Consider the following 56199-nt stretch of genomic DNA (forward strand, 5'->3'; position numbering starts at 1 on the left):
CGCGGCGGCACCGCGGCCGAAGAGCGGGCCCGTGCCGCCGCCGCGGCCCCGGCGCTGGTGCGCGGTTCGGTGTGGAAGTCCGGCCTCGCCTGGCATGTGACGGTGTACATGGGGTTGCAGTCGATGACCTTCTACATTCTCATCACGTGGCTGCCCACTCTGGAACGTTTTCACGGCCGCGGGGACCTGGCCTCCGGCTGGGACCTCATGTTGTTCCAGCTGATCGGCGTGGTATCCAGCCTGCTGACCCCCGTTGCCCTGCGCGGGCCGACCCAGCGCCTGGCCGCCTCGCTGCCGCCCCTGGTGGTGGTGGCAGGCGGCCTGGGCATGATGCTGATGCCGCAGGTCATGCTGTTCTGGGTGCTGGTGGCGGGCTTCGGCTGCGGCAGTTCCCTGGTCACCGCGCTCTCGCTCTTCGGCTTGCGCACCCGCACCCACCGCGAAGCCGGCGCCCTCTCCGGGATGGCCCAGTCGATCGGCTACCTGCTGGCCGCCGCCGGTCCGCCGATTTTCGGCGGGCTCTTCGCCGCCACCGGGGCTTGGGAAACCTCCCTGGCGCTGCTGTGCCTGATTGCCGTGGCGCAGGCGGCCATCGGGCTGCTGGTTGGACGGGACCGCTTCGCCTTCACCCCGGTGAGCCCCACAGCGCCGGCCGCGTGAGCCCCGCAGCGCCGGCCGCCTGAGCCCCGCAGCGCCGGCCGGGTGAACGGGCAAGCGACCTGTCGGGCGGCCGCCTACATGCCCTGGCGGTAGGTCTCCAGCTGCCGGAACCGGCGCTGCAGCGACTCGCGCCGGTGCTCGTCCTCGCCGGCGGTGAGCTCGATGTGGCGGCGGCCGAAGCGCCACAGCAGCAGATCGTCCAGCAGGCGGTCCGGTCCGGGGGAGTAGCGGTGTTCCAGGGCGGCGCGGACATCCGTGATGGTTTCCGGATTCAGCAAGGCCGCCAGCTCGGTCGTGGTCTTCAGGCCGTGCGCCGCCAGCAGCTCCGCCGCCCAGCCCCAGTCGTCGTCGGACTTGCGGTCCACGTGCGGCAGCAGGGTCTGCCAGACCTCGCGGACCCGGCGGGGGGTCAGCGGCGCGGCGCCTTCGCCCTCTTCGTCCCAGTAGCCGGTGACGGTTTCGTAGCGATCGTGGAGTTCGGCGAAGGCCGATTCGACCGCTTCCAGCATGGCGGCCGTGGCCGTGAACTGGCGGTCGAAATAGGGGCTCCAGGCACGCGGGTCAGCGGACTTGAAGCGGATATCGTGCTCCAATTCCGACCAGGCGTGCGAAAGGATCGTACGGATTTGTACTTCGAAGAGGTAGCTGCCGGTGGCGCGGGCAGGTTCACCCAGGGCCTGCTGGTACGCCTTCACCGCGTTGTTCTGCAGCGTGCGCAGGATCAGGTGTCGGCTGGCGTACCCATAGGTGCCTGACTCGATCGAGCCGATATCCTTCTCCCGGTCGGCACGGCAGTCGAAGTCGCTGCGCTGGCGCTTGATCAACGCTGCGGCCTGCCGGATCTGGTGCGGCAGGCTGACGATCACCCGCACGCCCACCAGATCCTGGATTTCGCGCAGCGGATCGGGGAATTCCAGCGCCGGGGCGCCGCCGGGTTCGGCCGGCTGGAGCATCCGCGACGCCTTGTCGCGGAAAGACTCCACGCTCTTGGTCCGGGCCGTGACGAACAGCGGCGTGAGTTCGGCGGTGCGGAAGATGTTGCGGATGTCCGACTGCAGCTGCGAGGTGACCGTTTCCAACGCCGGGCGAACCCGCTCGTAGTGCGCCGTGCTGGCTTCCACCTGCGGGCGCAGTTGCTCATCCAACCGATCCCAATGCATGCCCATGCTCCTGGCTCTCCTGCGGTAGCTTCATGCGGTAAGTGAACAACCTACCAAGACAGCGGCCGCGGAACGTATCCGCAGGATGCCGGGAGCGGACCGCAGGCCGCGGCCCGTCCCGGCAGGCCCGCGGCGAACGCGCATAGCCCCGGCGCGCCCGCCGCGCCCGCTCAGCCCGCCGCGTGCGTGTCCGCCAGCTCCAGCACCTCGTCCAGGACGGCCAGGCCGGTGCGCGCATCCTCCGCACTGATGTTCAGCGGCGGCACCACATGGATCCGGTTGAAGTTGGCGAACGGCAGCAGCCCACGGGACTTGCAGGCCGCGATCAGCTCGTTCATCTCCGGGCTGGAGGAACCGTACGGCGCCAGCGGCTCGCGCGTGGCCCGGTCGCGCACCAGTTCCACCGCCCAGAAGGCCCCGACGCCGCGGACCTCGCCGACCGACGGGTGCTTGGCCGCCAGCTCGGCAAGCCCCGGGCCGAACACCGTGGTGCCCAGGTCCGCTGCATGCTCGACCATCTTCTCGTCCCGCATCGCGTTGATCGTGGCCACCGCCGCGGCGCAGGCCAGCGGGTGCCCGGAATAGGTCAACCCGCCGGGGTACGCGCGGTGGGCGAAGGTCGCGTAGATCTCCTCGGAGATCGCCACGCCGCCCAGCGGCACGTAGCCGGAGTTCACGCCCTTGGCGAAGGTGAGCAGGTCCGGCACCACGCCGGCGTGGTCGATGGCGAACCACTTGCCGGCACGGCCGAACCCGGCCATCACCTCGTCGGCGATGAACACGATCCCGTATTTGGTCGCCAGCTCGCGGACACCCTGGAGGTAGCCGGGCGGGGGCACCATGATCCCCGCCGTTCCCGGAATGGACTCCAAAATGATCGCGGCAAAGCGGTCGGCGCCCTCCAGCTGGATCGTGGTTTCCAGATGTTCCAGCGCGCGCTGGCATTCCTGCGCCTCGTCCGCGGAGTGGAACTGGCTGCGGTACAGGAAGGGTGCGTGGAAGTGGACCGTGCCGGCGTTGCCGTAGTCGTTCGCCACCCGCCGCGGGTCGCCGGTGATGTTGACCGCCAGCGCCGTCCCGCCGTGGTAGGAGCGGTAGGCGGAAAGCACCTTGTAGCGGCCGGTGTGGAGCCGGGCCATCCGGACCGCGTGCTCCACGGCGTCCGCGCCGCCGTTCGTGAAGAAGACCCGGTTCAGGTCCCCGGGGGTCAGCTCGGCGATCAGGCGCGCGGCCTCGGACCGGGCGGCGTTTGCATGCTGGGGTGCCACGGTGCACAGCAGCCCGGCCTGCTCCTGGATGGCCGCGACCACCTTGGGATGCTGGTGGCCGATATTGGTGTTGACCAGCTGCGAGGAGAAGTCCAGCAGCCGGTTGCCCTCGCCGTCCCAGACCCAGGACCCCTCCGCCCGGGTGACAACCATGGGCGTGATCTGTTCCTGGGCGGACCAGGAATGGAACACATGCTGCCGGTCCAGCTGATAGGCGCGGCGGCCGGCTTCCAGTTCCGCCGGGCTCAACGGTGTGCCTGTGGTGGTGGTCATGGCTCTCTCCTCCTAGATGTTCTGCGGGAAGCCGAGGTTGATGCCGCCGTGGCTCGGATCCAGCCAGCGCGAGGTCACAACCTTGCCGCGGGTGAAGAAGTGCACGCCCTCGGAACCATGCGCATGGCTGTCACCGAACAGCGAGTTCTTCCAGCCGCCGAACGAGTAGTACGCCATGGGCACCGGGATCGGCACATTGATCCCCACCATACCCACCTGCACCTCGTTCTCGAAGCGGCGGGCGGCACCGCCGTCGTTGGTGAAAATCGCCGTGCCGTTGCCGTACTGATTCCCGTTGATCAGCGCCAGCCCTTCGTCGTAGCCCGGCACCCGCACCACCGACAGGACCGGTCCGAAGATCTCATCCGTGTAGATGGACATCTCCGGTGTCACCCGGTCGAACAGCGTCGGGGCCAGGAAGAAGCCGTCGCCCTCCGCATCCGGCTCCACGCTGCGCCCGTCCAACACCAGTTCGGCGCCTGCTTCAACGCCTGCCGTGATGTAGCCGGCCACCTTGTCCCGGTGAGCCGCCGTGATCAGGGGGCCCATGTCCGTGCCGCGCAGGCCGTCGCCCACGCGCAGCTTTGCGGTCCGCTCGGCGATCTTGGCCACCAGTTCGTCCGCGACGGATTCCACTGCCACCACCGCGGAGATCGCCATGCAGCGCTCGCCGGCCGCGCCGTAGCCGGCGTTCACCGCGGCATCCGCGGCAAGGTCCAGGTCGGCATCGGGGAGCACGAGCATGTGGTTCTTGGCCCCGCCCAGCGCCTGCACCCGCTTGCCGGAGGCCGTGCCGCGCTCATACACGTAGCGGGCGATCGGCGTCGATCCGACGAAGGAAACGGACTTGATCTCAGGGTGCTCCAGCAGGGCGTCCACGGCTTCCTTGTCGCCGTGCACCACGTTGAAGACGCCGTCGGGCAGCCCGGCTTCCTTCCACAGCTCGGCCATCCAGTTGGCGGCCGTGGGGTCCTTTTCGCTGGGCTTCAAAACCACGGTGTTGCCGCTGGCGATCGCCACCGGGAAGAACCACATGGGTACCATCGCGGGGAAGTTGAAGGGGGAGATGATCGCCGCCGGCCCCACCGGCTGCCGGATCGAGTGCACGTCCACTTTGGTGGAGGCGTTCTCCGTGTAGCCGCCCTTCAGCAGGTGCGGGATGCCGCAGGCGAATTCCACAACCTCCTGCCCGCGCGACACCTCGCCGAGCGCGTCGTCCAGCACCTTGCCGTGTTCGGCGGTGATGATGGCGGCCAGTTCGCCCTTGCGCGCGTTCAGCAGCTCGCGGAAGTTGAACAGGATCTGCATGCGGCGGGCCAGCGACGTGTCGCGCCAGGCCGGGAACGCTGCCGCCGCCGCCTGCACCGCTTGATCGACGACGGCGGTGCTGGCGAGGGCGACGCGGGCGGAGACTTTGCCGGTGGCCGGGTTGCTCACGTCGCCGAGTCGGCTGTCGGGCTGCGGGGCCGTGTAGGTCCCCTGGATCCAGTGCTGGATGGTCTGCATGGTTCTCCTTGTTTCGAGTTGTTGCCCGCACTTGGCCCCCGGCCAGGAAGTGAACGGGGACACGTGCGATGGGTCTTCCCCTATCCTCGGGTGCCCCGTCCGCCCGTGCCACTGACACTCTGTCGGAAGATACGCGTTGGGGCTTACACTGTGTCAATGCAGCTGAGCGTGCGGGACGTACTCGACCTCGAGGTGGTGCGGGCCGGCGAACCCGAGGTCCTCTCGGGCGCCGACGCCTTGGCCTCGCCCGTCCGCTGGGTCCACGTGGCCGAGTTGCGGAGCCTTGCCGGCCTCCTGGAGGGCGGCGAGCTGGTCCTGACCACCGGCCTGGCGTTCGAGGACTCCGCCGCCGAAGCCACCCGCTACCTCGCCGAGCTGGCAGCGGCAGGGGCCGCCGCCGTCATCGTCGAAATCACCGCCCAGAGGCCCCGGGCCGCCGCCGCACTGCGCGAGGCCGGCCGCACCGCCGGCCTGCCGGTCATCCTGGTGACCCGCCGCATCCGATTTGTGGAGGTCACCGAGGTGGTGCACCGCATGCTGGTGGCCGGACAGCTGGCGCAGCTGGAGCGATCGCGCCAGGTGCACGAGGTTTTCACCATGCTCAGCCTGGAGAACGCCCCGCCGGAGGAGATTGTGGCCCGGGCCGCCGAACTGATCAATGCTCCCGTGGTGCTGGAAGACGTGGCCCATCTGGTGCTCGCTTTCGCCCCGGCCGGCATGCCTGCTTCGGAACTGCTCGACGGCTGGGCCGAACGCTCGCGCCTGGTGCACTATCGCGAGGAGACGGCCCGTGCCGGCTCGGCAGGCTGGCTGCAGGCGCCGGTGGGACTGCGCGGCCAGCGCTGGGGCCGCCTCGTGGTGCCGGTGGCAGGCGAACCGTTGGCCGGCGGGCGGGCGGACGGGACTGCCGAAACCGCCGACGCCGACGCCGCCATGGTGCTGGAACGGGCCGGCCAGGCCCTGACCATCAACCGCATGGCGGAACGGGACCAGCGCGAACTTGCCCATCAGGCCCGCTCCGGCCTGCTGCACGAACTCCGCCGGCCCGGCGCACTGGAAGAGCCCGAGGCCCTGGCCCGAGCTGCGGCCCTGGGGCTGGCGTCCGCTCCGGTCTACCTGCCGGTGGTGTTCCAGCTGGCGCGGCCTGCCGCCGAAGAACCGATCGAACTGCAGCGGCGGGAGCGGGCGCTGCTGGACTTGCTGAACAGTGTGGCCGCGGCCGCCCGGGTGTCGGTGCTGGCAGCCAGCCTGCAGGCCGGCTCCATCGGGCTGCTGGTCTCGGTGCCGGCCAGGCAGCTGGAAGACCCCGTGCTGGAACGGCTGTGCGGCCAGTTGGCCGAGCAGACCAGCCCCGACTGGACCGTGGGGGTTGGCCGCGGCCGGCAGGAGCTGCTGGCCGCTGCCGCGGGGATGGACGAAGCGGCACATGTGGCCGAGGCCGCGGCCGGGCTCGGCACCGGCAAACGGTTCTACCGGTCTTCGGACGTCCGGTTGCGCGGCGTGCTCTCCCTGCTGCGCGACGATCCGCGCGTGGCCGCCTTCGCCGACGCCGAACTCGCCGCCGTCGCCCACGACCGCGACGCCCTGGACCTGCTGCAGCGGTACCTGGAGGCCGGTGGCAACAAGGCCCGGCTCGCGCGCGACGGTTACCTCAGCCGCCCCACGCTTTATGCGAGGCTGGCGCGCCTGCAGGAGCAGCTCGGCGTCCCGCTCGAGGACGCCGAGTCGCGGACGTCGCTGCACGTGGCCCTGCTGCTGCACAGGATGCGCGGATGACCGACCGGCCCGGCGCAGGCTAGGCCGGCAGCGAACCCTTGCCAGCGGTGGCCGACCGGCCGATATGGTGGAGGCATGAGCCAGAGCAGCGACACGGCGGAGTTCAGCACCAAGGGCGCCTACGTCCACAGCGGCGAAGAGTTCGACCGGGACACGAACTACATCGAGGACCGGATCGTGGCCGATCCCGATGCCGTGCGTGCCTCGGACGGGCCGACCGGCGGCACCATCGGCAACCCGAACGGCGGCCTCGGCGACGGCGCCAAAGCCTGGCCGGTTGAGGCCGGCCGCTACCGCCTGGTCGCCGCCCGCGCCTGCCCCTGGGCCAATCGCGCCATCATCGTCCGGCGCCTGCTCGGGCTCGAGGACGCCATTTCACTCGGCCTGCCCGGCCCCACCCACGACGCCCGTTCCTGGACCTTTGACCTGGATCCCGGCGGCCGGGACCCGGTTTTGGGCACCGAGCGCCTGCAGGAGAACTACTTCAAGCGCTTCCCGGACTACCCCCGCGGCATCACCGTGCCGGCCATCGTGGACGAGGCGAGCGGCGCCGTCGTCACCAATGATTACCCGCAGATGACCCTGGACTTCTCCACCGAGTGGAAGGAGCACCACCGCGAGGGCGCGCCGGACCTGCTGCCGGCCGACAAACTCGAGGAGATGCAGCCGGTCATCAAGCGCATCTACACCGAGGTCAACAATGGCGTCTACCGCTGCGGTTTCGCCGGGTCGCAGGAAGCCTACAACGCCGCCTACGACCGGCTCTGGGCGGCCATGGACTGGCTCGAGGAGCGCCTCACCAGCCGGCGCTACCTGATGGGCGACACGATTACCGAAGCCGACGTCCGCCTCTTCACCACGCTGGCCCGCTTCGACGCGGTCTACCACGGCCACTTCAAGTGCAACCGGAACAAGCTGACCGAGATGCCCGCGCTGTGGGGCTACGCCCGTGACCTCTTCCAGACCCCGGGCTTCGGCGACACCACCGACTTCGTGCAGATCAAGCAGCACTATTACATCGTGCACGAGGACATCAATCCCACCCGGATCGTCCCGCAGGGCCCCGAGCTCTCCGGCTGGCTGACCGATCACGGCCGCGAGGCCCTCGGCGGCAGCCCCTTCGGGGACGGCACCGCACCGGGTCCGGTGCGCGAATCCGAACGTGTCACCGCCGGCCACAACCCGCTCTACCCCGCTTAGCAGCATGTCCCGCGGGGTGCATGACGACGGCGGTGCCCGCCTGGGCGCGGGGACCGTCGAGGACCGCCCCGCGGGCGGCGTCCGCCTCGACGCGGGCGCCCTCGATGACGGCCCCGCGGGCGTAGCCCGCGCCGAGCCGCGCGACGCCGGCCGTTCCGGCCACCGCACCGCCCGGCCCCGCATTGCCGTCAGCTACGCCCGGGACGCCGCGTCGCATCCCGTCTGGTTCTCTGACGTCCTGGCCTCTCTGGCCCGGCACGCGGCCGCAGGCCTGGAAGCCGCCGGCGCGAATCCCGTCGTCGTGAATTCCGCGTCGGGCCACGTCTTCAGCGCGCTCGACTATGACGGCGTGGTCATCCTGGGCGGCGGGGACGTGGACCCGGCCCGCTACGGCGGCGACACCGACGAAAAAACCGTCCACGGCGTGGACACGGCCGCCGACGAGACCGAGATCGACCTGGTCAAGGGGGCTATTGCCAACGGCCGGCCGGTCCTCGGCATCTGCCGCGGACTCCAGCTGATCAACGTCGCCTTCGCCGGCACCCTCTTTGAGGATCTGGGCCCGGAGTCGTTCCACAAGATACATCGGCCGCAGCCGCCCATGGCCAGCCATCCGGTGCGGATTGCCCCCGACAGCCTGCTGGCGGCGGCGCTCGGCACCGGCGAAGTCGCGGTCCAGTCCGGCCATCACCAAGCGGTGCGCCGGTTGGGTGACCGGCTCCGCGTCGTGGCCACTGCGGCCGACGGCGTGGTGGAAGCCGTGGAACTCGCCCGCCCCGATGAAGGCTGGCTGCTGGCGGTCCAGTGGCACCCCGAAGAACCCGGGTCGCCCGAAGGGCAGTTACAGGCGCTGCTCAAGCCCTTCGTCGAGGCGTGCCGGAAGACGACCGCCGGCCTGGGCTGACAGGGGCCGGCACTAAGCCAAATGCCTCTCGGCGTAGGCCTTCATGGCATCCCGCACGAAAGACGCGCCGGCCTCGCCGCCGTAGTTGGCGCCGAACCGCGGGTCGGCCACGTACATCTCGCCCAGACCGGTGAAGTAACCGTAGGACACCTGCTGGCCGCCGTTGGCACTGGAAAGCCAGTCGAACTGGCGCTGCGCCAGGGCCTGAGCCTCCGCGCTGTGGGCGGCTACCCCGGCCTGGCTGGCCGCGACCCAGTCGGCCATCAGCTGGCGGGACCGTTCCGTCCAAGCCTTCCGCTCCGCGTCGGACATCCCGCGCCACCACTTGTCGCCCTTGGCATACGCATCCTTGCCCCAGCGCTCTTCGACCTCCTGCTTGTACTGCGTGTGGTCGAATCCGTCGAACATTTCACTGGCCACGAGATCCTCACCCCTTTCTGTCTTGTCGATGGTGGTCTTGACGGAGGCGATCTGCCGTTCCAGGCGATCGCGCTCCTGCAGGAGCAGTTCCAGGTGAACGCGCAGGGCGGCCGACGCGTCCCGGGTGCCCTCGAACACCTTGCCGATCTCCGGCAGCCCCAACCCGAGCTCCCGCAGCAGCAAAATGCGCTGCAACCGAAGGAGGGCTCCGTCGTCGTAATAGCGGTAGCCGTTGTGGCCGATACGGCTCGGCTCAAGCAGGCCAATGTCCTGGTAATGCCGGAGGGTTCTGCTGGTTGTTCCCGCCGCCTTGGCGACCTCCTGGATCGAGTATTCGCCCCGTCCAACCTGCGGTGCTGTTCCCATGGCAACCACTATGGAGCTTGACGCAGCGGCAAGGTCAAGTGGTCCGGTGCGGCGGTTCCCTGGCCGTCCGGGATAGCATCGGCAGGTGCACACCGACCGGCCCGCAGATTCTCCCCGAGGCCCCGGCGGCGGTGCCTCCCCGCCCGGCGGGCAGAACGTGGCGCACCGCCAAGGCATTCGGATATCAGCGCCGCTGGCGTTGTTCCTGGCGTCGTTGGCAGGGGTCGGACTGGCCATGCAGAGCCGCCTCAACAGCCAGTTGGGCATCGAGCTGGGGGACCAGGTGGGAGCGGCCCTGGTCAGTTTCGGTACCGGGTTGGCGGCCGTTCTGCTCTTCACACTCGTGCACCCGTCGGTGCGGGGCAAGCTGCGCGCCGTTCCCCGGCTCCTGCGGCAGCGGGCCTATCCGCGCTGGTACCTGGGGGCCGGGTTGGTCGGCGCCTTCTACGTGTTCGCCCAGGCGGCCACCGTCGGGCCGATCGGGTTGTCGCTGTTCACCATCGCCATTGTGTCCGGCCAAATGGCTTCCGGCCTCCTGATGGACCGGTGGGGGATCGGGGCCGGACGGAAAATCGCGGTCAGCGGCGCCAGGTTCGCCGGCGCGGCGCTGGCTTTCCTGGCCTCGCTCATTGCCGCCAGCGCCCACCTCGGAACGTCAAGGACCGCGGGGCTGCTCGTACTGTTCATGCTGATCCCGCTGGTGGCCGGGTTGATGCAGAGCGTGCAGCAAGGCGTTCTCGGCCAGGTCGGCGCGGCACACGGCAGCCCGGTGATTTCCACGCTGCTGAACTTCGGGGTGGGGACGGTCGCCCTGCTGGCGGTCTGGGCCGCCCAGGCGCTGATGACCGGGCGAACCGACCTGATCACCGGCGACTGGTGGCTGTACCTGGGCGGGCCGCTCGGAACCTTGATCCTGGCCGCCGGCACCGTCGCGGTGGCCAGCACCGGCGTGCTGCTGACCACACTGACGGTGATCGGCGGGCAACTGGTGGGTGCGCTGGTGTTGGATCTCTTCTGGCCCTCCGCGGGGAGCGCGGTCGGGCCGCAGACGCTGGTGGGCATCGGGCTGACGGGCGCCGGGCTGCTGATTGCTGCCCGTTCCGGCCGCGCACGCCGTTCCGGCCGCGTTCGCTAGGTAGGTCGGGCGCCGCGGGCGGACCGGCAGCGCACGTCAGGAAGGCCGGTGCCGCGGGCGGCCTGGCGACGCAAGACAGGAAGGCCGGTGCCGCGGGCGGCCCGGCGGTGGGCGGCGCTACCATGGCCCAATGGACGACGGCGGTGCCTCCTGCGGCCCGGTGCGCTCGGTCTTCGGAGCGGATCCGGAGAGCCGAGCGGCCCTGGCCGTCCTGCAGATGCTGCGCGACCTTGAGCCATGGCTGCTGCGGGACGGGGCCGCCGTCGAGCAGGGGTCCGCGCTGGCGCTGCTGGACGATCAATTCGCCGCGGTCCACAGCGTGAGCAGCCTGCTGAACCAGTCCTTGGCCGCGGCGACGGACAATGTGCTGGCGCTGCGCCGGCTGCTGTTCGAGGAACCGGGGGAGCACGGAACAACGTCGTACCGGGTGCACACGCACTCGCCGTACTCGCTGGTGCGGACGGTCATCGAATGCACCTCCACGGTGCTGTGGGCACTCCAGCCGGAAGAAGGCACGGAGCGGGCGCGGCGTGGCCTGGTTCTCATTGCCCGCGACGTCTTCAACGCCGCGTCGTTCTGGGATGCGTATCTGGGTGACCTGCGGCCGGAGCGGCATGCCCGGGCCATGGATTACTTCGACGGGCTCCGCGGCGCGGTCAACGAGGCCGCCGAGTCGCTGCAGCTGCCGCCGATTTTCGCCGCCAAGGCCGACGGTTCTTGGGGCTACGCCACCAAGAACCGTACGCAGACTTCGATCCTGAAGGACCTGCGGGAGGGGGACCTGCCGCCGTCGTTGATGTATGTCTGGCAGTTCTGCAGCGGGCATTCGCACGGGCTTCAGTGGGCATCCGCACAGGGGGTCCGGTACCCGGATCCGTTCAGCGACTCCGGGATCGAGGAGTTCCGCCCAGGGAGCATGCAGCAGCTGCGGCGGATGTGCGAGGTGTCGCTGGGCCTGGTGCCGCGGGCCTGGGACGTTTTCGACAGGGAGCGCCGGGTGTGGCCCTTGCTCTGACCCCAGACGGGGAATCAGCGGTAGGAGCGGTGCAGGTTTTCCTTGGCGGAGGCGCCGCCCGGGCGCCCGGAAATCCACGGTCCGGTGCCCTCGGACGGGTCCAGCACGCCGGTTTCCAGCCAGGTGTAGTCGCCCGCGAGCACGTGCGAGGCCAGCCGGCCGTCGCTGGAATCGGAATTGCGCCAGAGGTCATCGAAGAGGTGGCCGATCCGTTGCCGGGCCTGCAGGCAGAAGGCGTCGGCCAGCTGGTAGGCCGACCTGCCCTGGGCGGCGTCCCGGCTGCGCAGCATTTCGGCGTGGCTGCAGCAGGCGGCCATGGCAAAGAGTTCGGCGCCGATATCCACGATCCTGCCCAAAAAGGCCTGCCGCTTTTCCAACCCGGCCTGCCACCGGCCCATCCCGAGGAACGTCTGCCGGGCCAGCCGGCGGGAGGACCGTTCGATGAACCGCAGGTGCCGGGCCAGCAGGCCGAACTCGCTGTACGACCGCGGGTTCATGCCGCGGCCGGCGAGCAGCCGGGGAAGCCAGCTGGCGTAGAAGCCGCTGGCGCCCAGGGCCGCCTTCGCCTTGGCCCGGGCGTCTGCGTCGGGCGAGGCCAGGTCGCCGGCCGCGGCCAGGTGGGCGTCGACGGCCTCGCGGGCAATCAGCAGGTGCATGATTTCGGTAGAGCCTTCGAAGATCCGGTTGATCCGCATGTCGCGGAACGCTTGTTCCGCCGGAACGGCGCGCTCGCCGCGGGCAGCCAGAGACGCGGCGGTCTCGTAACCCCGGCCACCGCGGATCTGGACCAGTTCGTCGGCAATCCTGAAGGCGGATTCGCTGGACCACAGCTTGGCCAGCGCCGCTTCAATCCGGATGTCCTTCATGCCGGCATCCGCGAGCCCGGCAGACAGCTCAAAAACCGCGTCGAGAGCGAAGGAGCCCGCGGCGATGAAGGCGATCTTCTTGCCGACCGCTTCGTGCTTGCCCACGGGTTTGCCCCACTGGACCCGCGCATTGGACCATTCGCGGGCGATCTTCAGGGACCACTTGCCGTTCGCGGCGCAGAGCGCGGGAATGGACAGGCGCCCGGTATTCAGCGTGGTCAGGGCGATCTTCAGGCCCTGGCCTTCACGGCCCAGGCGGTTGGCTGCGGGGACGCGGACGTTGTCGAACCGGGTCACGCCGTTTTCGATGCCCCTCAGGCCCATGAAGGCGTTGCGGTTTTCCACCGTGATCCCGGGGGAATCCGCTTCCACCACGAAAGCGGAGATGCCGCCGCGCTGGCCGTCATGCTCCGGCACCTTGGCCATCACCACTACCAGTTCCGCGATCACGCCGTTCGTGGTCCACAGCTTGCTGCCGTTGAGCAGGTACGCGTCGCCGTCCTCGGTGAGGGTCGCGGTGGTGCCCAGGCGGGCGGGGTCGGAGCCGACGTCGGGCTCGGTCAGCAGGAACGCCGTCACGGCGCCGGCCGCGCAGCGGGGCAGGTATTCGCGCTTTTGCGCCTCGGTGCCGAAGACTTTTACCGGCTCGGGCACGCCAATGGACTGGTGGGCCGAGAGCAGCGCGCCGAGCGAGGGGTGCACGGAACCCAGCAGCATCAGGGCGCGGCCGTAGTACAGCAACGACAGTCCGAGGCCGCCGTATTCGACCGGGATCTTGATGCCGAACGCTCCGATCCCGGCCAGACCGGCCAGGTACTCGTCGGGGATTCTCGCCTCACGCTCGATCCGCGCCCCGTCCATGGTCCGGGCGAACTCCGCCAGCGTCGCCAAAAACGCTTCGCCGGCCTCGCGCTCGGACGGAGCCGGCAGCGGATGTGGATGGATCAGGTCCAGGTCGAAGCGGCCCATGTACAGGCCCTTGGCGAAACTCGGCCGGTTCCATTCGGTTTCGCGGGCTGCCTCGGCGAGTTCCCTCGCCTCGCGCTCGCCGGTCTCGGCCGGTCCGGCTGTCCCTGCTTCGGCCGGCAATGGTCCTGCGTCGGGCGCCGTGCCGGCGTTCCCGGCCTTCGTTCCGGCAGCGGCTGTGCGGGCGGCAGTTGTCTGGTCGGTCTCGGCGCTCATGGCAGTCCCCTTCGACGCGGGCCTGCGGGCGCCAGGCCCTGTGCTGTCCCCTCATGTTACTGCCCGGTAGCGCTTTTGCCGAGGGAGGATTTTGAGAACGGGAATAACTGCGAATAGCTGAAGCTTCAACTAATTAGTTATTGCACGCAACCCCGGGAGCACCATGGACTTCGGCATTTTTACCTTCGGCGAATTAACGCGCGGCCCGGGCGGGGAGTCGCTGTCGCCCCGCCAGCGCCTGGAGGAACTGGTCCAGCTGGCCAAGATTGCCGACCAGGCGGGCATCTCGTTCCTCGGGCTGGGCGAGCACCACCGCAAGGACTTCGCCATTTCGGCGCCGGAAATCGTCCTGGCTGCCATCGCCCGCGAGACCACCAACCTGCGTCTGGCCACGGCGGTGACCGTGCTGTCCACCCAGGACCCGGTGCGCCTCTTCGAGCAGTTCGCCACGCTGGATCTGCTCTCCGGCGGACGCGCCGAGGTCATTGCCGGCCGCGGCGCCTTCACCGAGTCCTACCCGCTGTTCGGGTACGACACGGCCGACTATGACGGACTGTTCGAAGAGAAGCTTCAGTTGCTGCTGGCCGCCCGCGGACAGGAGAACCTGACCTGGAACGGCACCTACCATCACAGCATCCGGGGCATGGACGTGTCGCCGCGGCCGCTGCAAGAGAGGCTTCCGGTCTGGGTCGGCGTGGGCGGCACGCCTTCTTCCTTCGAGCGGGCCGGACGCCTGGGGCTGCCGCTGTACCTGGCACTGCTCTCCGGTCCGCAGCACTTCGTCCGGCACATTGAGTACTACCGTGAGTCCGCCGCGGCGCACGGGCACGACCCGGCCACGCTGCCGGTGGGAACGGGCGGCCACTTCTTCGTGGCTCCGACCTCGCAGCAGGCGCGCGACACGTTCTACCCGTACTACCGCGCATACTTCGAGCAGAACATGCCGCGGCCGGCCGGACACTTCCCGCGCGAGACCTTCGAAGCGTGGGCCGGCCCGGGCGGCGGCCTGCTCGCCGGGAGCCCGCAGGAAGTGATCGACAAGATCATGGAGCAGTACCAACTGTTCGGTCATGACCGCTACATGGCCCAGGTGGGCCTTGGCGGGCTGCCGTTCGCGGACACCGCCCGGTCCATCGAACTCCTGGCCACCGAGATCATGCCGGTCATCCAGCGGGAGACGCATCCGGCCAAGCAGCCCTAGCGCCCTCGATGAAGGGCCGGGCCCCGCGCGGCCGGGGTCAGGCGCCGCGCTCGGCGGACTCCGCGTGCCGCAGGACCGCGTCGGCGCAGGCGCCGGGCTGCTCCCAGTGCACCATGTGCCCGGCGTCCTGCACGGCCACGTGGTGCCAGTGCGGGTGCCGGGCCAGGAAGTCCGCGACCGCGGCAGGCGGCCGGGTGGGATCGCGGGTGCCGGTCACCACGAGGGCGGGAGCGGCCACCAGTGCCGCGACCTCGGGTGCGGCCCCGGCCAGCCCCGCGGGCAGGCTGCGGCGCACGACGTCGGGGTGCCGCCTGAAGGGGGCCCGGAATGTTACGCGGTCCGCGCCCTGCGGCTCGTTGCCGCCGCTAAACCACGCGCGAATCAGCTCCTCGCCGGCGGCCAGGTACGCTGCCGGATCGGAAGATTCCCCGCCGAACAGGCGGCTGAGCTTGTCGACGGTTGCCGCCGACGGCGGCACCGGCACCATCCCCACCACGGTGAGCGACGCCGTCGTCCGCGGAAAGCGTGCCGCGATGGTGGCGGCGATGTTGCCGCCGAGGGAGTGCCCGACCCAGTGCACCGGCCCGCCGCCGAAGCGGTCGACCAGGGCCGCGGCGACGTTCTCCACGGTCCAGTCGAAGCCGGCGGGCGGGCCGCTGCCGTAGCCGGGAAGATCCGGGGCCGCGACGTCGCGGCCGCCGGCGGAGAGCCGGGCGGCCAACGGTTTCCAATAGCCGGCGGAGCAGGCCCAGCCGTGCAGCAGGACGATCGGATGCGTCATGGCTCGATTATGCCCGGCAGTCCGCCGTGAACCGGGCGGCCCCGGGCGGCGGGTGTGCGGGCGGGTGCCGCGCTGTCCGGGCGCGCGGCCTGCGTGCGGGACCGGCAGCAATTAGGGCAGGAAAGCGGTTCTTAATCGCGGAGAACATAGGTTAGCCTTACTTGAGTCGCTTTTTCCGGCCCGAGGGGGTACGCGCATGCCAGCTGATCCGGCGGCGACGGCACCTTCCCGTCCGGCGCCCGGGCCTCGGCTGGGCCGCGCTTCGGGCGGCGCCAACGGGACCGGCAGGCCGTCCTCCACCGCTCCCGGTGCGGCACGGCTGCCGCGCAGGGTGCTGGTGGGTATCCCGGCCGCCCTGGTGGTGCTGGCGCTGATCTGCTGTGCCTCGCTGGCCCTCGGGGCGCGCCCCATCGGCGTGGAGACGTTTATCCAGGCCTTCGTTGCCTTCGACCCCGCCAACGGAGACCACGCCGTGGTCCACTCGCGCATCCCGCGGACCGTCACCGGACTGCTGGTGGGAGCGGCCTTGGGCGTCGCCGGCGCCGCCATGCAGGGCGTGGCGCGCAACCCGCTGGGCGATCCCGGCATCCTGGGCGTAAACGCCGGGGCCGCGCTCGCGGTCGTCGCGGGCATCTTCCTGTTCGGCGTGACGCAACTTTCCGGCTACGTCTGGTTCGCGTTCGCCGGTGCCGCGCTCGCTGCCGTGCTGGTCTACGGGGTGGCCAGCATGGGACGGGAAGGCGCCACCCCGATCAAGCTGGCGCTGGCCGGAGCCGCCCTGTCCGCGGGGCTGAGCTCGCTGATGTACTCGGTGCTGGTGACCAACCAGGACACGCTGGAGGGGTTCCGCTACTGGCAGGTGGGATCGGTGGCCGGCCGCGGCTGGGACCTGATCGGCCAGGTGGCCCCGTTCATCGCCGTCGGACTGGTGGTCACGCTGTTCACCGGGAGGATCCTGAACAACTTGTCGCTGGGCGACGACGTGGCCCGGGGCCTGGGCCAAAAGGTGGGCCTGTCCCGTGCCATCACGGCGCTCGGCGTCGTGATCCTGTGCGGCGCGGCGACCGCCATCGCCGGCCCGATCGCCTTCGTGGGCCTGATCATCCCGCACATGGTCCGCGCCCTGACCGGACCCGACTACCGCTGGATCCTGCCCTATTCCATGGTGCTGGCACCCGTGCTGCTGGTCGGCGCCGACGTGGCCGGCCGCTTCCTTGCGCCGCCCGGCGAGATCGAAGCCGGCATCACCACCGCAGTGATCGGCGCGCCCGTGTTCATCTGGCTGGTCCGGCGGCGGAAAGCGGCCGGGCTGTGAGCAAGGTGGACACCCCGCGCGGGAAGCGCCCGGAATCGGCGCAGCAGGCGCCCGAGGCCGCCACGCCCCAGGCCGCCACGCCCGAGGCCGCCATGTCCCAGGCTTCGGACCGGCCAGTGCAGGGTTTATCGTCGAGGGCAGGGTATATGGACGGTGCACTCGAAGATTTACCCCGCACCCGCGGAGGCGGCGGCCAGCGAGCCGCGGCTTCCGTCAGGGCCGGACGACGCAGCCGGCGGCGCGCGGCGCTCATCGCCGCCCTGGCGGGCATCGTCGTCGTCCTGTTTTTTGTCAACGTCCTGCTGGGCAGCTACACCGTGACCATCCCGGACTTCTTCCGGCTGCTGGCCGGCGAACAGATCCCCGGGGCCAGCTTCATCGTTATGGAGCACAAGCTGCCGCGGGCCGTGATCGGCGTGCTGGTCGGGCTCGCGTTCGGCCTGGCCGGAAGCATCTTCCAGACCATGCTGCGGAACCCGCTGGCCAGCCCGGACATCATCGGCATCAGCTACGGGGCCAGCGCCTCCGCCGTGACCGCGATCGTCGTGTTCGGCGCGGCCGGCGCCGCGGTCTCCGTCGCCGCCATGGCCGGGGCGCTGGTGGTGGCGGGAGGAATCTACGCGATCTCGTACCGCTCCAGCACGGTGTCCGGGGCGGCCGGATCGCGGCTGATCCTGGTGGGCATCGGCTTCGCGGCGGTGATGCAGGCGCTGGTCAGCTACCTGCTGACCCGCACGGATATCCGCACCGCCCAGGGCGCGCTGGTCTGGCTCAACGGGTCGCTGAACTCCAGCAATTGGGACCGGGCCACGGTCCTGGTGGCCGGGCTGGCCGTTCTGTTCGTGGCCGTGGCACTGTTGGCGCGCAGCCTGCACGGCCTGGAAATGGGCGACGACGCCGCTGCCGCGCTGGGTGTCCGGGTGGCCCCGGCCCGGCTGGGCCTGATGGCGGTGGGGGTGCTGCTGGCCGCCGCGGCCACTGCGGCGGCAGGTCCGGTCGCGTTCATCGCGTTCCTGTCCGGGCCGATTGCCCGCCGGTTGCTGGGCGGCGCGGCATCGCTGCCGGCGGCCGCGCTGGTGGGCGCCCTGATCGTGCTGGCCGCCGACTTCGCCGCGGCCAACCTCATCCCGATGTATCTGACCGACGGCGCCTCGCTGCCGGTCGGGGTGGTGACCGGCGCGCTGGGCGCGCCGTTCCTGCTCTGGCTGCTGGTCACCACCAACCGCCGAGGCCAAGGAGGCTAAGTGCGCACGCTCGAATCCCGCAACCTGACGCTGGCATACGACCAGCGCACCGTGGTGCAGGACCTCACCGTCCGGCTGCCGGAAGGCAAGGTGACGATCATCGTCGGGGCGAACGCCTGCGGCAAGTCGACGCTGCTGCGCGGGCTGGCGCGGCTGCTCAAGCCGGGTGCCGGGTCCGTGCTGCTGGACGGCAAGGACATCCACCGGCAGTCCACCCGCGACGTGGCGAAGGTGCTGGGCCTGCTGCCGCAAAGCCCGGCGGCCCCCGACGGAATCACCGTCGCGGAACTGGTGGGCCGCGGCCGGTATCCGCACCAGGGCTGGTTCCGGCAGTGGACCCGGGAGGACGACGACGCCGTCAGCGCGGCCCTGGCGGCCACCGACACCCTGGAGCTCGGCGACCGGAACGTGGACGAACTCTCCGGCGGCCAGCGCCAGCGGGTGTGGATCGCGATGGCGCTGGCCCAGGAGACCGACGTGCTGCTGCTGGACGAGCCGACCACGTTCCTGGACGTGGCCCACCAGGTGGAGGTGCTGGACCTGATCACCGACCTGAACCGGCGCCGCGGCACCTCCGTGGCCATCGTGCTGCACGACCTGAACCTGGCCGCCCGCTACGCCGACCAGCTCGTGGCGATGAAGGATGGCCGGGTGGTGGCCGAGGGCGCCCCCGCGCAGGTGGTTACCGAGGAGCTGGTGCAGACGGTGTTCGGACTGGAATCGCGGGTGATCCCGGACCCGGTGTCCGGAACGCCGATGGTGGTTCCGGTCGGCCGCCACCACTGCGAGGCGCCCGCCCCGGCCGAAGACGACGCCGACCCGGTCCTGTCCACGCCGGACCTCAAGCACGAAGAACCCGCGGCGTGAGCGAGGCCGGCCGGCGCCGACAACCGCCTGGAGAGGGTCCCGGCGGCGCCGGAAGGAAAACCCGGCGCGCAGCCGAAGGAACGGACATGGAGAACGGAGCACGATGACCGCCGTAGCAACTGAAACATCCGCCGTAGTGCCGGTGCTGGCCTTCGGCGTAGCCGTCGCCCGGGTAGAGGACCTTTCGCCGAGCTACCGGCGGGTCACCTTTTCCGGGGAGTCGCTCCGCCGTTTCGGCGTGGACGGGCCGACGCTGGATCTGCGGATCAAGGTGATGATCCCGTCCACCGGCGCCGACGGGCGGCCGCTGCCGCTGCCGGCATTCGGCCGCCCCGTGCGCCCGGCCGGTCCCGACTCACTGGTCAAGCAGGAGACCATGGCCGGCACGGACACCGCCGTGGAACTGGGCGGCGGCTGGTACCAGCAGTGGCTGGCCATGGACCCGGCCCGCCGCGGCTCCATGCGCACCTACACCGTCCGCGCCTTCCGGCCGGCGGAAGGCGGGCGGGGGCCCGAACTGGACGTGGACTTCGTGCTGCATTTCGACGCCGACGGAAACGGCGGTCCGGCGTCGTGCTGGGCGGCCGCCGCCGTCCCCGGCGACGAGGTCACCATCATCGGCCCGAACGCCGCGGCGGCCAACTGCGCGACGGCGAAGAGCTACGGCGGCATTGAGTGGCGGCCCGGGCTGGCTTCGCACGTGCTGCTCGCCGGCGACGAAACCGCCGTTCCCGCCATCGCGTCCATCCTGGAGAGCCTCCCGAAGCACATGACGGGCCACGCCGTGCTCGAGGTCCCCGACCCGGCGGACTTCCAGGACATCCGGTCTGCGGCGGACGTGCAGATCTCCTGGCTGGCGCGGGGCGGCCGCCCGCACGGCGAACTGCTGGACGAAGCGGTGCGCGCCGCCGTCGTTGTGCCCGGAGCAGGCCTGACGCCGGCGACGGGGGAGGATCCCGAAGAAGTGGACATTGACCAGGTGATCCTGTGGGAAACCACCGCCGGTTCCACCCGGCCGTTCTACGCCTGGATTGCGGGGGAGGCGGCGGTCATCCGCGGGCTGCGCCGTTACCTGGTCCGGGACGTGGGAGTGGACCGCAAACAGGTGGCGTTCATGGGCTACTGGCGGGCCGGCAAAGCCGAACTGTAGGGCGCCGGCACCCGCCTGTCCCTCGTGGCGGCGGCATCGCCGGCCGGGGACACGGGCGTGGTGCACGGGCCCGCCGGGTCCGCTGAATCCGCGGCTAGAATTTTCGGGCGAAACCGGGCAGGCCGCTGCCATACTTGCTCCATGGGCGTTGAGGGACAGCGGGACCAGGACGGATTTTGGGCCATCGTGGCCGAAGGGGAGCAGCGCATTCGGGAGACTTTTCCGGAGTTGCCGTGTTTCGGCCTGCGCGGGTGGGACGGCGGCGTCATGGTCGGCGAATGGATTTTCGACGGCGGCCCGCACGGGCTGCTGCATGGCGACCCGGGGCTTGGTTCGCCGTATGCGCAGGTCCTGACCACGGCCCACGAGGTAAACCAGAGCATTCGAACCATGCGGCTGGGCGCCCGCGCCGTGGTGGAGGACAAGGACGCCTACCTGCGGCAGCTGGACGAGTTGGACCGCCAGGAACCGCGCATGGTGGGCATCGCCGTCGACGGTGAACGGGTGGAATTCGCGCTCTGGCAGGACGGCGGCAAGTGGTGGGCCGGTGCCGAGCGTGGGCGTTACGGCATCATCATCGAGGCGGCCGGGCTCGAGGCGCAGGCGGTGGCGCTGGAAAGCGTGGCCGACATCGAGCCTTGCCTGGCCGCGCGGCGTCAGTGGCTGCGGCAGGTCCGCGGCGAAGCCGAATGAGGGCGGTGGGTGGCCCCGCCACCCACCGCCCTCACCGTTTCCGGGAAAGAGCCCTCCCCGGGATTCCTGCTGCCGGTCAGAGGTGGTTCATGCCCTCCGTAAGGACGGAGCGCAGGATCTGCTCGATCTGGTCGAATTCGCGCTGTCCGATGGTCAGCGGCGGAGCGAGCTGGACTACGGGGTCTCCACGGTCGTCCGCCCGGCAGTACAAGCCGGCGTCGAACAGCGCGTTGGACAGATAGCCGCGCAGCAGGTGCTCCGACTCTTCGTCGTTGAACGTCTCCTTGGTGGCCTTGTCCTTGACAAGTTCGATCCCGTAGAAATAGCCCTCGCCGCGGACATCGCCGACGATCGGCAGGTCCAGCAGCTTTTCCAGCGTCTTGCGGAAGGCCGGGGCGTTCTCCTTGACGTGGTTGTTTAGGCCTTCGCGTTCGAAGATGTCCAGGTTGGCCATGGCAACGGCGGCCGAGACCGGGTGCCCGCCGAAGGTGTAGCCGTGGTAGAACGTCGTGTCGCCATGCTTGAACGGTTCGAACAGGCGGTCCGAGGCGATCATCGCGCCGATCGGCGAGTAGCCGCTGGTCATGCCCTTGGCGCAGGTGATCATGTCCGGCACGTAGTCGAAGTCGGTGGAGGCGAACATGGAACCGATCCGGCCGAACGCGCAGATGACCTCGTCGGAAACCAGCAGAACGTCGTACTCGTCGCAGATTTCCCTCACCCGCTCGAAGTACCCGGGCGGCGGCGGGAAACAGCCGCCGGAATTCTGCACGGGTTCCAGGAACACCGCGGCCACGGTGTCCGGGCCTTCGAACTCGATGGCTTCCCCGATCCGGTCCGCGGCCCAGCGGCCGAAGGCCTTCGGATCTTCCAGGCCCGCAGGGGCGCGGTACTGGTTCGTGTTGGGGACGCGGAACGCGCCGGGCACCAGCGGTTCGAAGGGTGCCTTCATGTCCGGGATGCCGGTGATCGAAAGCGCTCCCTGCGGGGTGCCGTGATAGGCGACGGCGCGGGAGATCACCTTGGTCTTGTTGGGCTTGCCCTTCAGCTTGAAGTACTGCTTGGCCAGCTTCCACGCAGATTCCACGGCTTCGCCACCGCCGGTTGTGAAGAAGACCCGGTTCAGGTCGCCCGGGGCGTGGTGGGCCAGGCGTTCGGCCAGCTCAATGGCCGCCGGGTGGGCATAGGACCACAGCGGCATGAAGGCCAGTTCCTTGGCCTGGCGGGCGGCCGCCTGCGCAAGTTCCTCGCGGCCGTGGCCCACCTGGACCACGAAGAGCCCGGCCAGGCCGTCGATGTATTCGCGGCCCTGGTCGTCGTAGATGAGGTGGCCCTCGCCGCGGGTAATCACCGGTACGTTGCCGCCGGCAACCAGCGGTGAGTGTCGGGCCATGTGCATCCACAGGTGGTCGCGGGCCGCCTGCTGGCGGTCCGTTCCCATCGGAGTGGTGTAGGTCCGGCGCATCGGGGCGTCGGTCGTGGTGCCGGCGGGTGTGCCTTGGCCCGGGATGCTGGTGCTTGGCGATGCTGATGTCTGTGTCATCGGGTTCCCCAGTTGTATTCCTGCTTGCGCAGGGAGAGATACATGAATGTTTCGGTGCTCAGGACACCGGGAATGCCGCGGATCCGGTTGACCAGCCGCAACAAATCCTGGTCGTTTTCGCAGATGATTTCGGCCAGAATGTCGAACGAGCCCGCGGTGACCAGGCAGTAGTGCACCTGGTCCAGTTCGGCGATCTTGTCCGACACTTCCAGCAGGTCGGCAGCGGTCTTGATGCCCAGCATGGCCTGCCGGGCAAAGCCCAGTTGCAGCGGATCGGTGACCGCGACGATCTGCACGACGCCGGAGTCGATCAGCTTCTGCACCCGCTGCCTGACGGCCGCTTCGGAGAGCCCGACCGCCTTGCCGATGGCGGCGTAGGAGCGCCGGCCGTCCTCCTGCAGTTGCTCGATGATGGCCTTGGAGACCTCGTCCACCGCAGGGCTGTGGCCGTTGCCGATGAGGCCGTGGCCGGCACTGGGCAGCAAGGTCAAGCGTATCCACCTCCTAAGCGAATACCCGCCACCGGCAGGGATTGCTGACTATTGAATCCGTTGTCTGATGAGAGCGCAAGTGCTGAATCCGAAAAGATTCGCGGCGGAGGCTATCGATATACGCAGAACTAGAGGCTACTATCTGTTTGTGAAGCAGCTCACTTCAGCTTTCACGTGCGGCCCTTCCGTCCGCCGGGTGCATACTTCGCGGGTGCGCCCTTAGGGAGGGGACAATCCACGTGCAGGCAGCGGGGCATGCTTCGGATTTCGTCGTGTAACCAAAAATTTACAACTGAAACTATTGTCGGGGTCTCCGCGGTCTGCAAGTATCGACGCACCAGCGAGGCCCGATCCGTCAACAGGAGCACCAGATGCCGAAACGACTACCTGAAGACCCACGCCTGCGACGCCTGATCGCTGCGCAAATGTCCCGCCGGAACGTCCTGATGGGCGCCGGCGGACTGACTTTGGCCGGCCTGCTCGCGGCGTGTGGAACGGGCGGCACGGGCGGCTCGTCGAACACCGGCTCGGCCGGTGCCCTGTCCCCGGCGGAAGACCTGTCGGACCAGGAAAAGGAAGTCAACTGGGCCAACTGGACCCTGTACCTGGACTACGACGACTCCAGCCAGACCTACCCGTCGCTGGAGGCCTTCACCAAGAAAACCGGGATCCAGGCCAACTATTCCGAGGATATCGACGGAAACGACACGTACTTCGGAAAGGTCCAGGGCCAGCTCGCCGCCGGGCAGGACATTGGACAGGACATCATCACGCTCACCGACTGGATGGCGGCACGACTGATCCGGCTCGGCTACACCCAGGAACTGGACCACGCGAACATCCCGAACGCGGCCAACCTGTTGGAGACCCTGAAGAACGTGGACTTCGACCCGGACCGGAAGAACTCCCTGACCTGGCAGTCCGGATACGCGGGCATTGCCTGGAACAAGGAAGCGGTCCCGGGCGGGCTGCGGACGGTATCCGATTTGTGGAAGCCCGAGCTCAAGGGACGCGTGGAAGTGCTCGACGAGATGCGCGACACCATGGGCCTGCTCATGCTGGACAACGGCGTGGACATTTCCGGTGACTGGGGCACGAGCGAATACGACGCCGCCCTGGAGGTCCTGCAAAAGCAGATCGCCGACGGCCAGATCCGTCAGGTCAAGGGCAACTCCTACAAGGAAGACCTGATCTCCGGCGACGCGCTGGCGGTGATCTGCTGGTCCGGTGACATCACGCAGCTGAACTTCGAGGAGGGCGACAAGTGGCAATTCGCGCTCCCCGAGGCCGGCGGAACCCTGTGGTCGGACAACCTGCTGGTGCCCATCGGCTCGCCGCACAAGAAGAACGCGGAAACGCTGATGGACTTCTACTACGATCCGGAAAACGCGGCGACCGTAGCGGCCTACGTGAACTACATCTGCCCGGTGCAGGGAGCCAAGGAAGCCATGGAGAAGATCGACCCGGAACTGGTCGACAACCCGCTGATCTTCCCGACGGACGAAGACCTGGCCAAGGTCAAGGTCTTCCGCAGCCTGGAGGCCGACGAGGAAACCGACTTCGGCAACCGTTTCCAGCAGGCGATCGGCAACTGATGACCCAGGCACCACTGAGGACAGAGCACGCCCACGCAGTCGGCGAAGACAGCGGCGCGGATCTGGTGCTGTCGTCCGTGACCAAGCGGTTCGGCGATTTCGTGGCCGTCGATGACCTGGACCTGACCATTCCGGCGGGCCAGTTCTTTGCCCTGCTCGGCCCCTCCGGCTGCGGCAAGACCACCACCCTGCGGATGGTAGCCGGGCTGGAACAGCCCACGTCCGGCAGCATCAGCATCGGCGGCAAGGACATCAGCAAGGCCAGCCCGCACCAGCGGCCGGTCAACACCGTGTTCCAGAACTACGCCCTGTTTCCGCACATGAGCGTGCTGGACAACGTGGCGTTCGGGCTGCGCCGGCGCAAGGTCCGCGACGCCCAGGAGCAGGCGAAGAAGGCACTGGCGCTAGTGGAGCTGTCGCACCTGGGCGCACGGCGGCCGGCCCAGCTCTCCGGCGGTCAGCAGCAGCGCGTGGCGCTGGCGCGGGCCATCGTCAACCAGCCGGCGGTGCTGTTGCTGGACGAACCGCTGGGCGCGCTGGACATGAAGCTGCGCCGGCAAATGCAGGTGGAACTGAAGAAGATCCAGACCGAGGTCGGACTGACCTTTGTCCACGTCACCCACGACCAGGAAGAAGCCATGACCATGGCGGACACCGTGGCCGTCATGAACGCCGGCAAGGTGGAGCAGATGGGTGCTCCCCGCGAGCTGTATGAACTGCCGCGCACCGTGTTCGTGGCCAACTTCCTGGGCAAATCCAACCTGGTCGCCGGGGAGATCATCGAGGACCGGGGCGACGCCGTCGTCGTCAATGCCAACGGCAACCGGCTGGCCGTGCTGAAGGAGCGCGCGACCGTGCACCGGGGCAAGGCGCTGATCGGGATCCGTCCGGAGAAGCTGAAGATGATGTGGCCGGACGATGGGCCGGCCGAAGCCGCCAACGTCCTGCGCGGCACCGTGCTCGACACCTCGTTCACCGGGGTCAGTACCGAGTACCTGGTAGAGGTTGCCGGGATCGGCACGGTGGGCGTCTTCAGCCAAAACCACGGCCAGCAGCTGGCCCAGCCGGGCGACGCCGTCGTGCTCAGCTGGGACACGGAACACGCCTTCGGCCTCGACGGCGACGAGGAACCGCAGTACGGGGCGCCCGAGGACGGTGTCTGATGAGTGCGCTGGCCACCGCAGACACGTCATCGGCGCCGGATCAGGGACGCGGCAGCGGCGAGCTTAAGGAGGAACGCCGCCGGGGGCGGATGGGCTATTGGCTGATCCTGCCCGGCTTCTTCTTCCTGCTGCTGTTCTTTGTGCTCCCGGTGTTCTCGCTGCTCGCGACCTCGCTCTACACGAAGCCGCCGGGGGCCGACATCGGCCAGTTCGTGCCGGCGCTGGAGTTCAACAACTACGTGCGGGTGCTGGGCAGCTACTGGCCGGAGTTGCTGCGTTCCTTCGGGTTCGCGCTGGTCGCCACCGCCGCGGCGCTGCTGATCGGCTATCCCATGGCCTACCTGATCGCGGTCAGGCTGCGCGGGCGCGGCCTGCTGCGAGGCATCCTGCTGGTGCTGATCATCGCGCCGTTCTTCACCAGCTTCATCCTGCGCACGCAGGCCTGGAAACAGATCCTCGCCGACGAGGGCCCGGTGGTCTCCGTGCTCAGGGCGTTCGCCTTGCTTCCGGAGGACGGGCGGCTCACGGCCACCGCCTTCGCCGTGGTCTGCGGCCTGACCTATAACTTCCTGCCCTTCATGACCCTGCCCATCTACGCGAACCTCGAGCGGCTGGACACCCGGCTGATCGAGGCCGGCAACGACCTCTACGCGAACGGTTTCACCACCTTCAGGACCGTCACGCTGCCGCTGTCGATGCCCGGGGTGATGGCCGGAACGCTGCTGACCTTCATTCCGGCTGCCGGGGACTACATCAACGCCTCCCTGCTGGGCAACAACCAGAACACGACCATGATCGGCCAGGTCGTCGACTCCCGGTTCTTCCGCATCGTCGACTATCCGGGCGCTTCGGCACTGTCCTTTGTGCTGATGCTGGCCATCCTCGCCCTGGTCTTCATCTACGTGCGCCGTTTCGGCACCAAAGAACTGCTGTAGGGGGCTCTGACGTGAAAAACTCCTTGGGCCGCTGGCTGGTCCCTGTGTTCGGCGGCCTGGCGTTCGTCTTCCTGCTGGTCCCCATCGCCTACGTCTTCGTGTTCTCCTTCAACGACGCCGGGCGCACCAACCTCACCTGGCGCGCCTTCACGTGGGACAACTGGACCAACCCGTGCGGCGCCCCGGCAGTCTGCCAGGCGCTGGGCAACAGCCTCCAAATAGGCGCGGTTGCCACGGTGATCGCCGTCCTCCTGGGCACGGCCATCGCCATCGGGCTGGTCCGCTACCGGTTCCGGTTCAATTCCACCGCCAACATGCTGATATTCCTTCCGCTGGCCACCCCGGAAGTAGTCCTCGGCGCCTCGTTGCTGGCGCAGTTTCTGAACGTGGGCGCGGAGCTGGGCAAGGGCACCATCATCATCGCCCACACCGTCTTCTGCATTTCCTTCGTCGTGGTCACCGTGAAGGCCCGGGTCGCCAGCCTCGACCCGAAGCTGGAGGAGGCGGCGGCCGACCTCTATGCCTCCCCGATGCAGGCGTTCTGGCGGGTCACCTTCCCGCTGCTGCTGCCGGGGATCGTGGCGGCGGCCCTGCTGAGCTTCGCGATCAGCTTTGACGACTTCATCATCACCAACTTCAACTCCGGCAACGTGGATACCTTCCCGAAGTTCATCTACGTGGCCGCCACCCGCGGCATCCCCGCCCAGGCGAACGTGATCGGCTCGGCGATGTTCATCATCGCGCTGCTGATCGTGATCGGCGGGCAGATCCTCGCACACCGCCGCGCCAAGATGCTGGCGGCACGCTGACCCGCCCGACCCGCTGACTAGGAGCCCTTCATGATCGACCGGAACCGGCTGGCGGTGCTGTTCGCGCGCGAACTGCAGGACTTCGAGGCCAAGCATCCCCAGTCCAAGGCACTGTACGACGGCGCGTCCCACCTCTTCGGGAAAGTCCCGATGACATGGATGAACAAGAGGGCGGGCAGCTTCCCCCTCTACCTCGCCCGGGCCCGCGGCTGCCGGGTGTGGGACGTGGACGGACTCGAATACGTGGACTTCGCGCTGGGCGACACCGGCGCGATGGCCGGCCACTCCCCGCAGCCCACCGTCGAGGCGATGATCCGGCGTGCCGCCGACGACGGGGGACTAGCCACCATGCTGCCCACCGCGGACGCCGAGTGGGTGGGGGCGGAGCTGGCCCGCCGGTTCGGCGTGGAGCGCTGGAGCTTCTCGCTCACCGCCACCGATGCCAACCGGTGGGCCATCCGGCTGGTCCGGGCCCTGACCGGCCGGAGCAAGATCCTGTTCAACCCGTACTGCTACCACGGGTCGGTGGACGAATCGCTGATCGTGGCCGGACCCGACGGCGAGGGCATGAACCGCCCGGGCAATGTCGGGGCACCGGTGGACGTTACGGAGACCAGCAGGGTCGCCGAGTTCAACGATCTTGCCGCCCTGGAGCGCCAGCTGGCCTACGGAGACGTGGCAGCTGTGCTGATGGAACCGGCACTGACCAACATCGGCATCGTGCTGCCGGAGCCGGGCTACCTGGACGGCGTGCGGGAACTGACCCGCCGGCACGGCACGCTGCTGATTATCGACGAGACGCACACCTTCTCCGCCGGCCCCGGCGGGGCGACCGCGGCGTGGGGGCTCGAGCCGGACGTGGTGGTGATCGGCAAATCCATCGGCGGCGGCATCCCCTGCGGCGCCTACGGGCTCAGCGCGGAACTGGCCGAACGGGCACTGGGCCGGGCCGATTTGGACCTGGTGGACATGGGCGGCGTGGGCGGCACCCTGGCCGGAAACCCGCTGTCCGTCGCGGCCATGCGGGCCACGCTCGAACACGTGCTGACGGACCAGGCCTTCGCCGCGATGACCGCGCGTGCCACGGAGTTCGCCACCGGCGTGCAGCGGGTGATCGATACGTATTCGCTGCCGTGGTCGGTGTCCCGGTTGGGTGCGCGGGCCGAATACCGCTTCGCCAACCCGGCGCCCCGCAACGGCACGGAGTCGGCGGCCAGCCACGACGGCGGGTTGGAGGACTTCCTGCACCTATACCTGGCCAACCGCGGCATCCTGCTCACCCCGTTCCACAACATGGCCCTGATGTGCCCGCAAACCACCAGCGCCGACGTCGAACGGCACCACGAGGTCTTCGAAGAAGCCGTCCGGGAACTGACCGGCGGCTGAGGCGGCGGGCGCCGAGCCGTCGGCTTGGGATACTGGATGGATGACGATCGCCAAATCCGCCATCCTGTTTGTCCTCGCCGCCGTCGCGGAGATCGGCGGCGCCTGGCTGGTCTGGCAGGCGGTGCGCGAAGGCCGGGACTGGTGGTTCGCCGGCTTGGGAGTGATGGCCCTGGGCCTGTACGGTTTCATCGCCGCCCAGCAGCCGGATGCGAACTTCGGCCGGGTGCTGGCCGCGTACGGCGGAGTGTTCATCGCCGGATCACTGGCCTGGGGCATGCTGCTGGACGGTTTCCAGCCGGACCGCTGGGATTTCATCGGCGCCGGCCTCGCGCTCGCCGGGGTCGCCGTCATCATGTACGCACCGCGCAGCGTCGCGTAGCGCCGCGCCGGGCCGCTGCCGGAACGGTTTCTTTGTTAATCTGGTCCGGTGACTTTCGCGCAGCGTTTTGTGGCCTTGGGGGATTCGTTCACCGAGGGGGTGGGAGACAAGGATCCCAGCCTGCCCAATGGTGTACGCGGCTGGGCCGACCGGGTAGCCGAGCAGCTGATGCTCGCCGATGCCGGCTGGGGCTATGCCAACCTTGCCATCCGCGGCAAAAAGATCACCCAGGTACTGAACGACCAGATCGACGCCGCCGTAGCGCTCCAACCGACCCTGGTCACCCTCTATGCCGGCGGCAACGATCTCCTGCGCCCGCGGGTGGACATCGACGCGCTGATGGCAGGGTACGAAGCCGGCGTGGCCAAGCTGGCCGCCACCGGTGCCGACGTCGTGCTGTTCACCGGCTTTGACACGGTGGCCTCGGCGGTCTTCAGCAAGACCCGCGGCCGCACCGCCATCTACAACGAGTGGGTGCGCGAGATCGCCGACCTGCACGGGGCGAAAATCGTTGACTACTGGCGGATGCGCGAGTTCCGCGACTGGCGTTACTGGGACGACGACCGCCTGCACATGTCCACGGCCGGGCACACGCTGATGGCCAAGAAGGTGTTGGAAGTGCTGCAGGCCGAGGACATCATCGACCTGCCGGCGCTGCCGGACTTGGCGGCGCTGACCCGCCGGCGCGCGATGGCCGCCAATGTCCGGTGGGCCCGGGAGCACCTGGGCCCGTGGATGGGACGCCGGCTGCGCGGCACGTCCTCGGGGGACTCGCTCACCGCGAAGTACCCGCAACTCACGGGGCTCCACACCACCGGACGGGTCTAGTGCCGTACGGGCAGAAGCGGAAGTGCCGGCCCGCCGGCCCTAACAGTTGAAGCCTCAAGTTTTATGGCAGAATAGAGGCATGACTTCTGCACGCTGGCTCGACCCCGAAGAACGCCAGGCCTGGCTGGCCTTGCTGGCGGTGTCCACCCTGTTGCCGGGCAACCTCGACGCCCCGCTGTACCGGGAGGGCAAGCTGACGCTCTTCGACTACAACGTGCTGGCCATGTTGTCCGAGGCTCCGGACCGGTCGCTGCCCATGAGCGAGCTGGCCTCCCGCACCTATTCTTCGCTGTCCCGGCTCTCGCACGTGGTCAAGAAGCTTCAGGGCCGCGGCTGGGTGACCCGGGCGCAGTGCGCCGATGACGCTCGGGTGACCATGGCGTTGCTCACGGATGCGGGGATGGACGCGATCGTGGCCCTTGCGCCGGGGCACGTCGAAACCGTGCGGCAGGCGGTTTTCGACGGACTGGACCGCCGGGATGTGCAGGACCTGGAACGCATCGGCAAGAAAATCGTGCAGCAGTTGGAGCCCAACAGCTGGGTGCTGCGCGAACCGCGGCTGAACAGCTGAGCCTTGCTCCCGGAGCCGCGGTTCGCTGTCGCCGTCGGGGACCGGCCGTTGGTTTGATCCAAACCGCCGCTGCCCCTAAGATGGAAAGGCGTTAAGTCACGCAACTTGGCACCCCCTTGCCCAGGCGGGGGGATGGCAACGTTGTGTGGCGTCCGTGTTTACCTAGAATTGAGGGTCGCGGATAGGCCGCGCCTCCCCCGGGAGGCAAGCGGCTTATTGCACCTGACTTCACCGTCTTCCCCGCGGCGAGGCACTTCGGCTGGATCTCACCCCGCCAGGTTCACCTCCGGAAAGTCGCAGTAATAACGGTGTCACAACTGGTGGCGGGCGCTCTTACACGCAGATTCGCAGGCGCTTTACTTACGTTTCTGCGTCAAGTCCGTCAATATTTACTACAACTGGAGGAGAGATCATGGCAGCACACTGCCAGGTGACCGGAGCCGAGCCCGGCTTTGGCCACAGCATTTCGCACTCGCACCGCCGCAACAAGCGCCGGTTCGATCCGAACATTCAGAAGAAGCGCTACTGGGTTCCATCCCTGCGCCGCAACGTGACGCTGCAGGTTTCGGCCCGCGGCATCAAGACCATTGACGTCCGCGGCATCGACGCTGTCGTCGCCGAGCTCCTCGCGAAGGGTGTGAAGCTTTAATGGCCAAGGACAAGGACGTACGTCCCATCATCAAGCTGAAGTCCACCGCCGGCACCGGCTTCACCTACGTGACCCGGAAGAACCGTCGTAACGACCCGGACCGCATTGTCCTGAAGAAGTACGACCCGGTCATCCGCAAGCACGTCGAATTCCGAGAGGAGCGCTAAACATGGCCAAGAAGTCCAAGATTGCTCGCAACGAGCAGCGCAAGGTCGTTGTCGAGCGTTACGCCGCGAAGCGTGCCGAGCTGAAGAAGACCCTGGTCGACGCCAACGCGACCGACGAGGCCCGCGAAGAGGCCCGCCTGGGCCTGCAGAAGCTGCCCCGCAACGCGTCCCCGGTCCGCGTCCGCAACCGCGACCAGATCGATGGCCGCCCCCGCGGCACGCTCCAGAAGTTCGGAATCTCGCGCGTGCGTTTCCGTACCATGGCGCACAACGGCGAACTGCCGGGCATCAAGAAGTCCAGCTGGTAGAAATCCGGCCGGCTTCCCGGTGAAGCTGCATCAAGGCGGCGGTCCAGCAGGGCCGCCGCCTTTGCCATGCCCGGAGCGCTCCGGCAGGCAGCGGGGAGAACGAGGGCCGTGATCGACCGCTGGAACAGTCCATCGCCGTAGCTCCCACGCTGAAGCGGTGATCGTGTCGCGCCAGCCGTGCCACACGAAACCGGGGCAGCCGCGGCGCGCGGAAACGGCCCATCATATGCTCTCGGCGCAAAAAGCGGACCCCGCGGGGCTGAATCGGCCCGAAATCGGGGTATTTCGCTAAAAATTCCGCCAGATTCCGCGGATTTTGCCGGATCGGGGCGGCCAAGCTGGTAAGTTTTCGCTCAGTAGCTTTTCCGCAGCCTGCGGAGGCTCTGACCAAACCGAAGCAGTCCAGGAGGACAAAAATTGGCTATCAATCGCAGTGAACTTGTTGCAGCTGTTGCAGAGAAGGCCGGCACCAGCCAGACCGCAGTGAACGGTGTCCTGGACGCCGTGTTCGACATCTTCGCGACCTCCGTCGCCAAGGGCGAGAAGATCACCATCCCGGGCTGGCTCGCCGTCGAGCGCACCGACCGCGCGGCCCGCACCGGCCGCAACCCGCAGACCGGCGAATCCATCCAGATTCCGGCCGGCCACAGCGTGAAGCTGACCGCTGGTTCCAAGCTGAAGGCTGCTGTCGCCAAGAAGTAGTTTTCCCACCAGGCTTCCGCAGGACCGTCACCGGCAACCGGTGGCGGTCCTGCTCTTTAACGCCTTAACTTCTACCGGCGGTAAAATAGCCGGGCGGGGCGTGCGCCACAGGCACGCCCGGAAGTATCGGGACGGAGGACTCGGCATGGTCCAGCGGGAAGCGCGGCTGCTGCGCGGCTGGCTCGGCGCTGCCGTGGCCACCTCCGCCGCCGCGTTGTCGCATCTGGCCGGCGGGGGACATGCGCCCGCCCTGGCCGTCTGGTCCCTGTCCCTCGCCCTCTCCGGGCTGGTCTGCGTGGGCCTGGCCGGCAAGTCATTGTCCTGGCCGCGCCTGCTGGCCGCGGTGGGGGGCAGCCAGGCCATCTACCACCTGCTTTTCCGGGCGGGCCACGGCGCCCCGGCGGGGATGACCCCCGGCGCGGGAGCCCATGCCGGCCACGGCCCGGCGCTGCCTCCCGGCGACTGGGTGGCGGCCGCACCGGCCCCGCCGGCCGGGGCCGAGGATCCGGCGATGCTGGCAGCCCACCTTGCCGCTGCCGTTGCAACGGTCCTGCTGCTGCGCCGCGGCGAGCAAGCTGCAGCGGCCCTGGCCGGAACGGTGCTGTTGGCAATCCCGCGCCGGCTGTACGGCTGGCATCCGGTACCGCGGGCCAGGCTGGCCAGCCCCGGGGCACGGACTGTCCGTACCCTCGCCGCGCTTGGAGTGCCGCTGCTTTCGCTGCGGCACCGGGGGCCGCCCCTGCATCACGCTTTCTGACCGGCGCCATCCGCGCATCCCCCGACGAAAGAACGTGATGAACCCCCTGATGAACACCCCTGCACCCGTCCGCGTTGCCGCCTCTGGGTCTTCGGCAGCCAGGCAGCGCCGTGACGACGCCCGACGCCTCGCCCGGCAGGCGGCCCTGCGCCGACTGCTCGCGGCCGCCTTGGCCGCCATGCTGCTGTGGCTTTCGGCCGCGCTGACGCTGGCGCGCCCGGCCGCGGCCCACGACGAACTGATCGGATCCACCCCGGAAAACGGCGCCGTCCTCGACGTCCAGCCCGAGAGCATCGTGCTGGAATTCAGTGCGAATGTGATGGATATCGGCACCACCACCCAGGTCCTGGACAGCGCCGGCACCGACTGGGCCGCCGGAGCACCCGTGCTCGGCGGCCGTGAGGTCACCATTCCCCTGCAGGACGGGATGCCCGACGGCGACTACCAGCTGGGCTGGCGGGTCGTCTCCAGCGACGGCCATCCGATCGAAGGAACCACAAAATTCTCCCTTGCGGCCGGCGGCACCGCCTCGGCCCCGGCATCCGCATCCGCGGCCGGCGGCACCGCCGAGGCAGCCGGGGAAGAGGACGGTGCCGGCGGCGCCGGACTGTTCCTCGCGCTGGGCGCCGGCACGCTGGCTATCCTGGCCGGACTGGCCGCCTTCGTGATGAGCAAGCGGGGCGGAGGCGCTGGCGGTCGTGGCTGAGCGGCTGACCCCTGCGGCTGACCGGCGTCCTGCGGCGATCACCGCCGACGGGATCGGCAGGGGATGGCTCCTGGCCGGTGCGGTCGTCCTGGTCCTGGCGCTGGCGGCAGCCCTGCTGTACTCCGGGGCGGCCGCCACCCGCCAGCTCTCCGACCCCGGCGCCTTGACCCGATGGGCGCTGCCGGTGGCCAAGGCCGCCAACAACACGGCTTTGGCAGCCGTCATCGCAGCGCTGCTCTTCGCCGTCGGCATCCTTCCCCGGCAGTTGCGTCCCGGCCGCAGGCCGGGCAACGGCGACCAGGGCCCCGAGCATCCCGCCTTCACGGCCGCGCTGCGGCTGGCCGCGGTCGCCGCCGTAGTCTGGACGCTGGCGGCCATGGCCGTGCTGGTCTTCAGTTTCTCCGACGTCGCCGGGCTACCCGTGAGCGGGGACGCCAACTACACCGCCGGATTCATCGGCTTCATGACGGACATCGGAACCGGCCAGGCCTGGCTCGCCATCACCATAGTGGCCGCCGTCGTGGCCACGCTGATCTTCGGCCTCCGCTCCCTCCCGGGGCTGGCCACCACCTTGGCGCTGGCCACCATCGGCGGGCTGCTGCCGATGGCCCTGATCGGGCACTCGGCCGGCGGCGACGATCACTACGGGGCCGTCAACTCGATCGGGCTGCACCTGCTGGGTGCCTGCCTCTGGGTGGGCGGAATCATCGTCCTCGCGGTCATCTCCGGCACACTGGGCACCAGGGACATCACCGGGCAGGTGCTGCGCCGCTACTCATCGTTGGCACTGATCAGCTTCGGCCTGGTGTTCTTCTCCGGCATCATCAACGCGTCCATTCGGATCACCTCGCTGGACCAGCTCTCCACGCCCTACGGGGTGCTCGTGGTGATCAAAGCCCTCGCCACGCTGCTGCTGGGGGCCATCGGCTTCATGCACCGGCAGTGGATCATCCCCGAACTCGCAACGAAGTCCGGCAAGCGCGTCCTGTGGCAGCTCATCACCGTCGAACTCCTCATCATGGCGGCGGTCTTCGGCGTGGCGACGGCCCTGGCCCGCACGGCGCCGCCGACGCCCGAGGAACTGCCGCCGGACGCGTCCCCGGCGCGCATCCTGACCGGTTACGAACTGCCGCCGGAACTGGTCGGGAGCAGTTGGCTGACCGTCTGGCGGTGGGACTGGCTGTGGGTGACGTTCGCCCTGGTCACCGGCATCGCCTACCTGGTCGCGGCCGCCAGGCTGCGCCGGCGCGGCGACGGCTGGCCGGTGGCCCGGACCATCAGCTGGATCGTCGGCCTGCTGGCGCTCACCTATGTCACGTCGGGGGCGCCGGCAGTCTACGGGATGGTGCTGTTCAGCGCGCACATGCTGGACCACATGGCCCTGACCATGGTGGTTCCCCTGTTCCTCGTCTTGGGCTCGCCGGTCACGCTGGCGCTGAAGGCGCTGCCGCCGCGCCGCGACGGCAGCAAGGGCCTGCGCGAATGGATCCTCTGGCTGGTGCATTCGAAGTATTCCGCGGTCATCACCCATCCGCTCTTCGCGGCGGCGAACTTCGCCGGTTCGATCATCATCTTCTACTACTCGCCGCTGTTCGGCTTCGCCCTGCGCGAGCACGTGGGGCACGAGCTGATGAACCTGCACTTCCTGCTCACCGGATACCTGTTCATCCTCTCGATGATCGGCCAGGATCCGCTGCCGCGGCGCGCGCCCTACCCGTTGCGGCTGTTGCTGCTGTTCGCGACGATGGCCTTCCACGCATTCTTCGGCGTCGCCCTGACCAGCTCCACGGCCCTGATCCAGGCCTCCTGGTTCGGCAGCATGGGACGCGAGTGGGGACTGCCGGCCATGGACGACCAGCAGTTGGGCGGGGCCATCATGTGGGGCATCGGGGAAATACCCACCCTCTGCATCGCCGTCGGAGTGGCCATAGCCTGGTCGCGGTCCGACGCGCGGGAAACAAAGCGTAAAGATCGTTCGGCCGATAGGAATAACGACGCCGAACTGGCGGCTTATAACGATATGTTTGCCAAGATGGCCCGGCAGGATGCACGCCTGGTCCCGCCGGGGGCAGCACGGCCTGCCGCCGGGCCCGGCACGGACTCCGGCGACCATGAACTTCCGACAACCACCACCGGGCAGCCGCCCGTTCCGGAACCGGATGACGCCGGCCGGACACAAGGAGAAACCAGATGACTGAGGCAGCCGACACCATCCGCAGCAACTACCGGGTCCGTGCCTCGGACCTGGTGGGGCGCAACTGGCTGAACACCGGCGGCAAGCAGCTGGGGCTGGAAGACCTGCGGGGCAAGATTGTGCTGCTGGACTTTTGGACCTTCTGCTGCATTAACTGCCTCCACGTGCTGGACGAGCTGAGGCCGTTGGAGGAAAAGTACAAGGACGTGCTGGTCACCGTCGGGGTGCACTCCCCGAAGTTCGAGCACGAAGCCGACCCCGTGGCGCTGGCCGCGGCCGTGGAGCGGTACGAAATCCACCACCCGGTGCTCGACGATCCGGAGCTGGACACCTGGCAGGCCTACGCCGCCCGGGCGTGGCCGACGCTGGTGGTCGTGGACCCCGAGGGCTACATCGTGGCGCACCTGTCCGGAGAGGGCCACTCCGGCGGCCTGGCGTCGCTGGTGGAAGAGCTGGTGGCCGAACACGAAGCCAAGGGCACGCTGCACCGCGGCGACGGGCCGTACGTGCCCGCGGAAACCACCGCCGGCGACCTGCGCTTCCCGGGCAAGGCCATTCCGCTGCCGGACGGCGTCGGCTCCGCCGGCGGGTCCTTCCTGGTCAGCGACACCGGCCACCACCGGCTGGTGGAACTGGCCGCTGACCTGTCGACCGTGCTCAGGACCTACGGTTCGGGCGTGAAGGGCTGGCAGGACGGGCCGGCCGATGCCGCGCAGTTCAACGAGCCCCAGGGCGTGGCCCTGCTTCCGGAAGGAATCCGCGGGAAGGCGGGCTACGACGTCGTCGTTGCCGACTCCGTGAACCACCGCCTCCGCGGCCTGTCCCTGGCCACCGGCGAGGTGACCACGATCGCCGGCAGCGGCGTGCAGCGGCTGCTCGATGCCGGCTCCCAGCGCACCGCGCCGGGGCTCGCCGAAGCCGGTCCCGGATCCGTGGCGGACGAAGCGGCTTCCGGGGAAGCGCTGGGGGAGGAACTGGCGGAAGCCATCGCATCGGGCCGGGAGCAGCTTCCCGCCGATCCGCTCGCCGTCTCGCTCAGCTCGCCGTGGGACGTCCTGTGGTCGACCAGGTTGGAGGCGGTGGTGATCGCCATGGCCGGCGTGCACCAGATCTTCACCTTCGACCCGGCCTCCGGCGCCGTCGCCATCCTTGCCGGTACCGGGCTGGAAGGCCTGCAGGACGGCGAGGCCACCGCGGCCTGGTTCGCCCAGTCGTCGGGCCTGGCCGAGGACGCGGCAGGAGGCATTTGGGTCGCGGACTCGGAGACGTCGGCCCTGCGCAAGATTTCCTTCGTGGAGGTCAAGGGCGAGCAGCGGGCGCACGTCTCCACCGCCGTCGGCACCGGTCTCTTCGACTTCGGATTCCGCGACGGGGAGGCAGCCGAGGCGCGGCTGCAGCATCCGTTGGGCGTGGCCGTCCTGCCGGACGGTTCGGTGGCCGTGGCGGATACCTACAACGGGGCGGTACGCCGTTACGACCCGGTGAGCGGGACCGTCTCCACCCTGGCGCGCGGTCTGGCCGAGCCGTCCGACGTCATGCTGGACACCTCTGCCGTGGCCGGCGGAGGCGAGCCGCTGCTGCTGGTGGTGGAAGCGAACAAGCACCAGCTCGTCCGGCTTCCCGTCCCCAAGGAAGCCCTGAAGGTGGACGAGGGGGCCTCGCAGACGCAGCGGCCCAAGACCGAGGTCTCGGCCGGGCCGCTGGCGCTGACCGTCCGCTTCGCGGCCCCCACCGGCCAGAAGCTGGATGACCGCTGGGGAGACCCGACGCAGCTGAAGATCTCTTCTTCGCCGGAGAAGCTGCTGGTTTCCGGCGCCGGCACCTCCGTGGGGCTGGTGCGCGAACTGGTGCTGTCCGACGAGGTCGCGGAGGGCGTCCTGCACATCACCGCACGGGCGGCGGCCTGCGACGGCGAACCCGGCGGCGAGATCCCGGACCATGCCGCCTGCCACCTGTACCAGCAGGACTGGGGCATCCCCGTGGTGGTTGGCTCCGGAACCGGCGAGATGACCCTCGACCTGCGCGGGCTGAACTAGGCGGCCGCGCGGCAGGACTGACAACGCCGGAGGCGGACAGGACAGCCTGTCCGCCTCCGGCGTCTGGTTAGGAGCGGACTCAGTACTCCACGACGGGGGTCAGGGTCACGTTGCCGTCGATGACGGACAGCCGGCCGGTGAAGCCGAATTCCTGCTCGATCTCCCGCTCGACGGAGGCGCCGGTGAACAAGTCGATTTCCACGACGTTCAGCTTGGCGACGCCGGTCAGCGGGCTCAGCACCCAGCTGCCCTTGAAGGGTTCTACCTTAACGTCCGGGTACTTCACGATCGACCAGTTGATGGTGTCGTCCCGGACGCGGTCCATCGCGGCGCTGAACGGGCAGCCGGAGGGCTGCAGCACGCGCTGCTCCGCGCACGAGTCGAGGAAGGCGTTGACCTGGGCGCCCAGGTCCTGAACCAGCTTGGGGGTGGCCGCCGTCGCCAGCGAGAGTTGGGCGTCCGGCGCGTTTTCCGGGCCGGTCAGTACGGATTCCACGACCGGGGCGGCGAAGTAGTCGCTCGCGTAGTGCGCCTCGAAGGTGCCGGGATAGAACACCGCAAAGGAATTCCTGCCTTCCGGCAGCGCCACCCGGGTACCGTTCAGTGAGGCCTCGTTCTCGTTGATCACGTCCACGCTGATGGTGGGAAGAGTGCTGGGTACGAAGGACCACTGGTTGAAAAAGAACCACGTCGTGCCGGTCTTTTCCAACGTGAACGTCGAGGTGTGCGGCGCCCCGCCAACCGTGTAGTGGACGGGCAGGTCCACCTTGTCCTCGCCCGCCGGCACCGGATCGCCGACTTCCAGGTCTTCGATGTCCTCCACCGAGGCCTTGAGCGCGGCGCCGTCGAGCATGGCGGCGTTGGCGTCCGGCACGGTTGCGTGAAGCAGACCGAGCGCCGCACCGCCGTCGCCGTCTTCCAGCGCTTTGAAGTACGCCTTCACCTGGTGCTGCGGGCTGAACACGAACGCATTGACCAGCATGATCGTCATGGCGGCAGCGGCCACGGCAAGCATCAGGCACAGCAGCCACGTGGCCACGGTCCTGAGCACTGTCGAATTTCCCACCCGCCCTACGTTACCTGCTGAGGGCGCCCGTTACCTGTCGGCGCGGTTCCCCGGACCGGTGTCAGCTGCGTTACATGCCGGCGGCTGGGCGTTCTGCCATAATCGGCCCATGGAACTGGCAACCGAGGACCTCAGGCATCTGCGGCGCTGCGTTGAACTGGCCCGTGAAGCGTTGGACGACGGCGACGAGCCGTTCGGTTCGGTGCTGGTCGACGCCGGCGGCAACGTCGTGTTCGAGGACCGCAACCGGGTCAAGGACGGGGACCACACCCGGCACCCGGAGTTCGAGATTGCCCGTTGGGCCGCCAGGAACCTTCCACCCGGGGAACGCAGGGCGGCAACCGTCTACACCTCGGGCGAGCACTGTCCGATGTGTTCGGCGGCGCACGCCTGGGTGGGCTTGGGACGGATTGTCTACGCAGTGTCATCCGAACAGCTGGGCCGGTGGCTGGCGGAGTGGGGCGTCGGGCCGGCGCCGGTGGCCGCGCTGCCGATTCAGCAGGTGGCGCCGGGAACCTTGGTGGACGGGCCGTCCGGCGAACTGGCGGACGAGGTCCGCGCGCTGCACCGGCAGTACCACCGGCGCTGAGCGCCGCCGGGGACGGTTACTTGACCGCGAACGGCGGGCGCATCAGCCCGTCGTCCACGGACTCCGCCGGGTCGGAGCCCAGGTCGACGATCCTGTTGCCGGCGTCCACGTGCACCACCGACGGCACGAAGGACCTGGCCTCGTCGTCGGTCATGTCGGCGTAGGTAATCAGGATGACGAGATCGCCTTCGTGCACCAGGTGGGCGGCGGCACCGTTGATGCCCAGCACGCCCGAGCCGCGTTCGCCGGCGATGGTGTACGTCTCCAGCCGGGCGCCGTTCGTGACGTCGACGATGGAAACCAGCTCGCCGGGAAGGATGTCGGCGGCATCCAGCAGGTCGAGGTCCACGGTCACGGACCCGACGTAGTGGAGATCCGCGTGCGTGACCGTCGCACGGTGGATCTTGGACTTGAACATTTTGCGCATCATCGCCTACCAGTTTAGTCCCCGCCCCGGCCGCCCCCGAAAGGGTTCCCGATCTGGCCCGCCGCCGGCGGCAGGTCTAGGGTGTACCCACAGGGGGCAACAACCTGCTTCAGCGAGGGCGATCGACGCAGGAGGCATGTGATGAGTTCGGAAATCGGCAGCAGCCGGCGGGACGGCGGGGTGCGGCCGGGAGACGATGTTCCGGCTGCCGCCCGCGAACCGCGGGACGGCGGGACCGAGCCCGCGCAGGCCGAACCCCCGCCGACCGAGGCCATGCCGGCAGCGGGCCAGGACCGCACCAGAAACGACCCCCCGGACACGGCCGTGTTCGGCCGCCCGCCCACGGCGGACGGCATGGACCCGGACGCCGCCGGCGGGAGCCCGAATGACGGGATGTACGCCGAGCGGAGCTACCAGGACACCAGCGCCTACCGCCCCGAACCAACCCTCGACGAGGACTTGCTGTACCAGCGGCAGCACAATGCCTACGGCGGGCTGAGGCTGGGGTCTGCGTTCTTCGGCTGGCTGGCCGCCACGGCCATGATCGTGTTGCTCACTGCGGTCGCCGCCGGTGCCGCCGCGGTTTTCGGCCTCGCCAACGAGGCCGACGTGCGCGGCAGGCTGGACGACATCTCCGCCGGCAACGGGCCGGACGCCATGATCGCGGGGGCGGCACTGGCGGCCGGCATCCTGATCGCCTATTTTGCAGGCGGCTACGTGGCCGGACGGATGGCGCGCTTCGATGGCGTCCGGCAGGGCTTCGCGGTCTGGCTTTGGGGCCTGGTCATGGCGGTCATCGCGGGCGTGATCGGGCTGTCCGCCGGCGGGCTCGGCCTGCTGACGGGACCGGCGCCGGTGATCGACCGCCCCATCGGGCAGTTGGCGGTGCCGGGCCTGGTGGCGTTGGCCGTGGTGCTGCTGGCGAGTCTCGCCGGGTCGCTTCTGGGCGGTGCCGCGGGCATGCATTACCACCGGGCCATCGACCGTGCCGGCTTCCTGGCGGACGACGACGAGTAGGACGGCCGCTTCCCGCAGGGATGGGACAAACAAAGGCACCCCGGTCCGAGGGGCCGGGGTGCGCAGTGCGTGTGGAGCGGGCGACGGGAATCGAACCCGCGTATCGAGCTTGGGAAGCTAGCGCTCTACCATTGAGCTACGCCCGCACAGGATCCGCCGTGCAGGCGGATCCGGTCAACAACGAAACCGAGTTTACCCCAGTTCTGCGGCTGGCCGGAATTCAGGCCGGCTGGCCGGCCGTGGAGGCTTCCCGTTCGCGGGCTTCGGCGATTTCCTCTGCCCGGGCACGGTTGGCTTCCTCCGTCAGCGCCGCGCCGGCCGAGGCATCACGGGTCAGGTTTTCACCGGTCTCGGGGTCGAACAGATGCATCTTTCGGGTGTCCAGCCACAGTTCAGCGGAGCGCCCGCCGCGAATCCGGCTGGCGGCGTCCAGCGTGACCACGATCTGCGGCCGCAGTTCCTCGGCGTCCATCTCGCTGGCCAGCGAATTCAGCAGCTCCCGCACGGCGGGGTCCGGGTCGAAGTTGATGTAGCCGTACTGCTCGTTGCCCAGCCACTCGGTGTGGGTCAGTTCGGCCATGAACGTGGATCCCCGGTCCTTCTTGTGTTCTTCCACCAGGGAGGCGTCCTCAAAGAACTCGGGCCGCAAACCCGCGAGCACCACCTTCCTGCCTTCGGCCGCCCTGGCCCTGTCACCGGACACGGGGATGTCGCCGATCGGCGTCTTCAGGACGTTGCCCTCCAGGGTGGCCGGCAGGAAGTTCATGGACGGCGATCCGATGAAGCCCGCCACGAACAGGTTGACGGGCTGCTCGTAGAGTTCCCGCGGGGAAGCGATCTGCTGCAGCAAGCCCTTTTTCAGCACCGCCACCCGGTCGCCAAGGGTCATCGCCTCGGTCTGGTCGTGCGTGACGTAGACGCTGGTGACTCCCAGCCGCCGTTGCATCTGCGAGATCTCGGAGCGCATCTGGCCCCGCAGTTTCGCGTCCAGGTTGGACAGCGGCTCGTCGAACAGGAAGGCATCGGCCTGGCGCACGATCGCCCGGCCCATGGCCACGCGCTGCCGCTGGCCGCCGGACAGGTTCCCCGGCTTGCGCTCCAGGTGGTCGGTCAGTTCCAAGGTCTTCGCGGCGTCGGTGACGCGCCTCCGGATATCGTCCTCGGTGAACTTGCCCTTGGCCAGGCGCAGCGGGAACGCGATGTTCTCGAACACGGTCAGGTGCGGGTAGAGGGCATAATTCTGGAACACCATGGCCAGGTTCCGGTCCCTGGGGGCCTTTTCGTTGACGCGCTCGCCGTCGATCAACAGGTCGCCGGAGGTGATGTCCTCCAGCCCCACGATCATGCGCAGGAGGGTCGACTTGCCGCAGCCGGACGGTCCCACCAGGATGATGAACTCGCCGTCGGCGATGTCGATGCTGACGTCGTTGACGGCGGCGAAACCGTCGCCGTACTCCTTGACGAGGTTCTGCAGCGTGATCGATGCCATGGGATTTCCTTTCCTGCCGCGGGCTCAGCCCTTGACGGCGCCTTGGGTCAGGCCGGAGACGATTTGGCGCTGGAACAGCAGGACCAGCAGCACGATGGGAATGGTGACGATGATGGCCGCCGCGGAAATAGCGCCGACGGGGGATTCGAACTGGGAGGCGCCGGTGAAAAAGGCCAGCGCCGCTGGAACCGGCCGCGCCGCTTCGGTGGACGTCAGCGAAATGCCGTAGACGAAGTCGTTCCACGCGATGAAGAAGGCAATGATCGCCGTCGTAAAGACACCGGGTGCGGCCAGCGGCACGATGGCCTTGCGGAACGCCTGCCAGGTGGTGGCCCCGTCAACCTGTGCGGCCTGTTCCAGTTCCCACGGAATCTGGCGGAAGAACGCGGCCAGGGTCCAGATGGAGATCGGCAGGGTCAGCGAGAGGTAGGGGATGATCAGCCCGGGCCAGGTGTCATAGAGGCCGATGTTCCGCCAGATGTTGAACAGCGGCGTGACGATCGAGATCACCGGGAAGATGGACACCGCCAGCGCGGTGGTCAGGATGACCTTCTTGCCGGGAAAATCCAGCCGCGCGATGGCGTAGGCGCACAGGGTGGCCAGCACGACGGCGATGAAGGTCGCAATCAGCGCGATGCCGATCGAGTTCCGCAGCGAGCTCAGGAACAGCTCCTGCGCCGAGCCGACCAGGATCTGCTCGTAGTTCGAACCCGTCCAGGTGTTGGGCAGGAACTGTCCGGAGGTCAGTTCGCTGGGCAGCTTGAACGAGGTGGCCAGGATGGACGCCACCGGGAACAGCGCATAAATAAGCACCAGCACGGAGATGATGGTCCAGATGACCCGCTCCTTGGTCCGCGACGCTCTCATCACTTGCCTCCTCTCTGGCCGGCGAGGTCCACTTTGAACAGCTTGACGGCGATAAAACAGATCAGCAGTACGCAGACGAAGAGCAGCACGGACACCGCCGAACCCAGCCCGATTTCCAGCCGCCCGATCGAGGTCCGGTAGGCCAGCAGCGACAGCACCTCGGTGCCGAACGCGCCGTTGGTCATGATGAACACGTTGTCGAAGATGCGGAACGCATCCAGCGCGCGGAACAGCACGGCCACCATGATCGCCGCCTTCATGTTCGGCAGGATCACGCGCCGCATCCGCTGCCACCAGGTGGCGCCGTCGACCTCCGCCGCCTCGGTGAGTTCGTCGGGAACCTGGGCCAGGCCGGCGAGCAGCAGCAACGAGATGAACGGCGTGGTCTTCCAGATCTCGCTGGCCATGATCACGCTCAGCGATGTTCCGGTGTTGGCGAACCAGTTCAGGTCGGGATCAATCCCGGGCACCCAGTCGAACCATGAGTTCACGAAGCCGGAGTTGATATCGAACATGTAGAACCAGGCGAACGCGGACACCACCGTGATGATGCCGTACGGGACCAGGATCGCGGTGCGCAGCCAGCCTCGCACCGCCTTCAGCGCCTTGTGCATGACCAAGGCCAGCGCGAAGCCCAGGACGAGTTCGACGACGACGGTCACCACGGTGATCAGCAGCGTGACGCCCAGGTCCCGCCACCAGACGATGTCCGTGAGGATCACGCCGTAGTTGGCCAGCCCGATGAACTCGCGCTCGTCCGGCGCGGTGAGGCGGTAGCTGAAGAGCGAGTCGAACACGGCCTGCAGGATCGGGTAGGCGGTGACGGCCAGCATGATGACGAAGGCGGGACCGGCCAGCAGCCAGCCCAGCCGCCGCTCGGCCTTGGCGCGGTCGCTGTACTGCTGGACCGCGCGCCGCCGTCCGGCCCGTCCGGTCCCGCTGGCGGGCTGGGTGGGGATTTCGATCGAGGTGCTCACAGCAGGTTCTCCCCCCGTAGAACGGAGACGATGAAGTCTGAGGTTTCCTGCGGCGTCGTGGCCGGATCCACTCGCGACGGCGGGGCGAAATTCTGCTGCAGGCTGGTGGAAACTTCGTTGTAGAAGACGGTCTGCGGCCGCGGCGCGGACAGCTCCAAGGACTCGCGGATGGTGTCCGCCATCGGGAAGGACTCCTCGATCCGCGGATCCTCGTAGGCCTCCGTATTTGAAGGCGGGTTGCCGTTGGTGATGAAGTACTCGGCCTGGTTCTCCGGGGTGACGATGCACTCGATGGCCGCGTAGGCCAGGTCGGGATGCTCGCTCGCGGCGCCGACGCCCAGATTGATGCCGCCCAGCGGCGGAGCGGCGGGGTCGGTTTCGTTCATCTGCGGGTAGAGGGTCCAGCCGATGTCCTCGATCAGCGAGGGGTCCACCGTGCCTTCTTCCGCGGCGGTGTTCGTGGCCGGCCAGACGAACGGCCAGTTGACCATGAACGAGCCCTCGTCGCCCTGGAACAGGATCATGGAGTTGTTCTCGTCCTGGGTCGGCAGCCCCGGGCCGCCCAGCCCCTCCCGGCCGATGGTGGAGATGACCTCCGCCGCAGCCGTCCCGGGATCGCTGGCCAGCCCCAGCTCTATCTGATCGGCGTCCGCCTCGGGGTTCTCCAGGATCTGACCGCCCGCCGACTCGACCAACGCGTTCAGCCACACGGTCATGGACTCGCCGCGCTGGCCCTGGACGCCCAGGAACTTCTCCTGCTCGGCCGCGGCATCCATCAGCTGCTGCCACGTGACCGGCTGCGTCATGTCCAGGCCGGCGGCTTCGGCCACCGACTTCCGGTACCACAGCAGTTGGGTGTTGGCCCAGAACGGGACGGCGACCAGCTCGTCTTTCCACGTGGCCCCCGCGAGCGCGCCTTCCACCACGTTCTGCGTGGTGCGCTCCGCAACATCGTCCGGGACCGGCGCCAGGAACCCGGGCTCGGCCAGTTCGGGGATGAACGGCGGGTCCAGGCTCATGATGTCCAACGACGAATCGCCGGCCGCAAGGCGCCGGGCAAGCTGCTCCCGCTGGGAGGCCGCGTCATTGGGCAGCAGCGACGTCTCGATCCGGTACGCGCCGTCCGCCTGATCGGTGCACAGTTCCGCGATCGTCGCCTGCCCCCCGTCGTCGGGGTTGATGTACCAGGTCAGGGTGGGAGTTCCGTCCTCGGGGCTGCAGCCCGCCAGCAGCGTGGCTCCCAGCGCCAGCGTCACCGCCGCCCCCACGCGGGCTGTCGCGCGCCGGTGGCGCCGCCGGTTTTCGTCCTTGGGCATCGGCATGAGCCTCCCATTCTGGTAGACGCACTGGCCGCCCGGCTTCCGTTGCGCTTTGTGCCACGCAGCCTTGTGAAATAGAGCGTATTCTCCTGCAGGCGAATGCGCCATGGTTCGGCGGAGGTCAGGGACTGCGGGCCGGGGAATACCGCACGGCGGGCGGCACGTTGTGCCCCGTACTGCCGGAGTGCCCGGCAATTGATTTGAGGGACGGCGAGCATGACCACTCCACGCGACGAGACCCGCCGGCGGGAAAGCTGGCTCCGGTTCAGGGACAACCGGAACCAGGCGCTGGCAGCGGAGCACGGCTGGCTCACGCTCACCTCGCTGCAGTGGCTGCCGGCCGAGCCCGCGCGGCTGGAAAAGATCACCGGCCTGTGGAGCGCCAACGGGCCGGCCTCCGGCGGCGGCCACGCCTCGTTGACGGCGAGCGCCGAGGACGGCCTGTATCTGGCGGACAGCGGGGAGCCGGCCACCGGCACCTTGACGGCATCCCTGGGAAACGAGGAGTCGCTGCTCTGGGTGCGCCGCGGCAGTGTCGCCGTCGAATTGGCCGTCCGGGGCGACCGGTACGCCATCCGGACGCGGGACAACGACTCGCCCAAGCGGCGGGCCTTCGACGGGGTCCCGGTTTTCGATTACAACCCGGACCTGGTGGTGGCCGGCCGGTTCCAGGCGTATCCGGAGCCCCTCGCGCTGCAGATAGCCACCTCGAACCCGGCGGTGGGAGGCATCGCCACCGCCGTCGGCACGGTCAGCTTCGAACTGGGCGGAACGGTCCATACCTTGGTGGCGGAGCAAGAGAAACTGGGCGCCCTGTCGCTGAACTTCCACGACGAAACCAACGGAGACAGCACCGCCGGCTGGCGTTCCGTGGTGACCCGCCGTCCCGGCCCCGACGGCACGGTGCTGATCGATTTCAACCGGGCCACCAACTTCCCCAGCGCCTTTACCGCGTTCGGCACCTGCCCGATGCCGGTGGAAGGCAACATTATTGCGGCACCGGTGGAGGCCGGGGAGCGCCGCATGGGCTGAGCATCGCCGGGAACGGTGGCGCTTGCCGCTCCTCTGCGGCAGGATCAGTGGATGGACCCAACGGCGGGAGACTTCCGCACCATCACCGATGACCTGGCCGACCGCTTGGCGGAGCTCCCTGACGATGCCTGGGACGACCCCGCGCTGGAGCTGGAGTGGAGCTGCCGCGAGACGGTGGCCCACATCATGGACGACTTCGCGTTCTACGCCCTGCAGCTGTCGGGGCGGAACCCGCCGCAGGACGGCTACGTGGCGCTGCTGGACCCGCCGCCTTGGCGCCCGGGCGGGCCGCAGATCCTGTTCTGGCCCGACCCTGCCACGGGAACGGCCGGCATCGTCGGTTGTTTCGATGCCGCCGCGGGACTGCTGTACGCGGTGACGGCCACGGCCACCCGCACCCACCGCGGTTACCATCCGGCCGGGACCTCGGACGCCTCCGGTTTCGCGGCGATGGGCATCGCCGAAGCCGTGTTGCACGGATTCGACATACTGGCCGTCCACGGGGTCGGCTACCGGCCTGACGAAGCCGTCTTGAGACGGGTGCTGAACCGCATCTTTCCGGCTGCACGGCGCACCGGCGATCCCTGGCAGGATCTGCTCCACGCCAGCGGCAGGACGCCCGAAACCCGCGGCCGGAAGTGGCGGTGGGACTCCTCGGTCCGCGGCTGAGGACCCCAGCGCGGCTGCGGAGCATTCGCGGCGCCGGGGCCGTAGGCTGGTAGCAGGCCTGCAACGAGGCAGGAGGACCGACGGAAGCCGCCATGACCGTAGACAAGAACACCCGACGTCTCGAGGACGACATCGAGACTGATTTCTCGGACAAGATGAGCTACGGCTCCTACCTGTCCCTGGGCCAGTTGCTCTCCGCCCAGCACCCGGTCAGCCGCCCGGAGCACCACGACGAGATGCTGTTCATCATTCAGCACCAGACGTCCGAGCTGTGGTTGAAGCTGGTGCTGCACGAGCTGCGCACCGTCCGGCAGAAGCTGCGCGACGACGACTTGCGGTTCGCCATGAAAGGCATCGCCCGGATTAAGCACATCCAGCGCTCGCTGACCGAGCAATGGTCCGTGCTGGCCACGCTGACGCCTTCCGAATACGCCGAATTCCGGGGCGATTTGGGTTCGGCGTCGGGCTTCCAGTCCTACCAGTACCGTGCCGTGGAGTTCCTGCTGGGCAACAAGAACAAGGGCATGCTGGCCGTCTTTGCGGACGATCCGGCCGCCCAGGCCATGCTGGGCGAGCTGTTGGAACAAAGCAGCGTGTACGACGAATTCCTGGCCTACCTGCACCGGCACGGCTACCCGGTTCCGGTGGAGCTGCTAAACCGTGACGTGACCGAGGCCCACGAGTTCAACCAGGAACTGGTGGGGACGTTCAAGGCGGTCTACGAGAATGCCGGCGCGAACTGGGACGTCTACGAGGCCTGCGAAGAACTGGTGGACCTGGAGGACAACTTCCAGCTCTGGCGCTTCCGGCACCTGAAGACGGTGGAGCGGACCATCGGGATGAAGCATGGCACCGGCGGCTCCTCCGGCGCCGGCTTCCTTCGCCGGGCGCTGGAGCTCACCTTCTTCCCGGAGCTGTACGCGGTGCGCACGGAAATCGGCAAGGCCTGACCGGCGGCTTCGAAGCTGCCGGCGGAGGCCGTTCGTTCCCCCGCCGACAGCGGCCCCGTGGCCGCCACCGAGGGTGCTGCGGCCCGCCTGGTTCAATCGTCGCACCGCTGACACCGTTCCGACCAGAGGCCCGGTGCAAAAGCCCGGGCGGAGGCCGCGTCATGCGTCGGGGGAGAGCGCCGGTCCCGTGTATTTTTGAAGGGTGCTGATCTCCGACCGCGATATACGTGCCGAACTGGACTCCCAACGCATCGTCCTGGATCCGTTCCAGCCGGACATGATCCAGCCCTCAAGCGTGGACGTGCGGCTTGACCGGTTCTTCCGGCTGTTCGACAACCACAAGTACGCCCACATCGACCCGGAGTTGGAGCAGCCGGAGCTGACCCGGCTGGTGGAAGTGGACCCCGAGGAACCGTTCGTCCTGCATCCCGGCGAATTCGTGCTCGGCTCCACGTACGAGACCGTGACGCTGCCCCATGACATCGCGGCCCGGCTGGAGGGCAAGTCCTCGCTGGGGCGGCTGGGCCTGCTGACCCACTCGACCGCAGGGTTCATCGATCCCGGTTTCTCCGGGCACGTGACGTTGGAACTCTCCAACATGGCGACGCTGCCGATCATGCTCTGGCCGGGCTCCAAAATCGGCCAGCTGTGCTTCTTCCGGTTGTCCTCGCCGGCGGAGCATCCGTATGGTTCGGGCGTATACGGCAACCGCTACCAGGGCCAGCGCGGCCCCACGGCTTCGCGCAGCTACCAGAACTTCCACCGCACCGTCATCGAACGCTGACCCTGGCCGGGCGGCTCAGGCGCTGGGCGTACTGGCGCGCTGGATCCGGGCCGGCGTCTTGACCGGCAGCAGCGCCAGCAGGCCGGCGACCAGCACGACGAGGATGCCCAGGATGCCGTGGCGCTGTTCGCCGAAGACGGTAATGGACAGCGCGAACAGGGACGGGGCCAGGAAGCTGACGGCCCGCCCGGTGGTGGCGTAGAGGCCGAAGAATTCGCCCTCCTCGCCGCGCGGCGCGAGCCGGGCCAGGTAGGCCCGCGACGACGACTGGGCCGGCCCCACGAACAGGCACAGCAGCAGGCCGAAGACCCAGAACGTGGTGTCGCCGGTCCAGGCGTTGCCCAGGAACACGTGGTTGCCCGGGCCCAGCGCGAAAATGGCGACGGCGGCGACGATCAGCCCGACCAGCGCCCCCACGATGACGTTCTTCGGGCCGATGCGGTCGTCCAAGACCCCGCCCGCGACCGCGCCGACCGCTGCGACGACGTTTCCGGCGATGGCGAAGACAATTACTTGGCTGAGCGAGAAGCCGAAGGTGCCGGCGGCGATCACCCCGCCGAAGGTGAACACCGCCGCGAGCCCGTCGCGGAAGATGGCGCTGGCGATCAGGAAGAAAATCGTGTGCGGGCTGGAGGTGAAGATCGCCTTGATGCGGCGGAAGAGCAGCCCGTAGGACGCAAAAAAGCTCAGCGACGCGGCGGCAGGCTGGCGCGGGATCTCCGGGACGGCGAACAGTACCGGCAGCGCGAAGGCCATGAACCACACGGCGCAGAACACCGCCACCAGGCGGATGTTCAGCCCGTTCTCCGCCGTCGCCCCGAACCAGCCGGTTTCGGGCAGGACAAACCCGACCAGCACCAGGGCCAGCGCCACGACCCCGCCGACGTAACCCATGGCCCAGCCGAAGCCGCTGACCTTGCCGATGGTCGACGGCGTGGAGATCTGGGTGAGCATCGCGTAGTAATTCACGTTCGCGAACTCGAAGAAGATGTTGGCCAGCGCGATGAGTCCCACGCCCAGGAAAAGGAAGCCGGGGGAGGGGAAGACGAAGAAGCACAGGCCGGTCAGTACCGCGACGGCGACGCTGTTGAGCCCGAGCCACAGCCTGCGGCGGCCCCCGGTGTCGGAGCGTTGCCCGGTGACCGGGGCCAGGAGGGCGATGGCCAGCCCGGCGATAGCCAGCCCGTAGCCGAGGATTTCGGACGCGAAGGCCTCGCCGCCGAAGGCATCGCTGGTGAGATAAACGGTGAACACAAAGGTTGTCATGACCGCGTTGAAGGCGGCGGAGCCCCAGTCCCAGGAGGCCCAGGCCAGGACGTGTTTTTTATTCAGCCGCTCCGCGGCCGCGCCGCCCGCCGTGTGGGTTGCCGGAATGCCGGCCGACTCAGTCATACCGCGATGCTATCCGTTTCGCCTGCTGCGAACTTTGAGCAGCGCCGGGAGCCGCGTGAATCTTTGGCGAACAGCGGGATCACGCGCCGTCCGCGGCCCTCCCGGCGGCTGTCCGCGGCCCTCCCGGCGGCTGTCCGCGGCCCTCCCGGCGGCTGTCCGCGGCCCTCGGCGGGCGCCGCGCCGTCTATGCCATGGGTAGAATGGACCTTGGCCCTGTCCGTCTAAATCCTTGGCAAACCCGAAGGAAGTTCCGGAGTATCCTCGTGCTGATTGTGCTCACCCTGCTTTTTGCGGTGGCCTTTATAGCGCCCTTAATTTTCCGGAAGCTCGGCCGGTCAACGTTCTATATCCTCGCCGCGGTTCCCGCCGCCGGATTCGTCTGGCTGATCGCCACGTTCGACAACTACACCGGGTCTAGCCAGGCGGCGCTGGACGGCGCTCCGAACGCCCCGCCGTCGGAGGTCTTCGCCTGGGTCCCGGGCCTGCAGCTGGAACTGGCCTTTCGGATGGACACCCTCGCGGCGGTGCTGTGCATCCTGATCCTGGGCGTTGGCGCCCTGGTGCTGTTCTACTGCGCCCGCTACTTCAAGGCCGACGATCCGGACATCGGTCCTTTCGGCGCGCAGCTGCTGGCCTTCAGCGGCGCCATGTTCGGTTTGGTCACCGCCGATGACCTGATCCTGCTCTACATTTTCTGGGAACTCACCACCGTCCTGTCCTACCTGCTGATCGGGTACGCCAGGCACCGCCTCTCGGCGCGCCGGTCCGCGTTGCAGGCCCTGATGGTTACCACCCTCGGCGGGCTGACCATGCTGGTTGGCCTGCTCATGATCGGCCAAACCGCCGGCACCTACCGGATCTCCGAGATCCTCGCGGCAGCCGGAACGCTGATGGCACACGGCCAGATCATCGACATAGCCATCCTGCTGGTACTCATCGGCGCGATCAGCAAGTCCGCGTTGGTTCCCTTCCACTTCTGGCTCCCGGCGGCCATGGCGGCGCCGACCCCGGTCAGCGCCTACCTCCATGCCGCCGCCATGGTGAAGGCCGGCATCTACCTGGTGGCGCGGCTGTCACCCGGATTCTCCAGCACCGACTACTGGCACGGCGTCGTGCTGGGGCTCGGGCTGCTGACCATGCTGGTGGGCGGCTGGCAGGCCATGCGCCAGAACGACCTGAAGCTGATCCTCGCCTACGGGACGGTCAGCCAACTGGGCTTCCTGACCCTGGTGGTCGGGCTCGGTTCGCAGGAAGCCGCGCTGGCCGGAATGGGCCTGTTGCTGGCCCACGGTTTCTTCAAGGCGACCCTGTTCCTGGTGGTGGGCATCATCGACCACCAGGCCGGAACGCGTGACATCCGCGAACTGTCGCACCTGTACCGCAAGGCCCCAAAACTGTTCGTGGTCGCGGTCATCGGTGCCGCGTCGATGGCGGGCCTGCCGCCCCTGCTGGGCTTCGTCGCCAAAGAGTCGGTCTACGAAGCCTTCATCCACCGGGCCGAAGTCTCCGGCTGGGTGGGGGGCCTGCTCCTGGCCGGCGTGGTGGCCGGATCCATCCTGACCTTCGCCTACAGCGCCCGCTTCGTCTGGGGCGGGTTCGCGGCCAAACCCGGCCGCGCGGCCATCGAGTTCAAGCCCATTCCGTGGGCCTTCCTGGCGGCTCCCGCCGTGCTCGCCGTGGCCACCGTGGTGTTCGGGCTCTGGCCCGCCCCGGTGGAAGCCGCCGTCGCCCCCTACGCCGGTCTCTTCACCCTGGACACCGCAGCCACGCACCTGGCGCTGTGGCACGGGGTGACGCCGGCTCTCGGGCTGACCGCCGTCACCATCGCCGCCGGTGTCGCCCTGTTCCTGCTGCGCACTCCGATAGCGGCCTTCCAGGCCAGGATCAGCTTCATCCCGGACGCGGACCGGATCTACCGCGGCATCATCGGCGTGCTGGACGAGGTGGCCATCTGGGTCACGGGCCGGACCCAGCGGGGCTCGCTGGTCTTTTACCTGTGCGTGATCCTGATCGTGGCGATCGTGACTCCGTTGAGCGCCATCGTCCTGATGGACGCTCCGCTGCCCGAGAGCGTGGTGTGGTTCGATACCCCGGCGCAGGCCATCGCGGGGCTGATCGTGGCGGCAGGAGCGCTGGGTGCCATCCGCGCGAACAAGCGCTTCATGGCGGTGCTGATGGTCTCGGTGGCCGGCTATGGCCTGGCCTTTATCTTCGCCATGCAGGGGGCGCCGGATCTGGCGCTGACCCAGATGCTGGTTGAAACAGTCTCCCTGGTGGCTATCGTGCTGGCACTTCGGTCCCTGCCGGCGCGACTGTGGCTGCGCACGCCGGGGCGCTTCAAACTGCTGCGCGCCATCATCGGCGCCGCTTTCGGCCTCACGATGATAGTGATCGCGATGACGGCGATGGCGGCACGCACGGCCGATCCGGTGTCCCTGGCCCTGCCGCAGCTGGCCTATGAGGGCGGCGGCGGCAAGAACATCGTCAACGTCATTTTGGTGGACATCCGGGCCTGGGACACGTTCGGCGAGATTTCCGTGCTGGCCCTGGCAGCTACCGGCGTGGCCAGCTTGATCTTCATCCGGAGCCGCGGGGAGAAGCGTCCGGAGCCCGTGGACGCCGTCGCCAGCGGATCCGTGGGGCGCGGTTACGAGACCGTGGCGCACTCGGACCGCGAGGCGGCGGCCCTGGCGACGGCCCGCAAGTTCGCCGTCGTCCCGCGCGACGCCTGGCTGGTGGCCGGCCGCACCCTGGCGCCGGAACGCCGCTCCATCATCTTCGAGGTGATCACCCGCCTCCTGTTCCACTCGGTGATGATCTTCTCCGTCTACCTGCTGTTGACCGGCCACAACCTCCCCGGCGGCGGGTTCGCCGGCGGCCTGCTGGCCGGCATCGCGCTGACCGTCCGCTATCTGGCCGGCGGACGGATCGAACTGGCCGAAGCCACGCCCATCAGCGCCGGCCTGCTGCTGGGCCTGGGGCTTGGCGCCGCGGCGCTGACCGCCGTCGTCCCGCTCTTCCTGGGCGGCCAGGTCTTCCAGAGCGCGATCCTTGAATTCAGCCTCCCGGTCTTCGGCGACCACAAGTTCGTCACGTCGACGATCTTCGACATCGGGGTCTACCTGGTGGTGGTGGGCCTGGTGCTGGACGTGCTGCGCAGTTTCGGCGCCGAGATCGACGAACGCACGGAGGAACGGACCCACGGCCGCCGCAAGACCGCCGAACTGCAAGTGCCCGCAACGATCGAGGAGGAGGTGTCCCGGTGACCGTGAACCTGACGCTGCTGCTGGTGATGGGCGTGCTGTTCGCCGTGGGCGTCTACCTGATCCTCGAACGCAGCCTGACCCGGGTCATGCTCGGCCTCATGCTCATCACCAACGGCGCCAACCTGCTGCTGCTCAGCACCGGCGGCCCGGCGGGCCTTGCCCCCATTTTCGGCAGCGACATCCCCGCCGACGCCTACAGCGATCCGCTGCCACAGGCGTTGATCCTGACCTCCATCGTGATTTCCTTCGCCGTCACCGCTTTCATGCTGGCCATCATTTACCGCTCCTGGGTGCTGGGGCGGCAGGACGAGGTGCAGGACGACATCGAGGACCGCCGCGTGGCCAACCAGCCCACCTTCGACGCCGAGGACGACGCGGAAATCCCGGCCGAGACCACCGAGTTCGTCCCGCCCGACGAAGCCGAGGAAACGCCAGCCACCACCAGGTCACGGATGGAGAGAAAGCAGTGAACGCCGCCACCATCGCGCCGCTGGCAGTAGTCCTGCCGCTGTTGGGTGCTGCCCTGGCGTTCGTGCTGATCCGCCACCCCAACGCGCAGCGCAGGACCGGCGCCATCACGCTGACGGTGACGCTGGCACTGGAAGCCGTGATGCTGGCCTCGGCCTGGGCCAACGGCGCGCAGGCGGTGAACCTCGGCGGCTGGCTTCCCCCCTTTGGCATCACCCTGGTGGTGGACGAGCTGTCCGCCCTGATGCTGGTGGTCTCCTCGGCCGTTAGCCTGGCGGTGCTGCTGTACGCCTCCGGCCAGGGCATGACCGACGGCGACGAAGAAGGCCCGGTCTCGATCTTCCACCCGACCTACCTGATCCTGGTGGCGGGCGTTTCCAACGCGTTCCTGACCGGCGACCTCTTCAACCTGTACGTCGGCTTTGAAATGCTGCTCACGGCCAGTTACGTGCTGATGACGCTGGGTGGCACCAGCCCCCGGATCCGCGCCGGCGTGACGTACGTCGTTGTCAGCGTCATTTCCTCGGTGCTGTTTTTGGTCTCCATCGCGATGATCTACGCCGCCACCGGGACCATTAACATGGCCGACCTGGCGATCAAGCTCGGCCAGTTGGATCCGGCCACCCAGATGACGCTGCACCTGATGCTGCTGGTGGCCTTCGGCATCAAGGCGGCGGTATTCCCGTTGTCCTTCTGGCTCCCCGACTCCTATCCGACGGCGCCGGCGCCGGTTACCGCGGTGTTCGCCGGCCTGCTCACCAAGGTGGGCGTCTACGCCATGATCCGCACGGAGACACTGCTGTTCCCCGGCGACCGGCTGAACACGTTCCTGATGATCGTGGCGGTGCTGACCATGGTGGTGGGCATCCTCGGGGCCGTGGCCCAGATCGACATCAAGCGCATGCTCTCTTTCACCCTGGTCAGCCACATCGGCTACATGGTGTTTGGCCTGGCGATGTCCTCGGTGGTGGGGCTCGGCGCGGCGGTCTATTATGTGGCGCACCATATTACGGTGCAGACCAGCCTGTTCCTGGTGGCCGGGCTGATCGAACGACGCGGCGGAACCACGAACATGGACCGGCTGGGCGGCCTGGCCAAGCTGTCGCCGCTGCTGGCCATCCTGTTCTTCGTCCCGGCCATGAACCTGGCCGGCATCCCGCCGTTCTCCGGCTTCCTGGGCAAGATCGGCCTGGTGCAGGGCGGCGTGGAACTGGGCACCCCGGTCGCCTGGGTGCTCGTGGCGGGCAGCATGGTCACGTCGCTGCTGACCCTGCTGGCCATGGCACGGGTCTGGAACCGCGTGTTCTGGCGCCGCCCCGAAGACGCCGAGCACCCGGACCCGGTCCTGGTGGCTACCAAACCCGACGGGTCCGCACTGCGGACCACCCGCCACGTGGAAAACAAACCGCACGGGCGGTTCACCGGCCGCGGCGTCGTCCAGCTGCTGCCGCTGCCCATGGTCTGGCCGACGGTCGGGCTGGTGGCGATGGGCGTTGCCCTGACCGTGTTCGCCGGGCCCCTGTTCGAGCTCAGCGACCAGGCGGCGCGGGAGATGCTGCAGCGCACCCCGTACGTCGAGGCCGTCCTGGGTGAGGGCGCAATGCAGGAGGTGGGCCAATGAGGAAACCGCGCATCTCCATCTGGGTCGAGCTGCCGCTGCTGGCCTGGCTGGTCATCCTTTGGGGC

Annotated in this window: 53 protein-coding genes and 1 tRNA gene (1 of these 54 only partly in view); 38 read left to right on the forward strand and 16 right to left on the reverse strand. The window is 68.5% G+C overall.

Annotated elements, in window-relative coordinates; translation table 11 throughout:
- A partial coding sequence (locus AC5RUH_RS10105) for an MFS transporter (RefSeq protein ID WP_494128505.1) occupies positions 1–660 on the forward strand: 660 nt, incomplete at its 5' end.
- Between the two features lie 74 nt (positions 661–734).
- Here the strand turns inward: AC5RUH_RS10105 and AC5RUH_RS10110 are convergent.
- The 3 genes from AC5RUH_RS10110 to AC5RUH_RS10120 all read right to left on the reverse strand — a co-directional run bounded on the left by AC5RUH_RS10110 (position 735) and on the right by AC5RUH_RS10120 (position 4867).
- Complete coding sequence (locus AC5RUH_RS10110; RefSeq protein ID WP_494000753.1) at positions 735–1826, reverse strand: GTP pyrophosphokinase; 1092 nt, start codon at positions 1824–1826, stop codon at positions 735–737.
- 164 nt (positions 1827–1990) lie between these two features.
- Positions 1991–3361 carry an aspartate aminotransferase family protein gene (locus AC5RUH_RS10115; RefSeq protein WP_494000752.1) on the reverse strand — a complete coding sequence of 457 codons (1371 nt, stop codon included), beginning with the start codon at positions 3359–3361 and terminating at the stop codon, positions 1991–1993.
- 12 nt (positions 3362–3373) lie between these two features.
- A complete protein-coding gene (locus AC5RUH_RS10120) occupies positions 3374–4867 on the reverse strand; it encodes a CoA-acylating methylmalonate-semialdehyde dehydrogenase (protein ID WP_494000751.1) in 1494 nt (497 codons plus the stop codon).
- A gap of 156 nt (positions 4868–5023) precedes the next feature.
- On the opposite strand from AC5RUH_RS10120, the gene AC5RUH_RS10125 reads away from it, so the two are divergent.
- From AC5RUH_RS10125 to AC5RUH_RS10135, 3 genes are all read left to right on the forward strand, one after another.
- Entirely contained in the window at positions 5024–6643 is a 1620-nt protein-coding gene (locus AC5RUH_RS10125; protein ID WP_494000750.1) for a PucR family transcriptional regulator, read from the forward strand.
- A gap of 75 nt (positions 6644–6718) precedes the next feature.
- Entirely contained in the window at positions 6719–7843 is a 1125-nt protein-coding gene (locus AC5RUH_RS10130) for a glutathione S-transferase family protein (protein WP_494000749.1), read from the forward strand.
- A gap of 4 nt (positions 7844–7847) precedes the next feature.
- Positions 7848–8747 (forward strand): gamma-glutamyl-gamma-aminobutyrate hydrolase family protein, encoded by a 900-nt coding sequence (locus AC5RUH_RS10135; protein WP_494000748.1) that lies wholly within the window; start codon positions 7848–7850, stop codon positions 8745–8747.
- 12 nt (positions 8748–8759) lie between these two features.
- Here the strand turns inward: AC5RUH_RS10135 and AC5RUH_RS10140 are convergent, their stop codons facing one another.
- A complete protein-coding gene (locus AC5RUH_RS10140) occupies positions 8760–9533 on the reverse strand; it encodes a MerR family transcriptional regulator (RefSeq protein WP_494000747.1) in 774 nt (257 codons plus the stop codon).
- Between the two features lie 85 nt (positions 9534–9618).
- On the opposite strand from AC5RUH_RS10140, the gene AC5RUH_RS10145 reads away from it, so the two are divergent.
- Together AC5RUH_RS10145 and AC5RUH_RS10150 are read left to right on the forward strand one after the other, a co-directional pair.
- A complete protein-coding gene (locus tag AC5RUH_RS10145; RefSeq protein ID WP_494000746.1) occupies positions 9619–10668 on the forward strand; it encodes a DMT family transporter in 1050 nt (349 codons plus the stop codon).
- 130 nt (positions 10669–10798) lie between these two features.
- A complete protein-coding gene (locus AC5RUH_RS10150) occupies positions 10799–11683 on the forward strand; it encodes a hypothetical protein (protein WP_494128506.1) in 885 nt (294 codons plus the stop codon).
- Between the two features lie 14 nt (positions 11684–11697).
- Here AC5RUH_RS10150 and AC5RUH_RS10155 read toward each other — a convergent pair whose 3' ends face one another.
- On the reverse strand, positions 11698–13731 hold the full coding sequence (locus AC5RUH_RS10155) for an acyl-CoA dehydrogenase family protein (protein ID WP_494128507.1): 2034 nt from the start codon (positions 13729–13731) through the stop codon (positions 11698–11700).
- Between the two features lie 163 nt (positions 13732–13894).
- Here AC5RUH_RS10155 and AC5RUH_RS10160 point away from each other — a divergent pair, with 163 nt between their 5' ends.
- Entirely contained in the window at positions 13895–14932 is a 1038-nt protein-coding gene (locus AC5RUH_RS10160) for an LLM class flavin-dependent oxidoreductase (protein ID WP_494012916.1), read from the forward strand.
- 37 nt (positions 14933–14969) lie between these two features.
- On the opposite strand, the gene AC5RUH_RS10165 is transcribed toward AC5RUH_RS10160, so the two are convergent.
- A complete protein-coding gene (locus AC5RUH_RS10165) occupies positions 14970–15713 on the reverse strand; it encodes an alpha/beta fold hydrolase (protein ID WP_494012915.1) in 744 nt (247 codons plus the stop codon).
- A gap of 196 nt (positions 15714–15909) precedes the next feature.
- Between AC5RUH_RS10165 and AC5RUH_RS10170 the strand changes: the two genes are divergently transcribed.
- The 5 genes from AC5RUH_RS10170 to AC5RUH_RS10190 all read left to right on the forward strand — a co-directional run bounded on the left by AC5RUH_RS10170 (position 15910) and on the right by AC5RUH_RS10190 (position 20982).
- Positions 15910–17028 (forward strand): FecCD family ABC transporter permease, encoded by a 1119-nt coding sequence (locus tag AC5RUH_RS10170; protein ID WP_494128508.1) that lies wholly within the window; start codon positions 15910–15912, stop codon positions 17026–17028.
- Positions 17025–18272 carry a FecCD family ABC transporter permease gene (locus AC5RUH_RS10175; RefSeq protein ID WP_494128509.1) on the forward strand — a complete coding sequence of 416 codons (1248 nt, stop codon included), beginning with the start codon at positions 17025–17027 and terminating at the stop codon, positions 18270–18272. Before AC5RUH_RS10170 ends, AC5RUH_RS10175 begins: the two co-directional genes overlap by 4 nt.
- On the forward strand, positions 18273–19139 hold the full coding sequence (locus tag AC5RUH_RS10180) for an ABC transporter ATP-binding protein (RefSeq protein WP_494025292.1): 867 nt from the start codon (positions 18273–18275) through the stop codon (positions 19137–19139).
- Positions 19140–19242: 103 nt separating this feature from the next.
- Complete coding sequence (locus AC5RUH_RS10185) at positions 19243–20289, forward strand: siderophore-interacting protein (RefSeq protein ID WP_494128510.1); 1047 nt, start codon at positions 19243–19245, stop codon at positions 20287–20289.
- A gap of 141 nt (positions 20290–20430) precedes the next feature.
- On the forward strand, positions 20431–20982 hold the full coding sequence (locus AC5RUH_RS10190) for a hypothetical protein (protein ID WP_494022323.1): 552 nt from the start codon (positions 20431–20433) through the stop codon (positions 20980–20982).
- Between the two features lie 76 nt (positions 20983–21058).
- Here the strand turns inward: AC5RUH_RS10190 and AC5RUH_RS10195 are convergent, their stop codons facing one another.
- Both AC5RUH_RS10195 and AC5RUH_RS10200 read right to left on the reverse strand, forming a co-directional pair.
- A complete protein-coding gene (locus AC5RUH_RS10195) occupies positions 21059–22447 on the reverse strand; it encodes an aspartate aminotransferase family protein (protein WP_494001304.1) in 1389 nt (462 codons plus the stop codon).
- A 74-nt stretch (positions 22448–22521) separates the two neighbouring features.
- A complete protein-coding gene (locus AC5RUH_RS10200) occupies positions 22522–23016 on the reverse strand; it encodes an Lrp/AsnC family transcriptional regulator (RefSeq protein WP_494000737.1) in 495 nt (164 codons plus the stop codon).
- Between the two features lie 371 nt (positions 23017–23387).
- Here AC5RUH_RS10200 and AC5RUH_RS10205 point away from each other — a divergent pair, with 371 nt between their 5' ends.
- From AC5RUH_RS10205 to AC5RUH_RS10280, 16 genes are all read left to right on the forward strand, one after another.
- On the forward strand, positions 23388–24611 hold the full coding sequence (locus tag AC5RUH_RS10205) for an ABC transporter substrate-binding protein (RefSeq protein ID WP_494000736.1): 1224 nt from the start codon (positions 23388–23390) through the stop codon (positions 24609–24611).
- The gene (locus tag AC5RUH_RS10210) at positions 24611–25774 is read left to right on the forward strand and encodes an ABC transporter ATP-binding protein (RefSeq protein WP_494128511.1); all 1164 of its coding nucleotides are present in this window, start codon (positions 24611–24613) and stop codon (positions 25772–25774) included. Before AC5RUH_RS10205 ends, AC5RUH_RS10210 begins: the two co-directional genes overlap by 1 nt.
- Positions 25774–26709 (forward strand): ABC transporter permease, encoded by a 936-nt coding sequence (locus AC5RUH_RS10215; RefSeq protein ID WP_494000734.1) that lies wholly within the window; start codon positions 25774–25776, stop codon positions 26707–26709. Before AC5RUH_RS10210 ends, AC5RUH_RS10215 begins: the two co-directional genes overlap by 1 nt.
- Positions 26710–26720: 11 nt before the next feature.
- Positions 26721–27518 (forward strand): ABC transporter permease, encoded by a 798-nt coding sequence (locus tag AC5RUH_RS10220; protein WP_494128512.1) that lies wholly within the window; start codon positions 26721–26723, stop codon positions 27516–27518.
- A 30-nt stretch (positions 27519–27548) separates the two neighbouring features.
- On the forward strand, positions 27549–28904 hold the full coding sequence (locus AC5RUH_RS10225) for a transaminase (protein ID WP_494000732.1): 1356 nt from the start codon (positions 27549–27551) through the stop codon (positions 28902–28904).
- A 40-nt stretch (positions 28905–28944) separates the two neighbouring features.
- On the forward strand, positions 28945–29283 hold the full coding sequence (locus AC5RUH_RS10230) for a YnfA family protein (RefSeq protein ID WP_494000731.1): 339 nt from the start codon (positions 28945–28947) through the stop codon (positions 29281–29283).
- Between the two features lie 48 nt (positions 29284–29331).
- Positions 29332–30111 carry an SGNH/GDSL hydrolase family protein gene (locus tag AC5RUH_RS10235; RefSeq protein ID WP_494000730.1) on the forward strand — a complete coding sequence of 260 codons (780 nt, stop codon included), beginning with the start codon at positions 29332–29334 and terminating at the stop codon, positions 30109–30111.
- Positions 30112–30190: 79 nt separating this feature from the next.
- Positions 30191–30682, forward strand: coding sequence for a MarR family winged helix-turn-helix transcriptional regulator (locus tag AC5RUH_RS10240; protein ID WP_494012910.1), 492 nt, complete (start codon positions 30191–30193; stop codon positions 30680–30682).
- A 412-nt stretch (positions 30683–31094) separates the two neighbouring features.
- Positions 31095–31331 (forward strand): 50S ribosomal protein L28, encoded by a 237-nt coding sequence (gene rpmB, locus AC5RUH_RS10245; protein ID WP_136785732.1) that lies wholly within the window; start codon positions 31095–31097, stop codon positions 31329–31331.
- A complete protein-coding gene (rpmG, locus tag AC5RUH_RS10250; protein ID WP_127512989.1) occupies positions 31331–31498 on the forward strand; it encodes a 50S ribosomal protein L33 in 168 nt (55 codons plus the stop codon). Before rpmB ends, rpmG begins: the two co-directional genes overlap by 1 nt.
- Before the next feature lie 2 nt (positions 31499–31500).
- Positions 31501–31806, forward strand: a complete 306-nt coding sequence (gene rpsN / locus AC5RUH_RS10255; protein ID WP_127512988.1) for a 30S ribosomal protein S14 — start codon at positions 31501–31503, stop codon at positions 31804–31806.
- Between the two features lie 417 nt (positions 31807–32223).
- Entirely contained in the window at positions 32224–32508 is a 285-nt protein-coding gene (locus tag AC5RUH_RS10260) for an HU family DNA-binding protein (protein WP_136785733.1), read from the forward strand.
- 145 nt (positions 32509–32653) lie between these two features.
- The gene (locus AC5RUH_RS10265) at positions 32654–33265 is read left to right on the forward strand and encodes a hypothetical protein (RefSeq protein ID WP_494000728.1); all 612 of its coding nucleotides are present in this window, start codon (positions 32654–32656) and stop codon (positions 33263–33265) included.
- 49 nt (positions 33266–33314) lie between these two features.
- Positions 33315–33971, forward strand: coding sequence for a copper resistance CopC family protein (locus tag AC5RUH_RS10270; protein ID WP_494128513.1), 657 nt, complete (start codon positions 33315–33317; stop codon positions 33969–33971).
- The gene (locus AC5RUH_RS10275) at positions 33964–36165 is read left to right on the forward strand and encodes a bifunctional copper resistance protein CopD/cytochrome c oxidase assembly protein (protein WP_494012908.1); all 2202 of its coding nucleotides are present in this window, start codon (positions 33964–33966) and stop codon (positions 36163–36165) included. Before AC5RUH_RS10270 ends, AC5RUH_RS10275 begins: the two co-directional genes overlap by 8 nt.
- Positions 36162–38201, forward strand: coding sequence for an NHL domain-containing thioredoxin family protein (locus AC5RUH_RS10280; RefSeq protein ID WP_494128514.1), 2040 nt, complete (start codon positions 36162–36164; stop codon positions 38199–38201). The genes AC5RUH_RS10275 and AC5RUH_RS10280 overlap by 4 nt, the downstream gene beginning before the upstream one ends.
- 79 nt (positions 38202–38280) lie before the next feature.
- Here AC5RUH_RS10280 and AC5RUH_RS10285 read toward each other — a convergent pair whose 3' ends face one another.
- Positions 38281–39267, reverse strand: a complete 987-nt coding sequence (locus AC5RUH_RS10285; protein ID WP_494000724.1) for a hypothetical protein — start codon at positions 39265–39267, stop codon at positions 38281–38283.
- A gap of 109 nt (positions 39268–39376) precedes the next feature.
- Here AC5RUH_RS10285 and AC5RUH_RS10290 point away from each other — a divergent pair, with 109 nt between their 5' ends.
- Entirely contained in the window at positions 39377–39856 is a 480-nt protein-coding gene (locus tag AC5RUH_RS10290; RefSeq protein ID WP_494000723.1) for a nucleoside deaminase, read from the forward strand.
- Positions 39857–39872: 16 nt separating this feature from the next.
- Here AC5RUH_RS10290 and panD read toward each other — a convergent pair whose 3' ends face one another.
- Positions 39873–40286, reverse strand: coding sequence for an aspartate 1-decarboxylase (panD, locus tag AC5RUH_RS10295; RefSeq protein WP_494000722.1), 414 nt, complete (start codon positions 40284–40286; stop codon positions 39873–39875).
- A 138-nt stretch (positions 40287–40424) separates the two neighbouring features.
- Between panD and AC5RUH_RS10300 the strand changes: the two genes are divergently transcribed.
- Positions 40425–41300, forward strand: a complete 876-nt coding sequence (locus AC5RUH_RS10300) for a hypothetical protein (RefSeq protein ID WP_494128515.1) — start codon at positions 40425–40427, stop codon at positions 41298–41300.
- Positions 41301–41372: 72 nt separating this feature from the next.
- On the opposite strand, the gene AC5RUH_RS10305 is transcribed toward AC5RUH_RS10300, so the two are convergent.
- From AC5RUH_RS10305 to AC5RUH_RS10325, 5 genes are all read right to left on the reverse strand, one after another.
- Positions 41373–41446 (reverse strand) — tRNA-Gly (locus AC5RUH_RS10305).
- A 74-nt stretch (positions 41447–41520) separates the two neighbouring features.
- Positions 41521–42789 carry an ABC transporter ATP-binding protein gene (locus AC5RUH_RS10310; protein WP_494000720.1) on the reverse strand — a complete coding sequence of 423 codons (1269 nt, stop codon included), beginning with the start codon at positions 42787–42789 and terminating at the stop codon, positions 41521–41523.
- Positions 42790–42813: 24 nt separating this feature from the next.
- Positions 42814–43656, reverse strand: coding sequence for a carbohydrate ABC transporter permease (locus tag AC5RUH_RS10315; RefSeq protein WP_494022333.1), 843 nt, complete (start codon positions 43654–43656; stop codon positions 42814–42816).
- The gene (locus AC5RUH_RS10320; RefSeq protein ID WP_494013010.1) at positions 43656–44615 is read right to left on the reverse strand and encodes a carbohydrate ABC transporter permease; all 960 of its coding nucleotides are present in this window, start codon (positions 44613–44615) and stop codon (positions 43656–43658) included. The genes AC5RUH_RS10315 and AC5RUH_RS10320 overlap by 1 nt, the downstream gene beginning before the upstream one ends.
- Before the next feature lie 14 nt (positions 44616–44629).
- Positions 44630–45949: an extracellular solute-binding protein gene (locus tag AC5RUH_RS10325; RefSeq protein ID WP_494128516.1), complete on the reverse strand. Its 1320-nt coding sequence runs from the start codon at positions 45947–45949 to the stop codon at positions 44630–44632.
- A gap of 219 nt (positions 45950–46168) precedes the next feature.
- On the opposite strand from AC5RUH_RS10325, the gene AC5RUH_RS10330 reads away from it, so the two are divergent.
- The 4 genes from AC5RUH_RS10330 to dcd all read left to right on the forward strand — a co-directional run bounded on the left by AC5RUH_RS10330 (position 46169) and on the right by dcd (position 49387).
- The gene (locus AC5RUH_RS10330) at positions 46169–46984 is read left to right on the forward strand and encodes a DUF1684 domain-containing protein (RefSeq protein ID WP_494128517.1); all 816 of its coding nucleotides are present in this window, start codon (positions 46169–46171) and stop codon (positions 46982–46984) included.
- Positions 46985–47035: 51 nt separating this feature from the next.
- Positions 47036–47653, forward strand: coding sequence for a DinB family protein (locus tag AC5RUH_RS10335; protein WP_494128518.1), 618 nt, complete (start codon positions 47036–47038; stop codon positions 47651–47653).
- Positions 47654–47745: 92 nt separating this feature from the next.
- Complete coding sequence (locus AC5RUH_RS10340; RefSeq protein ID WP_494128519.1) at positions 47746–48603, forward strand: tryptophan 2,3-dioxygenase; 858 nt, start codon at positions 47746–47748, stop codon at positions 48601–48603.
- Positions 48604–48805: 202 nt separating this feature from the next.
- A complete protein-coding gene (gene dcd / locus AC5RUH_RS10345; RefSeq protein ID WP_494000714.1) occupies positions 48806–49387 on the forward strand; it encodes a dCTP deaminase in 582 nt (193 codons plus the stop codon).
- Between the two features lie 15 nt (positions 49388–49402).
- Here dcd and AC5RUH_RS10350 read toward each other — a convergent pair whose 3' ends face one another.
- A complete protein-coding gene (locus AC5RUH_RS10350; protein WP_494128520.1) occupies positions 49403–50779 on the reverse strand; it encodes an MFS transporter in 1377 nt (458 codons plus the stop codon).
- Positions 50780–51042: 263 nt separating this feature from the next.
- On the opposite strand from AC5RUH_RS10350, the gene AC5RUH_RS10355 reads away from it, so the two are divergent.
- The 4 genes in view from AC5RUH_RS10355 to AC5RUH_RS10370 are tightly spaced (each overlapping or abutting the next) and all read left to right on the forward strand, a layout consistent with a single transcriptional unit that may run on beyond the window.
- Positions 51043–54045 (forward strand): Na+/H+ antiporter subunit A, encoded by a 3003-nt coding sequence (locus AC5RUH_RS10355; RefSeq protein ID WP_494000712.1) that lies wholly within the window; start codon positions 51043–51045, stop codon positions 54043–54045.
- Positions 54042–54515: a Na(+)/H(+) antiporter subunit C gene (locus AC5RUH_RS10360; protein WP_493989594.1), complete on the forward strand. Its 474-nt coding sequence runs from the start codon at positions 54042–54044 to the stop codon at positions 54513–54515. Before AC5RUH_RS10355 ends, AC5RUH_RS10360 begins: the two co-directional genes overlap by 4 nt.
- Entirely contained in the window at positions 54512–56134 is a 1623-nt protein-coding gene (locus AC5RUH_RS10365) for a Na+/H+ antiporter subunit D (RefSeq protein ID WP_494000711.1), read from the forward strand. The genes AC5RUH_RS10360 and AC5RUH_RS10365 overlap by 4 nt, the downstream gene beginning before the upstream one ends.
- Positions 56131–56199 carry the start of a Na+/H+ antiporter subunit E gene (locus AC5RUH_RS10370; RefSeq protein ID WP_494000710.1) on the forward strand. Its footprint extends 492 nt past the window's final position, so 69 of the gene's 561 nt are visible here — the first part of the coding sequence; it begins with the start codon at positions 56131–56133; the stop codon falls past the right edge of the window. Before AC5RUH_RS10365 ends, AC5RUH_RS10370 begins: the two co-directional genes overlap by 4 nt.

The sequence above is a fragment of the Arthrobacter sp. Y3223166 genome (genome assembly GCF_059090935.1).

Bases quoted from the DNA above. Each gene is read 5' to 3' on its own strand.
- AC5RUH_RS10110 (WP_494000753.1), bottom strand. From the start codon at position 1,826: ATGGGCATGCATTGGGATCGGTTGGATGAGCAACTGCGCCCGCAGGTG.
- AC5RUH_RS10115 (WP_494000752.1), bottom strand. From the start codon at position 3,361: ATGACCACCACCACAGGCACACCGTTGAGCCCGGCGGAACTGGAAGCC.
- AC5RUH_RS10120 (WP_494000751.1), bottom strand. From the start codon at position 4,867: ATGCAGACCATCCAGCACTGGATCCAGGGGACCTACACGGCCCCGCAG.
- AC5RUH_RS10125 (WP_494000750.1), top strand. From the start codon at position 5,024: ATGCAGCTGAGCGTGCGGGACGTACTCGACCTCGAGGTGGTGCGGGCC.
- AC5RUH_RS10130 (WP_494000749.1), top strand. From the start codon at position 6,719: ATGAGCCAGAGCAGCGACACGGCGGAGTTCAGCACCAAGGGCGCCTAC.
- AC5RUH_RS10135 (WP_494000748.1), top strand. From the start codon at position 7,848: ATGTCCCGCGGGGTGCATGACGACGGCGGTGCCCGCCTGGGCGCGGGG.
- AC5RUH_RS10140 (WP_494000747.1), bottom strand. From the start codon at position 9,533: ATGGGAACAGCACCGCAGGTTGGACGGGGCGAATACTCGATCCAGGAG.
- AC5RUH_RS10150 (WP_494128506.1), top strand. From the start codon at position 10,799: ATGGACGACGGCGGTGCCTCCTGCGGCCCGGTGCGCTCGGTCTTCGGA.
- AC5RUH_RS10155 (WP_494128507.1), bottom strand. From the start codon at position 13,731: ATGAGCGCCGAGACCGACCAGACAACTGCCGCCCGCACAGCCGCTGCC.
- AC5RUH_RS10160 (WP_494012916.1), top strand. From the start codon at position 13,895: ATGGACTTCGGCATTTTTACCTTCGGCGAATTAACGCGCGGCCCGGGC.
- AC5RUH_RS10165 (WP_494012915.1), bottom strand. From the start codon at position 15,713: ATGACGCATCCGATCGTCCTGCTGCACGGCTGGGCCTGCTCCGCCGGC.
- AC5RUH_RS10170 (WP_494128508.1), top strand. From the start codon at position 15,910: ATGCCAGCTGATCCGGCGGCGACGGCACCTTCCCGTCCGGCGCCCGGG.
- AC5RUH_RS10185 (WP_494128510.1), top strand. From the start codon at position 19,243: ATGACCGCCGTAGCAACTGAAACATCCGCCGTAGTGCCGGTGCTGGCC.
- AC5RUH_RS10190 (WP_494022323.1), top strand. From the start codon at position 20,431: ATGGGCGTTGAGGGACAGCGGGACCAGGACGGATTTTGGGCCATCGTG.
- AC5RUH_RS10195 (WP_494001304.1), bottom strand. From the start codon at position 22,447: ATGCGCCGGACCTACACCACTCCGATGGGAACGGACCGCCAGCAGGCG.
- AC5RUH_RS10205 (WP_494000736.1), top strand. From the start codon at position 23,388: ATGCCGAAACGACTACCTGAAGACCCACGCCTGCGACGCCTGATCGCT.
- AC5RUH_RS10210 (WP_494128511.1), top strand. From the start codon at position 24,611: ATGACCCAGGCACCACTGAGGACAGAGCACGCCCACGCAGTCGGCGAA.
- AC5RUH_RS10215 (WP_494000734.1), top strand. From the start codon at position 25,774: ATGAGTGCGCTGGCCACCGCAGACACGTCATCGGCGCCGGATCAGGGA.
- AC5RUH_RS10225 (WP_494000732.1), top strand. From the start codon at position 27,549: ATGATCGACCGGAACCGGCTGGCGGTGCTGTTCGCGCGCGAACTGCAG.
- AC5RUH_RS10230 (WP_494000731.1), top strand. From the start codon at position 28,945: ATGACGATCGCCAAATCCGCCATCCTGTTTGTCCTCGCCGCCGTCGCG.
- AC5RUH_RS10240 (WP_494012910.1), top strand. From the start codon at position 30,191: ATGACTTCTGCACGCTGGCTCGACCCCGAAGAACGCCAGGCCTGGCTG.
- rpmB (WP_136785732.1), top strand. From the start codon at position 31,095: ATGGCAGCACACTGCCAGGTGACCGGAGCCGAGCCCGGCTTTGGCCAC.
- rpmG (WP_127512989.1), top strand. From the start codon at position 31,331: ATGGCCAAGGACAAGGACGTACGTCCCATCATCAAGCTGAAGTCCACC.
- rpsN (WP_127512988.1), top strand. From the start codon at position 31,501: ATGGCCAAGAAGTCCAAGATTGCTCGCAACGAGCAGCGCAAGGTCGTT.
- AC5RUH_RS10265 (WP_494000728.1), top strand. From the start codon at position 32,654: ATGGTCCAGCGGGAAGCGCGGCTGCTGCGCGGCTGGCTCGGCGCTGCC.
- AC5RUH_RS10270 (WP_494128513.1), top strand. From the start codon at position 33,315: ATGAACACCCCTGCACCCGTCCGCGTTGCCGCCTCTGGGTCTTCGGCA.
- AC5RUH_RS10280 (WP_494128514.1), top strand. From the start codon at position 36,162: ATGACTGAGGCAGCCGACACCATCCGCAGCAACTACCGGGTCCGTGCC.
- AC5RUH_RS10290 (WP_494000723.1), top strand. From the start codon at position 39,377: ATGGAACTGGCAACCGAGGACCTCAGGCATCTGCGGCGCTGCGTTGAA.
- panD (WP_494000722.1), bottom strand. From the start codon at position 40,286: ATGATGCGCAAAATGTTCAAGTCCAAGATCCACCGTGCGACGGTCACG.
- AC5RUH_RS10300 (WP_494128515.1), top strand. From the start codon at position 40,425: ATGAGTTCGGAAATCGGCAGCAGCCGGCGGGACGGCGGGGTGCGGCCG.
- AC5RUH_RS10310 (WP_494000720.1), bottom strand. From the start codon at position 42,789: ATGGCATCGATCACGCTGCAGAACCTCGTCAAGGAGTACGGCGACGGT.
- AC5RUH_RS10315 (WP_494022333.1), bottom strand. From the start codon at position 43,656: ATGAGAGCGTCGCGGACCAAGGAGCGGGTCATCTGGACCATCATCTCC.
- AC5RUH_RS10325 (WP_494128516.1), bottom strand. From the start codon at position 45,949: ATGCCCAAGGACGAAAACCGGCGGCGCCACCGGCGCGCGACAGCCCGC.
- AC5RUH_RS10330 (WP_494128517.1), top strand. From the start codon at position 46,169: ATGACCACTCCACGCGACGAGACCCGCCGGCGGGAAAGCTGGCTCCGG.
- AC5RUH_RS10335 (WP_494128518.1), top strand. From the start codon at position 47,036: ATGGACCCAACGGCGGGAGACTTCCGCACCATCACCGATGACCTGGCC.
- AC5RUH_RS10340 (WP_494128519.1), top strand. From the start codon at position 47,746: ATGACCGTAGACAAGAACACCCGACGTCTCGAGGACGACATCGAGACT.
- AC5RUH_RS10350 (WP_494128520.1), bottom strand. From the start codon at position 50,779: ATGACTGAGTCGGCCGGCATTCCGGCAACCCACACGGCGGGCGGCGCG.